A 56,892-nucleotide genomic window follows, 5' to 3' on the forward strand; every position below is an offset into this window, starting at 1 on the left:
GGCATACCGTCGTTCATCGTCACTCTCGCCGGGATGCTGCTCTTCCGCGGCCTGACGGAGATCTTCCTCAAGGGCCAGACCCTCGGCCCGTTCCCGAACGGCCTGCAGAAGATCGGCAACGGCTTCCTGCCCGAGGTCGGCCCCAACACCAACTACCACAACCTCACCCTGCTCCTCGGCATCGTCCTGATCGCCGCCGTGGTGTGGCAGGAGGTGCGCGACCGGCGCCGCCAGCAGGAGTTCTCCCTCGACGTGGTGCCCTTCAAGCTGTTCCTGCTCAAGCTCGTCGCGCTGGTCGCCGCGGTCCTCGCCCTCACCATGCTGCTCGCCAGCTACGACGGCGCGCCGATCATCCTGATCATCCTCGGCGTCCTGGTGGGCGGCTACGGCTACGTCATGCGCAACTCGGTCTTCGGCCGGCACATCTACGCCATCGGCGGCAATCTGCCGGCGGCGAAGCTGTCCGGTGTGAAGGACAAGCGCATCACCTTCCAGGTGTTCCTGAACATGGGCGTGCTCGCGGCCCTGGCGGGTCTGGTGGTCGCCGCCCGTCTGAACGCGGCCTCGCCGAAGGCGGGCGACGGCTTCGAACTGGAGGCCATCGCCTCCTCGTTCATCGGCGGCGCCTCCATGAGCGGCGGTGTCGGCACCGTGCTCGGCGCCATCATCGGCGGTCTCGTCCTCGGCGTGCTGAACAACGGCATGAACCTCCTCAGCGTCGGCACCGACTGGCAGCAGGTCATCAAGGGCCTGGCCCTGTTGGCGGCGGTCGGCTTCGACGTGTGGAACAAGCGCAAGTCCGGTTCGTAAGTCAGATCGGGCCCCACCGGTAAGAGCCGGTGGGGCCCCTCCTCTCAGGGAGCCGCATCCATGGAACTGAACAGACGCACGGTCATCGCTGGAGCCGCGGCGGCCGGTATCGCCGCCACCACCCTCGGCACGACGCAGACATCAGCCGCTGCCGCGGCGGGCGCCCAGGCCGCGTCCGCCACGTCAGGGGGCCGCAAGCCGGTGAAGGAACTGTTCGGCACGCTCGCCGACGGCACGAAGATCTACCGCTGGTCGCTGGAGAACGGCGGCACTCGGCTGAAGGTCCTGAACTACGGCGGCATCGTCCAGACCCTGGAGGTCCCCGACCGCCGCGGCCACTGCGCCAACGTCGTCGCGGGCTTCGACAACATAGCCGACTACGTCGCCAAGAGCCCGTACTTCGGCGCCCTGATCGGGCGGTACGGCAACCGCATCGGCAAGGGCCGGTTCACGCTCGACGGCAAGAGCTACCAGCTCTCCGTCAACGACGGCGTGAACAGCCTGCACGGCGGCAAGCAGGGCTTCGACAAGCACGTGTGGGACGTCGAGCCGTTCGCCGAGGGCTCCGACGTCGGCCTGCACCTGCACTACACCAGCGTCGACGGCGAGATGGGCTACCCGGGCACGCTCAAGGCGAAGGTGACGTACACCCTGACCCGGCACGGTGAGTGGCGCATCGACTACGAGGCCACCACGGACAAGGCGACCATCGTCAACCTCACCAGCCACGTCTACTGGAACCTGGCCGGCGAGGGCAGCGGCACGATCGAGGACCACGAGCTCCGGATCGCCGCCTCCCGGTACACCCCCACCGACTCGGGTCTGATCCCGACCGGCGAGCTGGCGAAGGTCGCGGGCACCCCGTTCGACTTCCGCCACGCCAAGCCGATCGGCCGGGACATCCGCGCCGGGCACGTCCAGCAGGTGCAGGCCAAGGGCTACGACCACAACTGGGTCCTGGACAAGGGCATCACGGCACGCCCGGAACATGTGGTGACCCTGCGCGACCCGCGCTCCGGCCGCACCCTGAAGATCGCCACCGACCAGCCCGGACTGCAGTTCTACTCCGGCAACTTCCTCGACGGCACCCTCACCGGCACCGGCGGCCACACCTACCGCCAGGGTGACGCCCTGTGCCTGGAGACCCAGCACTTCCCGGACGCGCCGAACCACGCGAACTTCCCGTCGACCGTGCTGCGGCCCGGGCAGACGTACCGGACGACCACGATCCACACGTTCGAGGCGTGAACCGGGGCGTGGACCAGGGCGTGAACCACCTCACACGACAGGCGAGTTGAACGCCACTGCCGCCCCCTCCGTATCCAAGGGTGGCCCGTGCTCCCCCGCACGGGCCACCCGAAACGGAGGTTCCTTTGGCCGGCAACGTCACCTCGTTGTTCCGCGGCAGCGCCGCCCACAGCCCTTCGATGGCGGCGCTGACGCGGGAGGGCGGCGACGGAACCGGCCCGGTGGACTTCTGCATCCCGTGCAACCCGTACTTCCCCACCCCGGCCATGTACGACGAGCTGGCGGTCCGGCTGCGCGAGATCATCACGTACTACCCGAGCAGCGCCGACGCGATCACCGCGGAACTGTGCAGCCTCCTCCAGCTGCCGCCGCAGTGCGTGGCGATGGGCAACGGCTCCACGGAACTGATCACCTGGATGGACCACCTGCTGGTCCGCGAGTCCCTGGCGATCCCGGTGCCGGCCTTCGGCCGCTGGACCGACCAGCCGATGGAGACCGGCAAGCGGGTCGACATGTTCCCGCTCCAGGAGGCGAGCGGGTTCGCCCTGGACCTCGCCCAGTACGCGGACTTCATCCGCACCCGGGGCACGCGGGTGGCGGTGATCTGCAATCCCAACAACCCCGACGGCGGCTATCTGCGCAAACAGCAGGTGGTGCAGTTCATGGACGCGATGGCGGACCTGGACCTGGTGATCGTCGACGAGTCCTTCCTGGAGTTCGCAGACGCGGAGGCCGAACCGAGCGTCGTCCAGGAGGCCATGATCCGCCCCAACGTCGTCGTGCTGCGCAGCCTCGGCAAGAACTTCGGCCTGCACGGCATCCGCTTCGGCTATCTGGTGGCCAACCCGGCGCTCGCGGGGAAGGTGCGGGGGATGCTCCCGAAGTGGAACCTCAACTCCTTCGCCGAGCACGTGGTGTTCATGCTGAGGGAACACGGCCCCGAGTACGCCCGGAGCCTGCAGCAGGTCCGCCGCGACCGCCTGGAGATGACCAGCCACCTCTCCGCACTCCCGGGCCTGACGGTGTACCCGTCCCAGGGCAACTTCCTCTTCGTACGACTGCCCGTCGGCGCCGAGGGCACGGTGGTCCGGGACCGGATGCTCACCGAGCACCGGATCCTGGTCCGCGAGTGCGGCAACAAGATCGGCTCGTCCAGCCGCTTCCTGAGACTCGTGGTGCGCCCCCAGGTCGACGTGCGTCGCCTGGTGTCCGGCCTGGAGCAGGTGCTCTACGGGTCCAGGAGGGGAGCCGCCGTACCCGAGCTGGGCACCGGGACCAGCTACAGCTCGGGTACGGCGGCGGTGGACCGGCTGGTGAGCGAGACGAACGGGGGTGGCATGCGGTTGCCCGCAGCGCCGCAGCCGGCGCCCGCGCCCCAACCGATGCCGGTGTCGCAGCCCTTGCCCGCGGCGGCTCAGCCGATGCCGGTGCCTCAGCCGACGGCACCGCAGCCCGCGCCGGTGCAGCAGCCGATGGCACCGGTGGCCGTCCCCCAGCCGGCCCCGGCGCCCGCTCCCGCGCCCCTACCCGCGCCGGCCCCCCTACCCGCGCCGGCCCCCGTACCCGCTCCCACCCCGATACCGGCACCCGCCGCCGCGGTCGCCCCCACTCCCCCCGGCGTCCCGGCGCGCGGCGGCCTCACGGCGGCCCAGGTGCGCGGGATGACGGCACCGGCGACCGATCTGACTCCGGCGCCGGCCACGGGATGGCCCAATGCACAGAGCTGGCCGAACGCGGCGGGGGCCTAGCCGCATACGCGGCAGCCCGGGCATCAGTGGGCGACCGGCCACCCGCTAAAGCAGCAAGCGGCACCCCGGCGACCGATCCGCCCCGGGTGCCGCCCGCGCCGTACAGGTCTACTTGCCCGGGCACTGCTTCCACGCCAGGTGGTACACCGTGCTGATGTCCCCGTCCGTGGAGTCCATGGTCATGAAGCTGACCTTGTCCGAGGCCTGGGTCCCGGCGTTCACCCGTAGCTCGGTGTTGATGTTGAAGTTGCGCAGCACCCCGCAGGGCGCCCAGACCAGTTGGGCCCAGTCGGTGCTGTCGGTGGCCTGCCAGTCGTCGTTGTAGGGGCCGTTGAAGGGGTGGTTCCTGGGCACGGTCTGCGAGGAGCCCTGGAAGTAGTACGAGGCCTTCTGCGCGGCGCTCGCGCCGGGCTGGAGCGAGAGGAAGCCCCGGTAGTCGGCGCTGGCTATCGCGTAGGTGAAGCCCTGGGGGACGTGCACCACCAGGTTGAGCTGGCAGTTCTTGCGGAAGGCCGTCGGGTCGGAGGCGCCGCCGGCCTGGGCCAGGTACTCGCTGTAGGTCACCGTGAACGCCGTGTTGTCCGGCGAGACGGCCACCGCGGCCGTACCCGCGGGACAGCCGGAGCCGTTCACCGTGGCCACATCGATGACGATCTTGTCCGGGGGCGGGTTGTCGAACACCGGCGAGGAGGGGTGCGCGGGCAGCGCGGTGGTGAGGAGGGCGGCTACGGCGCCGCTGAGGAGGAGTCCACCAGCCATCGTTTCTCCCGTGGTCAGGTGTGGGGGGTCTGTGTGGAACCTGTGAAGCGTTCCGCATCGTAGGAAGCTCCCGTCACCCCCGGGAGGGTCAACTCCGGCCATTCACATCGGGCCGTTCACACCGAGCGGCCGCTACGGGTTCTCCCAGGCCGCCGGTTCCGCCGCCAGCGCCCGGACGGGCTCCGGCAGCGCGTCCGCCGCGAGGTCGGCGATGGTGACGCCCTCCAGGATCCGGCGGACGTTCGCGCGCAGCGCGATCCACAGGGGCAGCAGGGGCTGTGCGCTGCCGGTGTAGGCGAGGCCCGTGGGGCGTTCACCGCGGACCGAGACGATCGGGCCGTCCACCGCCCGGATCACGTCGGCCACCGTGATCCCGGTGGCGTCCCGCGCCAGCCGGTAGCCGCCGCCTCCGCCGCGCCTGCTGTCGACGATCCCGCCGCGCCTCAGGTCGCCCAGGATCCCTTCCAGGAACTTGTGCGGGATGCCCTGGGCGGCGGCGATTTCCTCCGCCTTCACCGGGCCATTACCCTGCCGTACGGCCAGCTCCAGTACTGCCCGTACCGCGTAATCCGCCCGCGCCGAGATCCTCATGGGTCCATTGTGGGGCGTCGCCGCGTGGAGAATGGCCTGCACCCGCGCCCCGTAAGATCGCCCGCGGAGGATCCACCTTGGCGCTCAGCAGACGTACCTTCAGTGCCCTGACCGGCTCGACCGCCCTCGGGCTCGCCCTGGGCGGCAGCGGCGGCCCCGGGGCGCCTTCGGCGTACGCGGCGCGCAGTGTGCCGACCGGCCCGGCGCCCGCCCCGCCGAGCGCCGACGGCCACCGGCACACCATCGGCTACGACCACTACTCGCTGCTCGTGGACGGCAGGCGGCTGGTGGTGTGGTCCGGCGAGATGCATCCCTTCCGGCTGCCCAGTCCCGCCCTGTGGCGGGACGTGCTGCAGAAGATGCGGGCCCACGGCTACAACGCGGTCAGCATCTACGTGGCCTGGAACTACCACTCCCCCGCGCCCGGCCACTACGACTTCACCGGCGTCCGCGACCTGGACCTGTTCCTGCGCACGGCCGCCGAGACGGGGCTGTACGTCATCCTGCGGCCCGGCCCGTACATCAACGCCGAGGTGGACGGCGGCGGCTTCCCGGGCTGGCTGACGGCGACGAAGGGGACGGCCCGGACCGACGATCCGGTCTATCTGTCGTACGTCGACGAGTGGCTGACCCAGGTGAACCGGATCGCCCGCAGGCATCTGTTCACCCAGGGCACCGGCACGATCCTGCTCTACCAGATCGAGAACGAGTACGACGCCCACGTCGACGAGGCCGGCCGGGCGTACCTGTCCCACCTGTACAAGAAGGTGCGCGCGGACGGCATCGACGTCCCGCTGTTCCACAACGACAAGGGCAGGAACGGGTACTGGGTGCCCGGCTCGTTCGACACCGGCGGTGAGAAGGGCGGCTGGCTGTACGGCTTCGACGGGTATCCGTCGCCGTCGCAGACCCCGCCGGACTGGGGGACGTTCGGGTCCGGCGGGGCGAAGGGCGGGGCCACTGCCTCGCCGGCCACACCCGGGTTCGTGCCCGAGTTCGGCGGCGGCTGGTTCGACCCGTGGGGCGGGGCCTGGTTCGACGGCAAGGGGTACGCCGAGTCCCGGCGCACCCGGGATGCCGCGTACGAGCGCCGGTTCTATCTGACCAACCTCGCCAACGGGCTCACCCTGCACAACGTCTACATGACCTTCGGCGGGACCTCCTGGGGCTGGCTGCCCGCGCCGGTCGTCTACACGTCGTACGACTACGGCGCCGCCATCGACGAGGCCCGGAACGTCACCGCCAAGATCGCGCCGATGCACCAGCTCGGGCATCTGCTCCAGCGCGTGCCCGACTTCGCCAAGCTGGACCGGGCGGCGGAGGTGAGGGCCGAGGGCCTGAAGGTCTACCACCTGACCAACCCGGACACCGGCGCCCACATCTATGTCGCCCGCAACGACGGCACGGATCCGGTCACCACCGATCTGCCGACCGACGCCGGGCGGCTCCGGATCACCGTGCCCGGCAAGGACGCCAGGCTGCTCGCGACGGGGCTGAAGCTGGGCAAGCGGACGCTGAAGTACTCCACCGCCGAGCCGATGCTGGCTCTGACGGCCGGCCGGCAGGACATCGCGCTGTTCTCGGGGCGCACCGGTGACATGGCCGAACTGGTGCTGAAGTGCCCGGTGGAGCCGAGCGTCATGCGGCTGGACCCAGAGGCCGCCTGGGTCTTCGACGACAGCGACAGCTCCCTGCACGTGAACGTCCCGCTCGGCGAGGGCGGGCTCACCCGCGTGCTGGTGCAGAAGGGCGAGACCGAGACCCCGCTGCTGCTGCTCTTCGCCGACGACGCCACCGCCGTACGCCTGTTCCCGTACGACACCCCGTCCGGGACCCTGCTGGTGTACGGCCCGGCGTTGCTGCGCCACGCCGAGCTGCGCGGATCCGAGGTCCATCTGACGGGTGACATCACCGAGACGACCACCATCGAGGTGTGGGGGCCGCGCGGGATCGACAGCCTGGTGTGGAACGGCCGCACCCTGCCCACCCGGGTGACCCTGTCCGGCAGCCTGATGACCACCGGCCTGCTGCCCGCCGTTCCCGAGGTGAAGCTGCCCGAGCTGGGCGGCTGGCGGATGCGCACGGGGAACCCCGAGGCCGGGCCCGGTTTCGACGACTCGGCCTGGACGGTCGCGGACAAGAGGTCGTCGTTCAGCACCACGCCGGTCCCCGACGGCGGGCCGGTGCTCTTCGCCGACGACTACGGCTTCCACTACGGGGACGTCTGGTACCGCGGCTCCTTCACCGACGCCACCGGCCTTCAGGAGGTCTCGCTCGCCTACAGCACCGGCACGCAGGGCCTGTTGATGGCCTGGCTGGACGGGGAGCCGCTGGGCACCCACCGGATGCCGGTGCCGGACAAGAACACGACCATACGGAAGGGCAGTTGGACGGACACGGCCGTCTTCCCCGTCCGCGAGCGGCTGCGCTCTCCCGGCCGGCATGTGCTGTCGGTCCTCGTCCGGCGCATGCAGCACGACCAGGACGGCAAGGGGCTCGACACCCATAAGGCGGCGCGCGGGCTGACGGCGGCGGCCTTCAAGGGCGCCTCGCCGAGCGTGACCTGGCGGATCCAGGGCGCGGCGGCCCCCGACCCCGTGCGCGGCCCGATGAACAACGGCGGCCTGTACGGCGAGCGGCAGGGCTGGCATCTGCCCGGCTTCCGGGACGACGACTGGGAGCGGGCGGCCTTCCCACGGGCCGCCCGGTACCAGGGCGTGACCTGGTACCGGACGACCTTCCGGCTGGCGGTGCCGACCGACATCGACGCCTCGATCGGCCTGACCCTGGAGGACGACCCGTACCGCGCCTACCGCGCCCAGATCTTCCTCAACGGCTGGAACATGGGCCAGTACATCAACAACGTGGGCCCGCAGCACACCTTCGTCCTGCCGAACGGCGTTCTGCGCACCCGGGGCACCAACACCCTTGCGCTGGCGGTCCTTTCGGAATTCACCACGCTGTCGGGGCCGGGCCGGGTGAGCCTGACGCTGCTCGGCAGGACGAGCGGCGGACTGCCGGTCACGCCGGTCTGACCGCCGGTCTGATCACCGGTCTGATCACCCGAGCCTGATCACGTTCCAGGACAGCGGTTCCAGTACGGCGGTGAGGGTGCCGTCCGTCAGGGCAGCGCCCTCGACCGGATGCGGGACGACCCGCTCGGGCTCGTCGAGGGTGTTGCGGGCGTCGGGGTCGGCGTCCGCGAGCGCGCTGTGCTCGGTGACGGTCGTCAACTCAAGCCCGATGAGGGTGACTTCGAGCGGCAGGGCGTCCGTACGGCTGCGGTTGACGGCGAACACCGTGACCGTGCCGTCGGCCGCGCGGACGGCCGTGGCGTGCAGCAGGTCCGTCTCGCCGTACTTCTTCGTCTCGTACGTCGGCGAGTCCACGCGCACGTCGAGCACGTCGCCCCGGCCGTGCTTCGACGCCTGCGCGAACGGGAAGAACGTCGTCTGCCGCCAGGCCGGGCCGCCCGGCTCGGTCATGATCGGGGCGATCACATTGACCAGCTGGGCGAGGCAGGCGACGGTGACGCGGTCGGCGTGCCGGAGCAGGGCGATGAGGAGCGAGCCGAAGACGACGGCGTCCGTGACGCTGTAGTTGTCCTCCAGCAGCCGGGGCGCCTCGGGCCAGTCGGACTGGTCCAAGGTCTTGGCGTGCTCCTCCCATCGGGAGAAGTACCAGACGTTCCACTCGTCGAAGGAGAGGTTGATCCTCTTCTTGGACTTGAGCTTCGCGCCGATGTGGTCGGCGGTGGCGACCACGTTCTCGATGAAGGACTCCATGTCGACGGCCGAGGCGAGGAAGGAGTCCACATCGCCGTCGGTGGGCTCGTAGTAGGCGTGCAGGGAGATGTGGCCGACGAGGTCGTACGCCTCCTGCAGGACGGTCGCCTCCCACTCGGCGAAGGTGGGCATGGCCTGGCTGGAGGAACCGCAGGCGACCAGTTCGACTTCAGGGTCGGCCTGGCGCATGGCCCGTGCCGTCTCGGCGGCGAGCCGGCCGTACTCCTGTGCCGTCTTGTGGCCGGTCTGCCAGGGGCCGTCCATCTCGTTGCCCAGGCACCAGAGCCGGATGCCGAAGGGCTCCTTGTCGCCGTGTGCCGCGCGGAGGTCGGACAGGGCGGTGCCGGCGGGGTGGTTGGCGTACTCCTGGAGTTCGAGGGCTTCGGCGACGCCGCGGGTGCCGAGATTCAGCGCCATCATCGGCTCGGCCTCGGGCCCGAGCTTCTTCAGGAACGCGATGAATTCGGAGAGGCCGAACCGGTTCGTCTCGGTGGAGTGCCAGGCGAGGTCCAGCCGGCGGGGGCGGTCCTCGACGGGGCCGACGGAGTCCTCCCACTTGTAGCCGGAGACGAAGTTGCCGCCGGGGTAGCGGACGGCGGTGACGCCGAGTTCGCGGACCAGCTCCAGGACGTCGGTGCGCAGTCCGGCTTCGTCCGCCGAGGGGTGGTCGGGTTCGTGGATGCCGGTGTAGACGCAGCGGCCGAGGTGTTCCACGAAGGAGCCGAAGATGCGGGGGTTGACCGGGCCGACGGTGAAGGCGGGGTCGAGGGTGAAGCGGGCGGTGCGCTTGCTCATGGGGTCCTTTCGGGTCACTTCAGAACAGGCCAGTCGGAACGCCGGCTCAGTTGGTTCAGGCCCGGCTTCGGGGTGCCGTTGTCGGCCGCGTCGTAGGAGTGGTACGCCAGCCACGTCTTGCATAGTTTGTTCGGCTCATTCGTTCGATATACCGAATGTCGCCCGTAACTTCGAACGGGACCGTAGATTCGAAGCGCTTCCGCGTCAATGGGTGGGACACAAGCTCATAGGTTGTTTTCCCTTCGACCACGGTCACGGCATCCCATGACGAGGACACGCCGAGACGCGTAGGCTCTGCCCAGCGGAAGGGGGAGGCGATGGGTATCGCGGGCGCGCGTGAGCAGGCGACACGCCTGGCCGCACGGCTGCGCCGCGCCCGGCCGGGCTCGGCGATGCGCTCGCTGGCCCGCGACCTCGCCGCCGCCGTCCACGCCCGCCCCGAAACACCCGGCGGCGTCCGGGAGTTGTGCCGGGCGCTGGGCGAGGAGATGAGCGGACTGCGCGGCGGACGGCCGATCGAGGTGCGCTTCGAGCGCTTCCCGGACGAGATCGAGGTCACTGGGCTGTGGCTGGAGTTCGCCGAGTTCGACCTGGTGATCGTGGAGGAGCGGGCCGAGGCCGTGCAGCAACTGGTGATCCTGGGCCATGAGTTGTGGCATCTGCAGAACGGGCACCGGCATTCCCACCTGGCCGGGGACGCGGCGGCCCGGGCGCTCGCCGACGCACCCGGCTGGCGGGGCATGCCCCTCACGGTGGCCGCCCGCAACGGCTCCCGGGAGGCCGACGAGGCCGAGGCGGACGACTTCGGGCACCGCCTGGCCGCCCTGTTCCGGCCGCACCTCACCGGCTCCGGCGCGGGCGCCGCCCTCGGCCCGGCGGGGCGGTCCCTCAGCCCGGTGCAGCGGACCCTCGGCTACCGACGCGACCGGGCGAGTGACCCGAAGGGGCGCGCGGGCGGCCTTTCGGCACCGGCGGCCGGCGCCCCGGAGGTGAACCGGCTGCCGGACGACCGAGCGCCGAAAGAGGGGGGAGCCGCGCGGTGACCCTGGCGTTCGATCTCTCCGGACTCCTCGACGAGGTCTCCGTCTCCTTCTGGATCCCCACGGCCGTCCTGACCGCCGCCCTGGCCATCAAGCTGCCCAGCATCATCAAGCTGTGGCGGGACCCGCTGCTGCGCGCCGTCGGCGGTCTGCTGCTGTTCGGCTGCGCGGTGTTCGTCTTCGCGGCCCCGCGGACCATCGCCTGGACCAACCGGGTCACCGGGGTGCCGAACATCTCGGCGCCCTGGGTGTACTCCCTGATCACCGCGCTGTGCGCGTCCTGGCTGCTGCTGATCATCGCCTGGCGCAACGGCCGCTCCGACTCGGCCCAGACCCGCCGGGTGACCCGCTGGGTCGTGGCCGTCTACGCGGGCGTGGTCGTCGCCCTGTGGGTGCTCTTCGCGCTCGCGGACGTGCCCGTGCAGCGGCTGCGGGACCTGGACACGTACTACGCCGACACCCCCTTCATGCGCGAGGAGATCCTGCTCTACCTCGTCGCGCACACCGTGGCCTGCTCGATCACGGCCCGGCTGATCTGGAACTGGATCCGCACCGACGGCCTCGACGCCTGGCTGCGCTGGGGGCTCAGGCTGCTGGGTGTCGGCTATGCCACCAACCTGTTCTTCGACGCGGCCAAGCTCACCGCCGTCGTGGCCCGGTGGACCGGCCACGACCTGGACTGGCTGAGCACCAATGTGGCGCCGGCGGGCGCGTGTGTCTCCGCGACCCTGGTCGCGGTGGGCTTCATCGTCCCGCACGTCGGCCAGTATCTGCACGAGCGCTGGCACGTCCGGCTGCGCCACCGTGCTCTCGGCCCCCTCTACCAGCTGACGCGGACCGTCACGGGCGAGCGCGAGCCCTTCGCCCCGCACGCCCCCGCCGAACTGCGCCTGATCCGCCGCGAGACCTTCATCCGCGACGCCCTGCTGCAACTCTCCCGGCACCTGGACGAGGAGCTGCGCGAACGGTCGTACCGGGCCGCCCTCGCCCTCGGCTTCGAGTCCGGCCGGGCCAGGGCCCTCGCCGCCGCCGTGACGCTGCTGGACGCGGCCGGCGGCGGGCGGCCACGGGCCGACGGCACCGACTCCCCGTCCGGTCCCGACACGGCATACCTGCTCCAGGAGATCCAGGCCGTGTCCGAGGCCCTCCGTCGTCCCGACGAGATCACGGCGGTCCGCGCCCGTGCGGCCGCCCCGGCAGAGAGCGTGCCCGCGCATGAGTGACCGCCCCTCCCCCGCCAGAACCGCCGTCGTGCTGGGGGGATCCCACACCGGCATGCTCGCGGCGCGGGCGCTCGCCGAGTTCGCCGACCGGGTCGTCGTCGTCGAGCGCGACGCCCTGCCCGGCGGCCCCGAACCCCGCAAGGGGCTGCCACAGGCCCGGCACGCCCATATGCTCTGGTCGGGCGGGGTGCGGGCGGTGGAGGAGCTGCTGCCCGGCAGCACCGACGCGCTGAAGGCCGCCGGGGGGCGCCGGCATCCGTTCACCACCGGCGTGGTCGCCCTCTCCGCACAGGGCTGGTTCCGGCGCTGGCCCGAGTCCCACCATGTGATCCTGGCCGGCCGCGACCTGCTGGACGCGACGATCCGCGCACAGGTCCTCGCCGACCAGCGGATCGAACTCCTCGACGGCACCGAGGCGCTCGGCCTCACCGGCACCGGCGCCGCGGTCACCGGCGTACGCATCCGGACCCGGGACGGCGCCGAGCGCACCCTCCCGGCCGGCCTCGTGGTCGACGCCACCGGGCGCGGCTCCCGGGCCGCGCGCTGGCTCGCGGACCTGGGGCTGCCCGCGCCGCAGGTCCGCGAGGTCGACCCCGGTCTGGTCTACGCGAGCCGGCTCTTCCTCGCCCCCGAGGCGGCCCGGGAGGGCTTCCCGGTGGTCAATGTGCAACCCGATCCGCGCGGCGACGGGCCGGGCCGCTCCGGCTTCCTGCTCCCCATCGAGCGCGGCCGCTGGATCGTCACCCTCGCCGGCACCCGCGGCGGCGAACCCACCGCCGGGAACGAGGACTTCATCCCCTTCGCCCGCGAGAAGCTGCGGCATCCGCTGATCGGCGAACTGCTGGAGCGCGCCGAGCCGCTGTCCGACGTCACCCTCACCCGTTCCACCGTCAACCGCCGGCACTTCTACGAGCGGATGCCGGCCTGGCCCGAGAACTTCACCGTCCTCGGCGACGCGCTCGCCGTGTTCAACCCGGTCTACGGCCATGGGCTGGCCGTCGCCGCCCAGAGCGCGGTGGGGCTGCGCGAGGTGATACGGCGGCACGGCTGGGGCACGCCGGGGCTGGCCCGCCGCGTGCAGCGGGCGGTGGCCCGTCCGGTGCGTGCGGCATGGGATCTGGCGCTGGGTCAGGACGTGTTCTACCCCGGCGCGACGGAAGCCGGTCCCACCCTGCGGGACCGGCTCCTGTCCGCGTACGTCGGCCGGCTGATGCACACCGCGACGGGGAACGGGCGCGTGGCCCGCCGGGTGACCGACGTGACGTCACTGGAGCGCGGGGCCGAGGTGTTGCTGGCGCCGAGCGTGCTGCTGGCGGCGGCGGTCGGACCGCTTCGGCCGCCACTCGCGGCTCCGCCGATGACCGCGCAGGAGCGGAAGGTGGCGGGCGTCTAGGCCGGCTTCCGGGTGCGGGTGCGTGGTGGGTTGCCCGCCGCCGGGTCAGCCCTCGAACGCCGGTTGGGGCAAGCCCTTCCCCGCGTCCGGAATCACCAGCACCGAGCCCGACAGCGGGTGCGGCGCCGACAGTCCCGTCCGCGCCGTGGTGATGTACAGGTCGGTCAGGTCGGCGCCGCCGAACGCGCAGGCCGTCGTACGCGGGGTCGGCAGCGGGATCACCCGGTCCAGGACACCGGCCGGTGTATAACGCCGTACCGCTCCCCCGTCCCACAACGCCACCCACACACAGCCCTCCGCGTCGACCGTCAGGCCGTCCGGGAAGCCCGCGCCCTCCTCGATCTCCGCGAACGGGCGGCGGCCCTGGACGTGCTCGCCGTCGTGGTCGAAGACGTCCACCCGGCGGGTCGGGGTGTCGACGTAGTACATGAGGCGACCGTCGGGGCTCCAGCCCGTGCCGTTGCTGACCGTGGTGTCGGACAGGACCGTCTGAACCGTGCCGTCGCCGGTCAGCCGGGTCAGCGTGCCGCCGCCCGGCGCCTCGTCGTACCGCATGGTGCCCGCCCACAACGAGCCGTCGGGCGCCACCGCGGCGTCGTTGGCGCGGCGGCCCGGGACCGGCTCGTGGTGCAGCCAGCGGAACGTGTCGTCGGGGTCCAGCAGGCCCACGCCGTCCCGCAGGTTGAGGACCAGGCCGCCGCCCGCGCGGGGCTTGACCGCGCCCACGTGCTGCTCCGTCGTCCGCACCGTGCGCCGGCCCGTGACCGGGTCGTAGGTGTTGACGCGCATGCCCAGGATGTCGAGCCATATCAGCCGGCCCGTCGCCGGATCCCAGGTCGGGCCCTCGCCCAGCTCCGCCTCCGCCCGTACGGCGACCTCGTACCCGGCGCTCACGCCGCGCTCCGGTGGCCGAGCCGCTCCGACAGCTCGGCCGCACCCTTCGCCGACAGCTGCTCCAGCTCGGCCCGGCGCTCGTCGCTCCAGCGGATCATGGGGACCGAGATGGACAGGGCCGCGACCACCTGGCCCGTGCGATCGCGCACCGGAGCGGCCACACAGCTCACGTCCGGGTTGGACTCGCGGCTCTCCACCGCGATGCCCCGCTGCCGGATCTCCGCGAGCGCCTCGCGCAGCGCCGCGGGGTCGGTGATGCTGTTCGGGGTCATCGCGGTCAGCTCGGCGTCGTCCGGGATCCGTGCCGCGAGCTCCTGCTCGGGCAGCGAGGCCAGCAGCATCTTGCCGACCGAGGTGCAGTGGGCGGGCAGCCGGCGGCCGGCGGCGGAGACCATGCGGACGGCGTGCGTGGAGTCCACCTTGGCGATGTAGATGACGTCGGTGCCTTCGAGGATGGCCACGTGGACCGTCTCGTCGCAGGTCTCGGCGACCGAGCGGGCCACCTGCTGGCCCTCGGCGGCGAGGTCGAGCTGCTCGGCGTAGCGGCTGCCGAGCTGGTACGGGCGTACGCCGAGCCGGTAGCGTCCGGACTGTCCCGGCACGGGCACGATGTACGACCGTGCGGCGAGCGTGGTGACCAGCTCGTGCACGGTGGTGCGCGGCAGCTGGAGCTTGCGCACGATGTCGGGGGCGGAGAGCGTCCCGTCCCCGTCGAGGAACAGCTCAAGAATGTCCAGAGCCCGGGTCACGGCAGGCACGAGGCGTCCCACGTCAGGCCCCCTCCCTTGGGTCTAAGCGCCCGTTCGACACCTCGACACCGAGTTGTTCGAGATATCAACAGGCGATCGGCATGACGAACACAGGCTAGTCATGGAGGGTTGCGCGGGCAATGGCCTGGAAGCAGACCGTGCACCATGGGGGCATGGATCTCGACTTCCAGCTGGTCCTGCTGCGCCGCATGGCCGACCACAACCCGGATCTGGTCGAGGATGCCCGGCACCGGCTCGGGGTGTCCATCGCCGAAATGCGGGAGACCAACAAGCGCTGGCAGGCGATGGTCCGCTCGCCGAGGGCCCGCTCCGCCGCCGCCCGGTACCGCTCGGTCCTGGGCGAGCCGGAATCCGTCCTCCCCCGCCGGCTCGGCGACGTCGACTGTGAGGCCCGGCGCTGGGCCCTGCCGCTCTGGCCCGACCTGCGCTTCGAGGTGCTGGTCGGGCCGGACGGGGCGGTGTGGAACGAGTGGCTGGTGCGCGCATCCGGCGCCCCGACGCCCAGGCTGGAGACCCTGGACGACCTCGTTCCCTGGTCCTGCACGGTGGACGAGACCGCCCGCGCCTTCGCCCCGGCCCGCCCGCTGGAGGGCACCGCGCCGACCCGGTGGGGCCTCGCCTTCACCGCGCCCGGCCCGGACGGCGTACCGCACGAGGTGGTCGCCGAGTTCACCTGGGGGCTGCTCCAGCGGACGGCTGTACTGACTTAGCTCAAGCGTCGAAAGCGGTGGCCCGGGTCCGCTTCTCCCAGGCGGTGACCTCCTCGCGGACCTGGTCGAGGTGGCTCAGGACCGCGCTCACTCCGTCGTCGCCGAGCGGCAGCCGCAGCGGGGTGTCCTCGGCCTCCAGCGCGGCCAGGATCAGGCCGGCCGCCTTGGCCGGGTCGCCGGGCTGGCTGCCGTGGCCGCCGGCGACGGCGCCGCGCGTCTCGCCGACCTTGGCGTACACCCCGGTGTCGAAGCCGGCCCCGGCCCGGCCGGCCTCGAACAGCGAGGTCCGGAACGCGCCCGGCTCGACGATCAGCACCTTGACGCCGTACTCCCGCACCTCGTCCGCGAGCGCCTCGGACAGGCCCTCCAGGGCGAACTTCGTCGCGCTGTACGCCCCGAAGCCCGCGAAGGACATCTGGCCGCCCATGCTGCTCATCTGCACGATCGCGCCCGAACGCCGCTCCCGCAGGTGCGGCAGGACCGCCCGGACGAGCGCCGCCGGACCGAAAAAGTGCAGGTCGAACAGGTCGCGCAGCTCGGCGTCGGTGGTCTCCTCGACGGCGCCGACGTAGGTGCGGCCGGCGTTGTTGACCAGCACGTCGATCCGCCCGTGCCGGGTCACGACATCCCGGACCGCCGCCTCGGCCGCGGCCACGTCGGTGACGTCCAGCCGCAGCGCCTCCACCTGGTCGGGATGGGCGGCCACCAGGTCCTCCAGGGCCTCGGGGCGCCGGGCGGCGCCGACCACGACATCACCTGCGGCGACGGCCGCCTCGGTGATCGCCCGCCCGAAACCGCTGCTCGCCCCGGTCACCAGCCAGACCTTGTTCATCACGACTCTCCGTAGCTCTCGTCGGGTTCGACACGAACAACACTGCGGCCGCGTGCCGTTGCCCGTCCAAGACCCTCGGTGATAACCAACGGCTATGACCATGGACGTCCACGCCCGCGAGCTGCGCTACTTCGTCGCGGTCGCCGAGGAGCTGCACTTCACCCGCGCCGCCGAGAAGCTGTACGTCTCACAGCCCGCGCTGAGCAAGCAGATCCGGGCGCTGGAGCGGCAGTTGGGAGCGGAGCTGTTCCGGCGCGACCGGCACGGGGTGGCGCTGACGGGCGCGGGCGAGGCGCTGCTGCCGCACGCGCGCAGGGTGCTGGCCGCGTGGGAGGCGGGCGCGGCGGCCGTGGAGGAGGCCAAGGCGGCCGAGCGCAGCACGCTGGTCGTGGGCATGAGCACCAGTCCGGGCCGCGGCGGGCTGCTGCCGGCCATCCGCTCCCGCTTCACCGCCGCGCATCCGGGGACGATGGTCCGGCTGCGCCAGATGAGCTGGGACGATCCGACGGCGGGTCTGGCGGACGGCACCGTGGACGTCGCCTTCGTCTGGCTCCCGCTGCCCGACGAGGAGCGCTACGCCTGGACGGTGGTCGCCGAGGAACCCCGCCTGCTCGCCCTGCCCGACTCCCACCCCCTCGCCGCGCGCCCCGAGATCGACTTCGCCGACCTGCTGGACGAGCCGTTCCTGGCCCTGCCCAGGAGCGCGGGCCGCCTGCGCGATCACTGGCTCGCCCTGGACGCCCGCGCCGGCCGGCCGCCCCGGATCGGCGCGGAGGTCTCCGGGGCGGAGGAGACGTACGAGGCCCTGGTCGCGGGCCTGGGCGTCTGCCTGGTGGCAGCGGGCAACGCCCCGCTGATCAGCCTGGGCGGCGTCACCACCCGCCGGGTGCGGGGCCTCGGCCCGAGCCGCTATGTGCTGGCGTGGTGCCGGGAGGAGGGACACCGCCCGCTGGTGCGGGCGTATGCGGAGGCATGTCGAGAGACGGTGCGCTGAGCTAGGCCGCGGCCGCCAGCACCGCCTCCACAACCCGCTCCAGCGACCCCGGATGCAGCCGAAGAAACAGATTCGGCTCCACCAACTCAAGCTCCATCAGCCGGGGTTCCCCATCCTCGCCGTCCACTAGATCCACCCGCGCGTACAGCAACTCGGAACCACCCGGCACCACGCCCAACGCCTTCTCGGCGACCGCCAGTTCGGCCTCCGTAGGCTGCCAGCGCGCCAGGTCGGGATGCGCCACCTTGTCCGCGTCGTACGGCGTCCCGGGCGCGAGCACCGCGCCCTTGCGGCTGGCGTGCAGCAGCCGGCCGCCGAAGAACTGCAGCGCCCGCTCCCCGCCGGCGTCGATCCCGCGCATGTACGGCTGGACCATCGCGGTGAAGCCCTCGGCGTGCATCCGGGCGAGCTGCCGTACCGCCGTCTCGCGCTGGTCGGGGGTGTAGCGGGCGGCGAACCGGGCGCCGGCGCCCGAGGTCGGCTTGATCACATACTCGTGGTCGCCGGGCAGGTCGGCCGGCTCGCCCGGTGCGAGGTAGCGCGTGGGGACGGTGGGCACGCCGGCTGCCGCCAGCTCGCCGAGGTAGCGCTTGTCGGAGTTCCAGCGCACCACGGGCGCCGGATTGGCGAGCCGGGTCAGCGCGCCGACCCGGTCCACCCAGGCCCCGAACTCCGCGGCCCGCCAGCTGTAGTCCCAGGTGGAGCGTATGACGACGAGGTCGTAGCGGCCCCAGTCGGCGTCCGGGTCGTCCCAGTACCGGGCCTCCGCCTCGGCCCCCGCGTCCCTGAGCGCCCGCACCAGCTCCGGCAGATCGGTGTCCTTGCCGGGTTCGGCGCCGGGGTCGTAGGTGGCGAGGGCGATGCGGGGCACGGCGGACTCCCTGTCGTACGACGGTTCGGGTCAGCAGCGAGGCTAACAACTGGCCGGGAACCGGAGCACCGCGGTTGACCTTCACCTTCGGGGAAGCCCCAGCATCGGTGGCGGAGGACGAGGAACGCGAGGTGCTCATGGAACTGCTGACGATCGGCGCCTTCGCCAGGGCGAGCCGGCTCTCGCCGAAGGCCTTGCGGCTGTACGACGAGCTGGAGTTGCTGCGACCCGCCCGGGTCGACCCGGACACCGGCTACCGCTACTACGCCGTCGAGCAGATGCGGCGGGCCCGGCTCGTGGCCTGGCTACGGCGGCTGGACATGCCGCTGGCCGAGATCCGCGCGGTGTGCGCCCTGGACCCGGGGGACGCGGCGCGGGAGATCCGGGCGTACTGGGCGCGGGTCGAGGCGGAGACAGCCGTGCGGCGGGATCTCGCCGCGTTCCTCGTGGACCAGCTGACCGACCAGTCGAGAAGGGACCACACCACCATGCTGGAACTGCGCTGTTCCGCCCACTCCGACCGCGGGCTCGTCCGCCCCGCCAACCAGGACACCGTGTACGCGGGCCGCAGGCTGCTCGCCGTGGCCGACGGATTCGGCCCGGCGGGGACGCCCGCGAGCAGCGCGGCGGTGGAGGCGCTGCGGTTCCTGGACGAGGCCGGGGAACTGCCCGCGGACGGTGTGCTGGGCGCGCTGGAGGACGCGGTGCGCTGCGCCGGTGAGGCGGTGTGCGATGTGGCCGAGGGCACCCAGGAGGTCGGCACCACGCTGACGGCGCTGCTGTGGACGGGCGCGCGGCTCGCGCTGGCCCACATCGGGGATTCACGGGCGTATCTGCTGCGCGACGGGGAGTTGATCCGGATGACCCGGGACCACCGGGTGGAGCCGCAGTCTTTGCTGCTGCTCAAGGCCCTGGCCGGCGGGATGGACCCGGTGCCGGACGTGCGCCTGCAGGAGGTCCGGGAGGGGGACCGGTATCTGCTGTGCTCGGACGGGCTGACCGAGGTCGTGCCGGACGCGCGGATCCGGGAGGCCCTGGGTGCCTCCACCGCACCGGGCGACGTCGTGCGGGCGCTCATCACGGCGGCCGACGAGGCGGGTGGCCCCGACAACGTCAGCTGCGTCGTGGCCGATGTCATGCAAGCGGCCGCCTGAGACAGGGCAGGACGCGGTGCATGGCACTGACCGGCACCGACGCATACGCCGGCGCCACCGGACTCCCGCCCCTCGTCTCGACCGCCGTGTCCACCGCGGGGGCTGGCGTGGCTGGCCTCGGGTGCGGCGCCCGGGGTGCCGGCCGTACGGCGCGAGGGGGTCCGGAGCGGCGGACCAAGCTGCGGCTGGGCGCGGGTCGGGGTCGCTCACCCTCGCCGGCAGGGTGCCGCTGCGCCCGCAACGGCGGCGGCACCGTGCGGCCGGCTGTGGTGGGCGCCGTCACAGCCGCGCGGTCGTCGGGAGCAGGCTCTTGGTGTAGGAAGGTGGCGACGGTCGACCGACAGTTAGGAGTGCGCCGCGTGTCCTCCCTCTTCCCCGCTCTGGCGGGCGGTCCGGGCGAGCGCAGCGAGATGGGGGTCCCCCCGGACGAAGTCTGGGGGAGGATCGCCCTGCGGTTCAGCGAACGGTCGTTGACGTACGGCGAGCTGGCCGGGGCCGCCGGTGCGCTCGCCGCCCGGCTGCGCGGTGCCGGCCGGGTGGCCGTGTGGGCCACGCCGGAGCTGGAGACCGCCGTCGCCGTGACGGGCGTGCTGCTCGCCGGGGCGGCCGCGGTGCCGCTGAACCCGAAGTCGGGCGAGAAGGAACTCGCGCACATCCTCTCCGACAGCGCACCGAAGCTGGTGCTGGCCGCCCCGGGCGACCGACTCCCCGCCGCATTGGGTGCGTTGGAGCGCATCGACGTCGACGCGTCCGCCGCGTCCGGCGCCGTACCCGAGGACACCGCCACCGACGAGGACCCGGCGCTGATCGTCTACACCTCCGGCACCACCGGCCCGCCCAAGGGTGCCGTCCTGCCCCGCCGGGCCCTCGCCACCACCCTGGACTCGCTCGCCGACGCCTGGCAGTGGACGGAGGCGGATGTGCTGGTGCACGGGCTGCCGCTGTTCCATGTGCACGGGCTCGTGCTGGGCATCCTCGGCCCGCTGCGGCGCGGCGGCAGCGTGCGGCACCTGGGGCGGTTCGGCACCGAGGGCGTGACACGGGAGCTGAACGCCGGCGCGACCATGCTGTTCGGGGTGCCGACGATGTACCACCGCATCGCCGAGGCCCTGCCCGAGGACCCCGAGCTGGCCAAGGCGCTCACCCGGGCCCGGCTGCTGGTCTCCGGCTCGGCCGCGCTGCCCGTGCACGACCACGAACGGATCGCGGCGGCGACGGGTCGGCGGGTGATCGAGCGGTACGGCATGACGGAGACCCTGATGAACACCAGCGTGCGGGCCGACGGCGAGCCGCGCGCCGGCACCGTGGGCGTGCCGCTGCCCGGTGTCGAGCTGCGGCTCGTGGAGGAGGACGGGACGCCGATCACCGCGTACGACGGGGAGAGCGTCGGCGAGATCCAGGTGCGCGGGCCGAACCTGTTCACCGAGTATCTGAACCGCCCCGACGCCACGGCCGCCGCGTTCACCGCCGACGGGTTCTTCCGCACCGGTGACATGGCCGTCCGCGAGCCCGACGGCTATGTGCGGATCGTCGGGCGCAAGGCCACGGACCTGATCAAGAGCGGCGGGTACAAGATCGGGGCCGGTGAGATCGAGAACGCGCTGCTGGAACACCCGGGCGTGCGGGAGGCGGCCGTCACCGGCGAGCCCGACGCGGACCTGGGCGAGCGGATCGTCGCCTGGATCGTCCCGGCGGACCCGGGGGCGCCGCCCGCAGCCGAGGAGTTGGCCGACCACGTGGCCCGTCGCCTCGCCCCGCACAAGCGCCCCCGCGTGGTCCGCTACCTGGACGCGCTCCCCCGCAACGACATGGGCAAGATCATGAAGCGGGCGCTGGCCGATGGCTGAGCGCCGCTCGGCCCGGGAGGTCCTGACCCTGGTCGCGGACCCGGACAGCTTCGGCGAACTCGCCCATCCGACGGGGAGGTCGAAGCCGGACGGCCCCCTCGGCTGGCAGGGCTACGACGCCTCGCGCGCCCGTGCCGCCGAACGCACCGGCGAGCAGGAGTCGGTCGTCTGCGGCACCGCGAGCGTCAACGGCACCCCGGCCGTGCTGATCGCCTTCGAGTTCGGCTTCCTGGGCGGCTCGCTCGGCGAGCGCACCGGAGACCGGCTGGAGGCGGCGTACGCCCATGCCCGCGCGCACCGGCTGCCGGTCGTGCCGTTGATCGCGACCGGTGGCAGCCGGATGCAGGAGGGCATGCTCGCGCTGAGCCAACTCCAGCGCGTGGCCCGGCAGTCCGTGCTCACCCGGGAGGCGGGCCTGCCGCAGATCGCGGTGCTGCGGGACCCGACGACCGGCGGCGGCTGGGCCACGCTCGGCGCCGGTGCGGACGTCGTCCTGGCCCTGCCGGGCGCCCAGGTGGGCTTCGCCGGCTCCCGGGTCCGGCCCGCGGACGCCGACCCTGCGGCCTACACCGCCGAGGGTCAGGTGGCGGTCGGGGCGGCGGACGCGGTGGTACGGCCCGAGGAGCTGCGGGAGACGCTGGGACAGTGGCTCCGGCTGCTCACCACCCCCGCCCAGGAAGCCCCCGCGCCGGCGGCTCTCGGCACCCCGGACCTGCCCGCCACCGGCTGGGCGGCCGTCCGCCGGGCACGCTCCCCCGAACGCCCGCGCGCACGGGCCTACCTGGATGCCTACTTCACCCACCGCCGCGAGATCAGCGGGGACCGGTGCGGGGGTACGGATCCCGGCGGCATGCTGTGCGGGTTCGGTGCGCGGGGCGGTCGTACCGTCGCGTTCGCCGCGCAGACCGGAACCGCGACCCGGCCCGCCGGGTACCGCACCGCCGCCCGGCTGATCCGGCTCGCCGACCGGCTCGACATCCCGGTACTGACGCTGGTGGACACTCCGGGCGCGGCCAATGACGCCGAGGCGGAGCGGCAGGGGGCCGGCGCGGCGATCGCGGAGGCCTTCGCGGCGGTGGCCTCCGCCCGGGTCCCGATCACCACGCTCGTCATCGGCGAGGGCGGCTCCGGCGGGGCCCTCGCATTGTCCGCTCCGGACAACACCTGGGCCACGCCGGACAGTTACTTCTCGGTGATCGCCCCGGAGCTCGCGGCCGCCATACTCAAACGGCGGGAGGAGGACGTGGAGGCGACCGCCGAGCAACTGCGGATCCGGCCGCAGGATCTGGTGGAGCTGGGGGTGGTCAGAGGGATCGCGCACCACCCCCAGCCGTAGGTCACCTCACCTCCACCGCCCGGAGGATCTCCTGCGTCACCGCGCCGCCCTTGTCGTCGTGGGCCGAGGCCCGCAGCGAGACGGAGGACGCGCCGCGCGGCACGGTCAGCGTGCCGCGCCAGGAGGCGCCTGCGCCCTTGAGCGGGACGGTCGTCCAGGTGCCGCCGTCGTCGTACGACACCTCCAGCCGGCCCCCACCCAAGGTGCCGGTCCCCGCGGCCTGCGCCACATACGACGCCCCGAGCCCCACCGGAATCCGCTGCCCGCCCCGCACGGTCCCCGCGAGGTCGGTCTCGATGTCGTACGCGAGGTTGATCGGCGGCAGACGGGTCCAGTGGTCCTCCGCGGTGGCGGCCGACCGGAACGTCCACTCGGAGTGCCCCTGCGAGCCCGGCGGCCAGCGCGCCGAGTCGAACGCGGTGTCGGTGACGACCTGGTAGGTGTGCTCGTCGGCGGGCGCGTCCCAGACGTACGCGGCGGAGCTGTTGCCCTTGTCGACGAGTGTGCCGTCGAGGTACACGGCGGTGGTCTGGCTCATGCCGCTGTCCGTGCTCCACACGTCGCCGAACCCGGTGTGGTCGGGCCCGGAGTCTCCCCAGCCGGGGGTGCTCAACTGGATCTGGTTCCGCGCGCGTTGCTGCCCCCAGTCCAGCCTGGTGCCCAGCCACGGGTGCCACACGGGCCGGAACCAGTTCAGCACCGGATGCGAACCGCCCGCGTACCGCACCAGTCCGCGTCGCAGGCCGCCCGGGTGCCGATCTGGACGTTGCTCTCGGCCATGCCGGCCTTCACCCTGCCGTCCAGCCACACCTTGTCGACGCCGTCGCGGTGGGTGAACGAGCGCCAGAAGGTGCGCCCTTTGCCGGCCTCGACCGCAGCACCGCGCAGGCTGGGCAGGCTCCGGGTCTGCTCGGTCCCGGCCGGGGGCGCGGCCCGCGCGCTCCTGCCGTAGGTCACGATCAGCGGGGTCGCGGCTGCCCTGGCGTCGGTCAGCCCCTGCCGGATCAGTCCGCTCACGTCGAACAGCCGCCGGTCCGGCGTCCCGGCCCGCAGATACGGCAGCGCCTCGTCCGGTACGACGCTGATCTCGCCGGCGCTCCGCTGCGTCCGCACGGCTCCGGTGGCCCCCTTGGGACGCTGCACGGTGACCGCCTTCTACCCGTGCCCGAGGTCGGTGACGGTCACCTTGTCTCCGGTGACGAGGGTGACGGTGGTGGCCGTGGTGGCGGGGGCCGGGGAGTGCGGGGCGGTGACGGGCGTCCGCGGGACGGCGGCGGCCGGGCCGTTCGGCAGCAGGGCACCCAACAGCCCCACCGCCACCAGGGCCGCCGAGCGTCTGACTGGTCCTGTGGTCATCCACGCCTCTTCTCGTGTGGGTTCGAGCGTGTCGCGTGCTGGGACGAGTGTCATGTGCCCTGTGGTGCAGGGGTGTTGCGCGGCGCTGGCGGGAAGGTGCCGTGACGGCTTCCCGCCAATTCCGGTGCCCGGCACGGCGGGAGGAGCGGACAGGTCCGGTCGCCTTCCGTGACAATGGAGTTGGCCGATGAGGGAGAGGACGGGGGCTGGTCATGAACAGGCTGGTGGAGTTCACCACGGAGGACGGTGCCGTGGTCGTCGTGGAGACCGCGGACCCGGCGGGCGGCACCCGCCTCGTCTCACGCGGTGACGGACCGGCCGCCCAGGCCACGCGCACCTTCGAGGGCGCCCTGGACAGCGTGCGCGCGGCGGCCCACTCCGCCCTGCGCACCTTCCGCGACGGAGCCCTGCGCCCGGACTCCGTGGAGCTGGAGTTCGCCGTGAAGCTGACCGCGGAGGCGGGCGCGGTCATCGCCAAGGGCGCGGCGGAGGGGCAGCTGGTGGTGCGGCTGGGGTGGTCGGCGGAGCGTCCGGCGGTGGAGCCGCGGGCGGCGTCGGTCTCGTCGGATGTGCCGGACGCGCCGGTCCCGTCGGATGTGCCGGACGCGTCGGTGAGCAGCCCGGAGCCGGCGTCACGGCCATGAGAGGTGCTTCCTGGCACGCCCGCATCGAGTGCGCGGGCGCGGTGGCCGGCGCGGGTTTCCTGGTGACGCCCACCACCGTGCTGACCTGCGCGCATGTCGTGCAGAGCAGTGAGCCGGGGACGCTGACGGTGTCGTTCCCGCAGCGCCCCGACCTCGTTGGGCTGCCCGCGACGGTGGCCGTGCACGGCGGCTGGCGGGGTGGCGCCACCGACCCCGGCGACCTGGCCGTCCTCGAACTGGCCCGGGACGTACCGCTGACACCGGCCCGGTTCGCCCCGCTGGACGCCGAACGGACCCTGCCGGAGCTGGCATTGGAGGCGTACGGCTTCCCCGAGGGTTACGACGAGGGGCAGCTCGCCTGGTACCGGGCGCGGTCCGCCACGCGCATCGCGGGCGAATGGGTGCAGTTGGAGGCCGTGGCCGGGCACGGACAGCCGCTGACGCACGGTTTCAGCGGCGCCGCGGCGGCCCTGCCGGACGGCCGGGTGGTCGGCATGGTCGCCCAGGTGGCGGGCGAGCCCGGCGTCCTGGTCGCGCGGATGCTGCCCACCGAGGTGCTGGCCCGGCACTGGCCCGCCCTCGGGGAACTGGTGCCGGCGCATCAGGGCGCAGGGGATCCGGCGCGACGGCTGTACGAGCTGGTGCGGCGGGCCGAGGCCACCGGTCTTCGCTGCTCACCGGACCAGTTGTTCGTGGACGCCGTCGGCGACTTCGGTCCGCCCCTGCCGCCGGGCGGCTTCCCCTCGCTGCGGGCGGCGGCCGGCTATGTGCAGTGGGAGGTCGCGGAGCCGGCCGAAGCGCTCACCCGCTTCGCCGACCGGCTCACGGACCTGCTGGACGGGCCGGGCGCGGCCGCGCCGGCCCCGGCCGGCTCCGCCGCCTGGGCGCCGATCCTGGTCGAGATCGACCGCAGCGGCGCCGGACCCGACCAGGTCACGGTCGCGGTGTCGGCGTACCGCGACGGACGCCGGCGGCCCGTGGGAACGGTCCGGCTGCCGCGCGCCGAGGTGCAGGCCCACGTGCAACGCAGCATCGACCGGGCCTTCGCAGAACTCTCCTTCGACGCCGATGAGTTGCTGGCTTTCGCGTTGCCGCGCGAGTTGCTGAACCTGCCGGTGGCGCACTGGGCGTGCAGCGCGGACGACCCCACGCCGCTGGGCTGCGCCCATCCGGTGGTCGTCACCGACCGCTCCCGGCACCACAGCGCCCGGCTGCGCCACCAGCTCGGCAAGAAGTGGCGGAAGCTGGACACGGGCGGGAAACCGGAGCTGCATCGCGTGGACTGCGACACCCCCTCCCTGGGTCTGCGCAAACGCCTGCGCGAGCAGGAGGCGGGCCTGGCGGGTTTCGCCGCCCCGCCCACCGCCGTACCCGAGCACTTCGACGTCGGCCTGAACATGCCCGTTCCGGTGCTGCTGTGGCCGCGGGAGGGCTGCCCCGGCGCCGCCGCGCACCCGACGCCCTGCACCGGTACGGCATTCCTGGACGCCCTCGCCCCGCACGTGGCGGGTGTCCACCCGGCCGAACTGCCTCGCCGAATACAGCAGTTGCGGGAGGAGGCCGAGGCGGAGGAGGAGCCCGAGCGGCACTGGGCACGGGAGGTCCAGCTGCTGTGGGACGACCCGCGCTGCTTCCCCGAACCCGCCGCCAGCCTGCACACTCCCGTGGCCTGAGCCGACCGAGAGGGACCGCATCCCATGCCCCTATGGCCCGTGTACACCGGCACGCAGGAGCCGCACGACGGCATCACCCGGCTGCCGCCTCCCCCGCCCTGGCGGGCCTTCGACGGCGGCCCCGAGCTGGACACGCCCGCCGACACCGCCGACACCGCGGCCACCTCGGCGGACCGCACCCACCGCGCGCAGACGTACCGGGCCACCCCGGACACCGTCCAGCTGGTCAACGCCGCCCTGTACCTGCGGCGACCGCTCCTGGTCACCGGCCCGCCCGGCACCGGCAAGTCCTCGCTGGCCTACGCGGTGGCCCGCGAGCTGCGGCTGGGCCCGGTGCTGCGCTGGAACATCACCAGCCGCAGCACCCTGCATGACGGCCTCTACCAGTACGACCCGCTCTCCCGCCTGTACGCCGCCCGCCAGGCCCCGTCGACGCCGACGCCGGAGTCGGGCGTGGAGGACCATCTGCGCCTCGGGCCCCTGGGCACGGCCCTGCTCCCCTACGCCCGCCCGCGTGCGCTGCTCATCGACGAGATCGACAAGAGCGACCTGGACCTGCCCAACGACCTGCTGAACGTGCTGGAGGAGGGCCAGTACGAGATCCCCGAACTGGTCCGCGCCGCCCGGCACGTCCCGACGGCACGGGTGATGGTCGACGGCACCCACGACCGCGTACCGGTCGAACGCGGCCGGGTCCGCTGCCGTGCGTTCCCCTTCGTCGTCCTGACCAGCAACGGTGAGCGCGAGTTCCCGCCCGCGTTCCTGCGCCGCTGTGTGACGCTGCGGCTGCGGCAGCCGGACGACCGGCAGCTTGCGGACATCGTCCGCGCCCACTTCGACGACGAGCCGGACGCCTACGCGCAGACCCTGATCAGCCGCTTCCTGTCCCGCGTGGGTGGTGGCGACCTGGCCACCGACCAACTGCTCAACGCCATCTACCTGGCCCGCTCCGCCGACCTACCCGCCGACTCCCTGGACGACCTCGCGGCGCAGCTGATGCCGTATCTCGGCGAAGGCCGGCACACCGATGGGCTCTGACGTCCCCGTCCCCGTCCCCGCGGACCCGCTCGCCCGCCTGGCCGACGCGCTGGCCGGGGCGGCTCGGGGGGTACGTCCCACACCACGGGAACTGGCCGAACTGCTCTGGCTGGCACGCCAGTTGGAACCGGAACCGGCAGCCGCCGATCCGGAGCCGACCGTCACCTCCACCAGCGGCCCGGAGCCCGCCCAACCCGCTGCCCCTGAGCCGCTGCCCCAGCCACCCGCGACACCGCCCGGGGAGCGGCAGCCGACCCCGCCGCCGCGGCCCGCCCCGACCGGGCCGCGGGAAGCGCACCGGGCCCCGCTGCACCTGCCGTCACCGGTGCCGGGCGACACCGGCCCGTACCTCGGCCTCCTCGCCCCCGCGCCGCCGATGCTGCGCCATCCCCTGGGCTTGCAACGCGCACTGCGCCCGCTCAAACGGCACGCCGACGCCCCGGCCGGCCACCGCGTCGACGAGCAGGCCACCGCCGACCGCATCGCCCGCCTCGGTGCGTCCCCCGACGGATGGCTGCCGGTGCTGCGCCCCGCCCGGGAGCGCTGGCTGCGCCTCAACCTGGTGTACGACACGGGCCCGACGATGCCCGTGTGGCTGCCCCTGATCCGCGAACTGCGGGCGGCGCTGGCCCGGTCGGGCGTCTTCCGCATGGTGAGCCCGGTCCGGTTGACGCCCGAGGGCACGGTGCACGGCGCGGGCGCGCACGGCCCGGCCGACGGCCGCACCGTCACCCTGGTGATCAGCGACTGCATGGGCCCACAGTGGCGACCCGGCCCGGCGGGCAGCCGGTGGGAGGCGACCCTGCGCCGCTGGTGCCGCCGGATGCCCGTGGCCGTCGTACAGCCGCTGCCCGAGCACCTGTGGCGGGACAGCGCGCTGCCGGCCGCTCCGGGTCTGCTGACCGCGCCGTCCCCGGCCGCTCCGGGATCGGCGCTGGGGTTCACCCCGTACGACGGCGATCCTGCGCGGTTCGCGGGCCGGGGCGTGGTCCCACTGCCCGTCCTGGAGGCCGGTCCGCGGTGGCTGGCGAACTGGGCGTCCCTGCTGACGTCGGCCGGCGGCAGCGGGGTTCCGGGCGCGGCCGCTCCGCTGGGCAGCCATCCCGCCCCCGAGACGCGTACCGACCTCGGCCGGCTCACCCCGGAGGAACTGGTCCTGCGGTTCCGCGAGACCTCCTCCACGGAGGCGGTGCGCCTGGCCGGCCATCTGGCCGTCGGCCGCCCCGACCTGCCGGTGATGCGGCTGGTGCAGCGCGCGGTCGAACCCGATCCGCGCCCCCAGCAACTGGCCGAGGTCATCCTCAGCGGCCTGCTGACCACGGCCCCCGGACCACCGGGCAGCTACGCCTTCCGCCCCGGTGTGCGGGACCTGCTGCTGCGCGGACTGCCCCGCTCGTCCCGCAACCGTGTGACGGACCTGCTGGCCCGGGCGGGCGGCCTGATCGAGGAGCGGGCGGGCGCGGCACCGGGAGAGTTCCGTGCGGTGACACCGGCGGCGGACGGCACCGAGGCGGAGGCGGCGCGGGGGGAGGCGTTTGCGACAGTGCGCCCGGAGAGCGTGCGCAGGCTCTCCGGATCCGCAGGGCGGTCGGTGCCGCCGGGGCTGGGCGACCGTTACCGGCTGCTGCGGCGGATGAGCCCGAGCGGCTCCCTCTGGCTGGCCGAGGACCCCGAGCAGCACCGGACGGTGGTGGTGCGGCTGCACGAGGCCGTCACCGACCGGGAGCGGCGCGCGCAGTTCCTGCGGGAGACGAAGGCGCTGAAGGGACTCGACCACCCGAACGTGGTGACCGTGCACGAGTTCGGCATCGAGGACGACATCCCGTACGTCGTCATGGAGCACCTGGACGGCATCCCGCTGAACGCCTTGGCCGCACCGAACGGCTATCACCTGCCGGCCCCGCTGACGGTGTCCATCGGCGCGCAGCTCGCGCGCGCTCTCGACGCCGCGCACCCGCGCTGGGTCCGGCACGGCGCCGTCAGCATGTCCCGGGTGGTGCTGCTGCCCGACGGCACGGTCAAGCTCACCCTGTTCGAGCCGTTCCTGCCGTCGAACGTGCCGCGGGACGCGGACCTGGGGGCACTGGGACGGCTGATGCTGCATCTGGCCACCGGGGACGCGCATGCCGATGCGGAAAGTGTGCTGCGCCATCTCCCCGAGCCGCTGCACCGGCCTTATGCGAAGGCCTTCTCTCGCTTGCTTTCCTCGCTGTACCGGGACGCGGGTACGACGACGCTCCTGGACGGCCGGATGCTGGAGGAGGCCCGGCGGGCGTACGAGCCACGGTCCTACTCGCTCCTCGGCCCGGTGACCGTCGACGTATCCGGTCGCCAGGTGGAACTCCCGCCGCCGGCCCGCGCGCTGCTCGCCATGCTGCTGCTCCGGCACGGCCGCAAGGTGGCCCACGACGAGCTGCGGGCCGGACTGTGGACCCCCGCCGAGGAACCGAAGGACGCGATGGCGGTCCTGGGCCGCCTGGCGTCGGGGCTGCGCGAGGCGCTGGGCCCCGGGGCCCTCGCGACGCTCCCCGACGGGTACGCCCTGCACACCAGCGCCGACCGCGTGGACCTGCTCGAATGTGAGGAACTGGAGCGGACAGCCGCCGAACTGGAAGCTCCTGGGTTCGCCCAGCAGGCACGGGACCACCTGGACCGGGCACTGGCCCTCTGGCACGACGCCGGTCCCCTCGCCGACGTCCCCGGCCCCGCTGCCCGCACCGCCCGCACCCGCCTCCTGCGGCTGCGGCTGGCCCTGTACCGCAAGCGGGCCGAACTCGACCTGGATATGGGCGAGTTCGAACGCGCCGCCGCACAACTTACCGACCTGATGCGGCAGTACCCCGCCCGGGAGGACTTCCGCCGGCTGCTGATGATCGCCCTGCGCCGCCAGGGCCGTACCGAGGAAGCCCTGGAGGTGTACGAGGACTACGAGCTCTCCGGCGGCCGGAACCCGGAGCTGCTCGCCCTGGGGCACGAGCTCCGCGGGGAGTACGACGCCCCCTCGGAGGACTCCCCCGCCGACGACTTCGACACCGCCCCGCTCTCGCAGAACCCGGTCCCGGAGCCGGACGCCCTGCCGGAGGGCAGCTTCCCCACCGAGGAGTCGCTGCCGTCGATCTTCGAGATGCGGGAACGGGAGTCGGCGGTGGAGGCACCGCTGCCGCAGAACGTGGTGCCGGAGAGCCTGTTCGCCGTGGACGACCCGCTCGCCGAGGAGCCCGACGGGCCGTACGACGAGCAGCCCTACGAGGACGACGACGATCCCTACGCCGGCCTCGACGACGAGCCGCCGCCCACGTACCGCACCATCGCCACCTTCGAGTTCGCCGACGACGGCCGGCACCCGGACACCGTGGCGGCGCTCGGCCGGGCGGTCACCCGGCTGCTGACGGCGAGCGGCCTGGCCCCCGACGCGTACGAGCTGACCGCGACGGACCGTGGCTGGTCGGTGGAGACGGCGCGGGACGTGCCGGGGCTGCCGCTGCTGCATGCCACAGTGGCGCACTTCGAGAGAGAGGTCGTGCACCTGGGGGGCCGCAGATGGCTGGTGACCTTCTCCTGCGTCTCGGACTACGGCCTTGCGGAGACCCCGGACGCGGTGGCCGTCCGCAGGACGCTGGACGCCGCCGAGGACCGGCGGGGCATCGTGGCCGTACCGCAGACGCTGCGGGACGAGCTGGACGAGGATCCCGACCTGGCGCCCTGGCTGCAGCCGCTGCGCCGGGGCACGGCGGCGGGTTGGTACCGGCTGTGCCTGCTCGAGCGCCTGCTCTTCGACGGCACGCACTCGCTTCCGCCCGTCCTCGGCCCTCACCCGCTGCCCTCCGGTGACGTCCTCCCCGAGGGGACGGGCGAGACCAGGACCGTCGTCCACCGGTCCGACGTAGGGGAAGCCAGCCTCACCCGGCGCCCGGGGGTCACCGAGTACTTCGAGGTCGACCTCACCGAGCGCCGCCTGCAGCTGGATGAGACGGAGTCGTCCTTCCGGGCCACCGGCACGGCGATCTGGCGCGTCAGCGACCCGCTCCAGGCCGTGGCGCACTCGGACGCCGCGTCGTTCCCCGAGCTCATCAGGGAACTCGTGCGCGGGCGGCTGCGGCACCTGGCGGCCACCCATCCGGACGCCATGCCGGGGTCGCGCATATCAATGGCCCCGGTCCGGCCCGACGACGTACCCGGTTGCACGGTCCGCTGGGAGCTGCGCATCACCCGGATCGGTCCCTGACCACGCGACACACCGCACCGCCCCGGAAACCCCCCATTCAGCGGCACCCCGCCCGGCCCCCTCCAGCAGGCGCCCGCCGCCGGCCCGCGCGCAGGATGCAGTGTGAGGAAGACACCCGCCGACCGGGCGGGCGCCCAAGGCCCGTGCACTCGGAGGATCCGCCGTGACCGTCAGTCTGGAGCAGTTGCGCCGCTGCCACTTCGCCGTCGACCTGGGTGCCGCCCGCACCCGTGTGTATGTGAAGGGCGCCGGCCTCGTCGTCGACCAGCCCTCGGTCGCCGCAGTGAACACCCGTACCGGGGCGCTCATAGCCGTGGGCGAGTTCGCGGAGAAGATGACGGGACGGACGCCGGGGTACATCCGGGTCGCCCGGCCCATCTCCGGCGGCACGGTGGTCGACATCGAGATGGCCCAGCGCATGCTGAGGCAACTGCTCGGCGACAAGACGCGCCGTAGCCTGCGCCGCAATCTCCGGCTGCGCGCGGCGGCCTGCACCCCGCACGACGCCGACCCGCTGGCCCAGCGGGCGACCATCGAGACGCTGGTCGGGCTGGGGGCCAGAAGGGTGGAGCTGGTGGACACGCTGATCGCCGCCGCGGTGGGATGCGGGCTGCCGGTGGAACGCCCCGAGGCCACGATGATCATGGTGTGCGGGGCGGCCGCCACCCAGGTGGCCGTCCTCTCGCTCGGCTCCATCGTCACCGCCGAACGGATCCCGGTGGGCGGTGAGGCGGTGGACCACGCGATCGTGCAGCTCCTGCGGCACGAGCACGAGCTGATGCTGCCCAGCCAGTCGGTACGGCCGCTGCAACTGGCACTGTCCGGCAACGGGCTGACCGCGCACGGCCCGGAGACCACGGAGATCCACGGCCGGGACGTGGCCACCGGGCTCGCCCGCAGCGTGCACGTCGACACCGCCACCGTGCGGGACGCGATCCAGACCCCGCTGACCGCCGTGCTCGACGGCATCGGCAAGGTGTTGCGCGAGTGCCCGCCCGACCTGGTCGCCGACCTCGCCGACAGCGGGATCACGATGGTCGGCGGCTCGGCGCTGCTGCCCGGCTTCGACCAGATGCTGCGGGAGGCCACCGGGATGCCGGTGCACATCGCCGAGCGGCCCGACATCTGCGCGGCCCAGGGCCTCGGCATGATGCTGGAGGGCCGTATCGAGCCCATGGTGCTGAACCCGCTGGCGGCCTGAGGCCGACGCCCCTCGCCCACTCACCCGAGCGGGAAACCGGCAGCACCGCGATCACGGCGATCACCGCGACCACCACGCCCAGCGCCGGTCCTGCCTGCGGATGCCGTTGAGCGCGCCTTGGCTCGTCGCGGCGTACCGGCCGGCGCCGCGACGGCCACCGACGCGGCCGCCCCCGGGATGGACGGCGTGCCGGTCGCGGCCGGCGCCAGTTCCGCGGCCAAGGATCAGCGGCGGCGGCTCGATGGCAGCTCTGCTCCGCCTCCTCGACCACGGACGCGGCATCCCCCTGCTCCCCCCGAACCCTGCTCGGCCTCGCGCATCGCGCGGATCCGCTACCGGAGTTGACGGAGGCACAGCGCGCGTCCTGACGCACGGACGGGCCCGGGGGTCAGTACGGCAGGATGCGCCCCGACGGCGTCCTGCGGTCGATCTCCCGGTCACGCGGGGAGGTGGGGCGCCGGATGACGCGTACCCGGATGCGACGGTCCATGACGCCCTCCCTCTGCCGAAGTGGCCCGGCGGCCGACGCCGGTAGGGGGTGGGTGCCCGGCACAGGGGCCGTTCAAGCATGTACGGGTCAACCAGCCGCCCGGATACCGCTGTCGGCGAACAGGGTGGCGGGCGAGCGCCGGTTCAGTGCAGCGCCCCGATGGCCCGGAGGGACCGACGCCATGAACGTCGCCCTGGCCGCCGCCTACCGCACCGACGCCCTGCTCACCACCGACCAGCACTTCCGCATGGTCCGTCCCCTGACCGGCCATCCCGCCTTCCGGCTCCTACCGGACGACCTGTAGGCCGCACCGCTCGGGTGAACCCCCGCACGGACCGCATGCCGACTGCGTCGGTTCGACGGGCCCTTGGGACAGCCGCTTCCGTGCGGGCGCGACGAAGATCGTCGGCCGGCACGCAGGGCGCTGCACCGCGATCCAAGCCGGGACGGCGGTGGCTACGGCGGGTGGCGTGGCGGCTCAAGTACAGGTACCAGTGCCAGACGCGTGCCCCGTTCCCGCTCGAACCGGCCATGCCGCTCTTCACTCAACTGACCACCGGGCACCCAGCCCTGCCCAGACCCACCCTGACCTGGAGCTATTTACGCGTCAGAGCTATGCCTGGACCAGTCAGGTGATCGTCGGGACCGCGCACCATCTGTACTGGAACGCGACATCCCATGCCTGGACCGAGGCGGTTCGCCTGCACGTCGGCGACCGTCTGCAGACCAGAGAAGGCCACACCGTCCCCGTCGTCGGGCTGCACCCGCACTCCGCGAGGATGGTCACCTACAGCCTCTCGGTCGCCACGGTCCACACGTACTACGTTCTCGCCGGGAACACGGCGGTCCTCGTACACAACGGTTCACACGGGAAGGGATGCGAGTTCAGCGATTCCGTGAAGCGGCAGGGCGTCGACCGCAACCTCGTGGAGAACGACGGTGAACTCCGCTGCGAGTACTGCAACCAGCCGATTCGGCTGGCCGACAAGAGCGAGCGGGGCGTGACGCCTCCGGACAACGATCTCGCGTACGAGCACTTCGTCCCGGTTGCACGCGGGGGCAAGGGGATCCTCGCCAACCTGGTGACAGCGTGCCGAGCCCGCAACGGGGACAAAAGCGATCAGGATCCTCTCGCATGGCTCTGGTCACGCATCCAGGCAGAGAACCCGGAACCGTAGGAGGTCGTGATGTCCGCGGCGAAACTGGCCGAGCAACTGCCCGGCGGTCCAAGGCTTCGCGAGATTTCGAAATCACTTGCCGCCCTGGACGCCGTCATGAGCCCGTCATGGGAGGGCAGGTACTACTCGTTCGACTCCGCGTGGGGAGCCGAGGAGGAGCTGGCCTCGATGCGCAAAGGGCAGGGTGACGAGTACTCGATCGTCTTCTGCCCGCAGGGGGTCTACATCCGGGGCTTCGATCACGAGTCGCCCCTGAGTCCCTATCGCAACGACGGGCGTCTCTGGCCCGGCCTGATCGACTCCGTCCCGGAAGTCTTCGAGGAATACGTCAACGAGCCTTCCTTCGGCTCCGGGAACTTTCCGCTCATCACGGTGTGCCTGTGGCAGGCGAGAGGAGAAACCGACGGCTGGCACCACGGTGACGTGAGGTTTCCGGACCAGTCGGACGTCATCCCGGACGGCGCGGACTGGCTGTTCGCCCCACTGACGACCGGAACCCCCGACTTGTATGGCGAGTTCGCGCACTGGTATTACGAGACGGAACTCGACCCCGCCGTCATCGACCCGATCTACCGGGGCACCCCGTTGACGCAGCAGATGATCAACCAGCTGAATCCGGACGTCTCCCTGACGGACATCGCTGATGATCTGACACAGATCGGCTACCCCTTCAGTAGGTGACGATTCCACCATGCCCACCGACCGCACCGCCTGCCACTGCGTCGTCTGCCGGCAGACCGACGACCTCACCACTCGCACCCGGGCGACCGCCGACACCATCGACCGACACGGCTGGCAGGTCGTGGGGGTCCCCGCCGACGACCGGGGACCCGGCTGGGCTTACACCGTCGGCCTGTGGCACCAGCACCGCGTACCCGAACTCGCCATGTTCGGCTTGGACATCCCTCTGATGCAGCCGGTTCTCAACGACCTCGGCGGGCGGGCGGTCGAGGGAGACCCCTTGGAAGCCGATCGGGAGCGACACGACATCGCGAACGTCCCGGTCCTCCTGAAGAGCGTCGACTATCGGTGGTACAAGGCGTTCTTCGGCCAAGCCATCGCTTTCTATCGCAAGCCACCGTTCCCCTACCTGCAGGTGGTCTGGCCCACTCGAGATGCGGCATTCCCCTGGCAGGAGGGAGGAGAAGGCCTTCTGAGCCGCCAACCCCGGCTGTGGCTCCCCCCTCATGAGCATCCTGTCGGGGTCTGGACACAGGACCTGTGAGCGCACGGGCGGGGCGCAACCGCCCTCACCGCCGAGCACCCGCAGCCCGACGGCACCCTCCACCTCCTCGCCACACCCGCCGAAACTGGAAAACGTCCTGCGCCGGTGCGTCGTCCACCGGTGCCCGTTCCCATCCCCGCATTGACGGCACGGCGAGCCGTCCTCGCAGGCCGAGGCATTCGAGGGGGAAGGACCGGAGGAGTCGGTACGCGCGGAGGATTCCGCGGACTCGGTGCGATCGGGCTCGGCAGGCTGCGGTGTCATCGTCTCGGCATTGTTCCCGACGCACACCTCGCCCCGAGAATCATGGGCCCAATCTTCACGCTGAGTTACCGAGCGTGATCAGGCCCGGGCGTCCCGCTGTTCCACTTCCTTGAGCACCGCGGCCACGGCGGCGAAGTCGTTGTCCACGTGGAGCACGGTGTGGCCGTGGTGGACCGCTGTCGCGCAGACCAGAAGGTCGACGGCACCCGCAGAGCGATGCTGACCGCGCTGGGTGAGCTTGTACTGGGCGGTGTCCACCCAGCGCCAGGCGTTCTTCGGCACCGGAGAGAGCCCGCACAACGCGTCCAACTCCTCGGCGAGTTCATCCCGGTGCACTGGCCCTGTGGCCGAGTACAAGAACTCGGTACGGGTGGGCTCGCAGATGTGGAACACCCCGGCGGCGATATGCCCCTCCCAGGGGCGCAGGGCCCCTGGGCTGCGGAAGAGGTGCCACAGGGCCGAGGTGTCGAGAAGATAGGTGATCACTCGAAGGCTGCCCGACGGGCACGCTTACGGGCCTCGTGCGCGGCCGCTGCGGCGTCGAACTCGCCTCGCTCACCGCGTGCGGCCAGCTTCTCCGCCGCCTCCAGTCGTCTGATCCGGGCTACGTAGTCCCGCAGGGCAGCATTGACCGTCTCCTTCTTCGTGGACGCGCCCATCAGGCGCATCGCCTCGGCCAGCGCCTCGTCATCGAGATCGATCTGGGTCACGGACATACGGCCACCCCCGCCAGTGAGAGGACACGATGTACATAACCAACATACATCACCAACATGCAATAGCGAGGGCACGCTGCACATGGCCGCGCCGCTGCGGAGGGCGTGGAGCGCACCGCTCGGACTCGACGCCCCTCTGGCCGTGCTACTCAAGGACGCGACCTCCGACGATCTGCGCCGCATGCTCGTGGCGCTGGGCGTGCGGCCTTCTACGACCAAACCGCAGCGCCTCGCGGCTCTCCTGGAACACCACGGCGACCCTCAGCGCCTGGCCGACCTGATCGGACGCGTCCCGGCGGACACCCGGAAAACGTCCCCGCGGCCACCGGGTGACCGCGCCGGTGCCACCGCCTCGCAGCGCGAGCACAGCGCCGGGCGCCCGGTTCCGCACGGCCACCGCCCCGGCGCTCGCTGACCTGACGGCACTGGCCACCCGCCTCGCGGCCGCACCACTCACCGCCCCCGCTCACGACCCGTCCGACGGCGTCCCCTTCGGCACGGGCACCGAGGGGATCATCGCCGAATACGCCCGCGACCTCTCGCACACCGACGTACGCCAACTCGCCCACGCGGTCGACGAGGGCACGGCGGTCACCATCGAGTATGTCGCGACCAGCGGCAACCACACGATCCGCACTGTCAGCGACCTGGACCTCAACCCGCCGTACCTGGACGCCTGGTGCCATCTGCGCGACGACGAGCGGGTGTTCACGCTGTCGCGGATCCAGGGGGTGGTGCCGGCATAGGGCGCTCGGAAGCCGGGGCGTGCGGGGTGGCCGCGCCCCGGCCGAACGGGGCGTCGACTCGACCGACCCGGTCCGCCGACGGCGGCCACGTCACCTGTGGTCGCCCGGCCCCGGCTTGGCGCCTTCGGAGAGCGGGTTCACGTACATCGGCGCGCACCCGGCCGAACGAGCACGGTCACATCGGGCGAGCACGAGCCTTCCGGTGTTTTCGTCGTGTCCCGAGCACCCTCCGCCCATGGAACGGCGGGCGCCGCGTGGGGGCGGCTCGACGAGTCGGGCTCCTGACCGCCGCCTGGTCGAGAGGGCATGACGGCGTCCTCTCGGCCCTGATGCCGTAGGAGGGCAGCGCCCGTAGCGCCGTGCGCGAGACGGGAGTCAAGACATGACGCACCGCGTTGCGGGGCCCGCTGCGATGTTCGAGGCCGCGCCGTGGAATCGAGACGGCGAAGCGGGTACACGCGCCCCCGCTCCGTGCCCTCGTGTCCACTGCACGTCCACTCGATCTTGTTCCACGGTGCCGTGACACGGCCCCCGGCACACCGAGCCGCTTGCATCGCTGCACGTCAGGGGGTTGACGGAGTCGACCGAGCGCAGCGCAAGGGCCTCCGCCAACGCCTGTGAAGAGCGGATTCCCTCCGTTCAGCCAGAGTTCGAGACCCAACTTGACCGAAGAGACGTTTGCGCAGGTCAGAACGTTTCTCTGACCTGCAGGTGGTGGGGCGGGTGGGACTCGAACCCACGGCCGACGGATTATGAGTCCGCTGCTCTAACCGGCTGAGCTACCGCCCCATAGCGGCGTGTCGCGTACAACTGTGCGCGCCGTCTGCCGCAGCATAGCCGCTCATACGATCTCCTGCTTCGGATGGTCGGCTTCCGCGCTGCTCATGACCTTGAGGACATTGACGCGAGCGCGACGGTTCCCCCGGGCATGAAAAAGGACCCCCAAGGGGTCCTCGTTCATCGCGCTCCCCCGACTGGACTCGAACCAGTAACCTGCCGGTTAACAGCCGGCTGCTCTGCCAATTGAGCTACGGAGGACCGAAGCTCCCCCGACTGGACTCGAACCAGTAACCTGCCGGTTAACAGCCGGCTGCTCTGCCAATTGAGCTACGGAGGATCGCCTCGTTTGCATCGAACGTACCTCCCCGGGTATTCGCCAGGGGGCGCTCGCTCGCTGCGACACATACATTAGCGCAAGCAGGGGGGTGTTCCGCCAATCGGTTCCCCTCGGCGCCCACGTCGCACCGCAGACCAAGGCAAGGGAAGGGTGGCAGCCATGCGCTACCGGCTCACGTTCGTCGCCGGACTGGCCCTCGGTTACGTGCTCGGCACGAGGGCCGGTCGCGAGCGCTACGAGCAGCTGAAGAAGTCCGCTCGGCGGATCGCGCAGAACCCGGCCGTCCGCAATACCGCCGAGACCGCCGCCCAGCAGGGCCGTCAGTACGCCGGCAAGGCCTTCCACACGGTCAGCGACAGGGTCGGCGACCGCGTCCCCGAGGCCGTGGCGCAGCGGGTCCGCTCCCTCCGGGAACGGAATCTGAACGGCACCCCGGAGGACGACTGGGGCACGAGCAACACGTAGGAGTGCACGCCTCCCCACTCCCTTGGCCGCCCACTGCCACCGCATCCACAGGAATGCTGCAAAATTCAGGGCATGGGGATAGTCGCCGGCTTGGACAGCTCACCGGACTTCACACGCATCGTGGTCTGCGACACGGACACCGGTGCCGTACTGCGGCAGGGATACGCCTCGCATCCAGTGGAGGGCCGGCCCAGTGACGTGGACCCGCAGGCCTGGCTGCTCTCCCTCGGTGAGGCGGCCGGCGGCGGCCTCCTGGAGGGCGTGCAGGCCATCGGCGTGTCGGCCCAGCAGAACGCACTGGTCCCGCTGGACGCCCAGGGCAACACCGTGCGCCCGGCGCTGGTCGGCGGCGACAAGCGGGCGCAGGTCGCGGCGGCCGACCTGATCGACGCGCTCGGCGGGCGGGAGGCCTGGGCGCAGGCCGTCGGGTGCGTGCCGCAGGCCGCCCAGCCCGTCACCAAACTGCGCTGGCTCGCCAAGACCGAGCCCGAGAACGCCCGCCGCACGGCCGTACTGCTGCAGGCGCACGACTGGCTGGTCTGGCAGTTGCTCGGGCGGCCGGTGCGCAGGACCACCGATCGCGGTGGGGCGTCCGGCACCGGGTACTGGTCTGCCGCCACCGGCGCCTACCGGCCCGACCTGGTCGAGCTGGCGCTCGGCCATCAGGCGATGCTGCCGGAGGTGATCGGCCCGTCGGACGCGGCCGGTACGACCCCGGAGGGGCTGCTGATCTCCGCCGGGACCGGGGAGACCATGGCCGCCGCGTTCGGGCTCGGGATCGGGCTGGGGGACGCGGTCGTGTCCCTCGGTGCCTCCGGGTCCGTGATGGCCGTGCACCCCGAGGCGCTCGCCGACCAGTCCGGGATGATCACCTCGCTCGCCGACGCCACCGGCATGCACCTGCCGGTCGTGACCACCCTGAACGCCGTACGGACCCTGCGCGGAACCGCCGAACTCCTCGGGCTGCCGGATCTGGAGAGCCTGTCCGAGCTGGCGATGAAGTCCACGCCGGGCGCGCACGGACTGGTCCTGCTCCCCTATCTGGAGGGTGAGCGGACGCCGAATCTGCCGCACACCGCCGGGACGATCGCGGGCCTCAGGCGCGAGTCGATGAAGCCCGAGCATCTGGCGCGGGCCGCGTTCGAGGGCATGCTGTGCGGGCTCGGCGACGCGCTGGACGTGCTGCGCGGGCGGGGCGTGGACGTGCGGCGGATCTTCCTGCTCGGGCCGGCCGCCGAGCTGCCCGCCGTGCAGGCCTCGGCGCCCTCGCTGTTCGGCGCCCAGGTCGTCGTACCGCAGCCCGCGGACTACGCGGCGATCGGCGCGGCCCGGCAGGCGGCCTGGGCGCTCGGTGTGTCGCAGGGCGCTCTCGATCCGCGTACCCCGCCGGCCTGGCAGGGCGCGGCGGCGCAGGTGCTGGAGCCGGGCGACGAGCTGCCCGTGGGCCAGGCGGTGCGGCAGCAGTTCACGGCGGTGCGGGAGCAGACCCACCCGGGGGCGTTCCGCTCTTAGCTCAAGAGGCCGGTCCGAGGCGTTAATCGGTTGAGGTAACGCGGGTGGAGTGTCCGACGATAGGGGCCAGGGGCAACCGACCAGCCTCCCACCCGCCGACTCCGAGAGACCCAGCGTGCTCATACGACTCCTGCGGACCTATCTCAGGCCCTACAAGAAGCCCATCGCCCTGCTGGTGCTGCTGCAGTTCCTGCAGACCTGCGCCACCCTCTACCTGCCCACGCTGAACGCGCACATCATCGACAACGGTGTCGTGAAGGGCGACACGGGCTACATCCTGTCCTTCGGTGCCCTGATGATCGGCATCTCGCTCGCGCAGGTCGTGTGCAACATCGGCGCCGTGTACTACGGTGCGCGGACCGCCTCCGCGCTCGGCCGGGACGTGCGCGGTGTCGTCTTCGACCGGGTGCAGTCCTTCTCCGCGCGCGAGGTGGGTCATTTCGGCGCGCCGTCGCTCATCACGCGTACGACGAACGACGTACAGCAGGTCCAGATGCTGGCCCTGATGACGTTCACCCTGATGGTGTCGGCGCCCATCATGTGTGTGGGCGGCATCGTGCTGGCGCTCGGCCTGGACGTACCGCTGTCCGGGGTGCTCGTGGCCGTCGTGCCGGTGCTGGCGATCTCCGTGACGCTCATCGTGCGCCGGCTACGCCCGCTGTTCCGCTCGATGCAGGTCCGCCTGGACACGGTGAACCGGGTGCTGCGCGAGCAGATCACCGGCAACCGGGTGATCCGCGCCTTCGTGCGCGACGAGTACGAGCAGGGCCGGTTCGGGAAGGCCAACGGCGATCTCACCGAGATGCAGCTGGCCACCGGCCGGATGCTCGCGCTGATGTTCCCGATCGTCATGACGGTGGTGAACCTGTCGTCGATCGCGGTGGTGTGGTTCGGCGCGCACCGCATCAGCAGCGGCGGGATGCAGATCGGTGACCTGACCGCCTTCCTCGCCTATCTGATGCAGATCGTCATGTCCGTGATGATGGCCACCTTCATGTTCATGATGGTGCCGCGCGCCGAGGTGTGCGCCGAGCGCATCGAGGAGGTCCTCGGGACCGATTCCAGCGTGGTTCCGCCGGTCGCGCCGGTCACGGAGCTGCGCCGGCACGGGTATCTGGAGGTCCGCGGCGCGGGCTTCCGCTATCCGGGTGCCGAGGAGCCGGTGCTGAAGTCCATCGACCTGGTGGCCCGGCCCGGTGAGGTGACGGCCGTGATCGGCTCCACGGGCAGCGGCAAGTCGACGCTGCTCGGGCTGGTCCCGCGGCTGTTCGACGCCACCGAGGGCGAGGTCCTGGTGGACGGCGTGGACGTGCAGGAGGTCGACCCGAAGCTGCTCGCGCGGACGGTCGGGCTGGTGCCGCAGAAGCCGTACCTGTTCGCGGGGACGGTCGCCACCAACCTGCGCTACGGCAACCCGGACGCCACCGACGAGGAGCTGTGGCACGCGCTGGAGGTGGCGCAGGCCAAGGACTTCGTGAGCAAGCTGGAGGGCGGCCTGGACGCGCCGATCGCGCAGGGCGGTACGAACGTCTCCGGCGGCCAGCGCCAGCGGCTCGCCATCGCCCGCACCGTGGTCCAGCGCCCGGAGATCTACCTCTTCGACGACTCCTTCTCCGCGCTCGACTACGCCACCGACGCGGCCCTGCGCGCCGCGCTCGCCCGCGAAACCGCCGAGGCGACCGTCGTCATCGTCGCCCAGCGGGTGGCGACCATCCGGGACGCGGACCGGATCGTCGTGCTGGACGAGGGCCGGGTCGTCGGCTCCGGCCGGCACCGCGAGCTGATGGCGAGCAACGAGACCTACCGGGAGATCGTGCTCTCCCAGCTGACGGAAGCGGAGGCCGCCTGATGGCAGGGCCCATGGGACGCATGATGGCCGGGGGCGGCCCCGACCAGCGCTCGATGGACTTCAAGGGGTCGGGCAAACGGCTCGTCGCCCAGTTCAGACCGGAACGGCTCACGATCTACGGCCTGCTGCTCTGTGTGGTCGTCAGCGTGACCCTCAGTGTGATCGGCCCGAAGATCCTCGGCCGGGCCACCGACCTGGTCTTCGCCGGCATCATCGGCCGGCAGATGCCGGCCGGCGTCACCAAGGAGCAGGTTCTCGACCGGATGCGGGCCCATGGCCGGGGCTCCATCGCGGACATGCTCAAGAGCACCGACTTCACGCCCGGCAAGGGCATCGACTTCGGTGCCGTCGGGAACGTCCTGCTGCTCGCTCTCTGTACGTTCCTGGTCGCCGGCCTGCTGATGGCGGTGGCCACCCGGCTGGTCAACCGGGCCGTGAACCGCACGATGTACCGGATGCGCGAGTCCGTGCAGGCGAAGCTGTCGCGGCTGCCGCTGTCGTACTTCGACAAGCGCCAGCGCGGCGAGGTGCTGTCCCGCGCGACCAACGACATCGACAACATCGGGCAGACGCTCCAGCAGTCGATGGGCCAGCTGATCAACTCGCTGCTGACCATCATCGGCGTGCTCGTGATGATGTTCTACGTCTCCTGGGTCCTGGCGCTGGTCGCCCTGGTCACCGTGCCGCTGTCGTTCCTGGTGGCCACCCGGGTCGGCAAGCGCTCGCAGCCGCACTTCGTGCAGCAGTGGCGCTCCACCGGCAAGCTGAACGCGCATGTCGAGGAGATGTACACCGGGCACACCCTGGTGAAGGTGTTCGGCCGGCAGGAGGAGTCGGCGAAGCAGTTCGCCGAGCAGAACGAGGCGCTGTACCAGGCCGGGTTCAAGGCGCAGTTCAACAGCGGCGTCATGCAGCCGCTGATGATGTTCGTGTCGAACCTGAACTACGTCCTGGTGGCGGTGGTCGGCGGTCTGCGGGTCGCCTCGGGTTCCCTGTCCATCGGTGACGTCCAGGCCTTCATCCAGTACTCGCGGCAGTTCTCGATGCCGCTGACGCAGGTCGCGTCGATGGCGAACCTGGTGCAGTCCGGTGTCGCCTCGGCCGAGCGGGTCTTCGAACTCCTGGACGCGGAGGAGCAGGAGGCGGATCCGGTGCCGGGCGAGCGGCCGGCGGAGCTGCGCGGCCGGGTGCGGCTGGAGCACGTGTCCTTCCGGTACGACCCGGAGAAGCCGCTGATCGAGGACCTCTCGCTCACGGTGGAGCCCGGTCACACGGTGGCGATCGTCGGTCCGACGGGTGCGGGCAAGACCACGCTGGTCAACCTGCTGATGCGGTTCTACGACGTCTCGGGCGGCCGGATCACCCTCGACGGGGTCGACATCCGGAGGATGTCCCGGGACGAACTCCGGTCCGGGATCGGCATGGTGCTGCAGGACACCTGGCTGTTCGGCGGCACCATCGCGGACAACATCGCGTACGGGGCGTCCCGGGAGGTCACCCGCGGGGAGATCGAGGAGGCGGCACGGGCGGCCCACGCCGACCGGTTCGTCCGCACCCTCCCCGACGGGTACGACACCGTGATCGACGACGAGGGCACGGGCGTCAGCGCGGGTGAGAAGCAGCTCATCACCATCGCGCGGGCGTTCCTGTCCGACCCGACGATCCTGGTGCTGGACGAGGCGACGAGTTCGGTCGACACCCGCACCGAGGTGCTGATCCAGAAGGCGATGGCCAAGCTGGCCGCGGGACGGACGTCGTTCGTGATCGCGCACCGGCTGTCGACGATCCGGGACGCCGACACGATTCTCGTCATGGAGAACGGGTCGATCGTGGAACAGGGCGCGCACGCGGAGCTGTTGGCCGCGGACGGTGCGTACGCCCGGCTGTACAAGGCCCAGTTCGCGCAGGCTGTGGCCGAGGTGGACTAGGCGCACGGGGGCCGTCGGCAGGCGGCCCCCCGTTCAGTCCAGATAACCCCTCAGCTGGTCCGCGAAGGCGTGGTCCCGGAGCTTGCTGAGGGTCTTGGACTCGATCTGCCGTATCCGCTCCCGGGTCACCCCGAACAGCCGGCCTATCTCCTCCAGCGTGCGGGGCCGGCCGTCGATGAGCCCGTACCGGAGCTGTACGACCTTGCGCTCCCGCTCGCCCAGCGTGGACAGCACGGCCTCCAGATGCTCCCGGAGCAGCAGGAACGCCGCCGACTCGACCGGCGATGCCGCGTCCCCGTCCTCGATCAGGTCGCCGAGGGCGACGTCGTCCTCCTCGCCGACCGGGGCGTGCAGCGAGACCGGCTCCTGGGCGAGGCGCAGCACCTCGAAGACCCGTTCGGGCGGCAGTTCGAGATGCGCGGCGACCTCTTCGGGCGTCGGCTCGTAGCCCCGCTCCTGGAGCATGCGCCGCTGCACCCGGACGACCCGGTTGATCAGCTCCACCACGTGCACCGGGACCCGTATGGTGCGGGCCTGGTCGGCGAGGGCCCGGGACATGGCCTGGCGGATCCACCAGGTGGCGTACGTCGAGAACTTGTAGCCGCGGGCGTAGTCGAACTTCTCCACCGCCCGGATCAGCCCGAGGTTGCCCTCCTGGACGAGGTCGAGCATGGTCAGGCCGCGGCCGACGTACCGCTTGGCGACGGACACGACGAGCCGCAGGTTGGCCTCGATGAGCCGCCGCTTGGCCATCCGGCCCATGACGACGAGCCGGTCCAGATCGAGCGCCAACTGACTGTCCAGATCGGAGGCGTTGCCCAGCTTCTCCTCGGCGAACAGGCCGGCCTCGACCCGGCGGGCGAGTTCGACCTCCTCGGCGGCGGTGAGCAGCGGGATACGGCCGATCTCGCGCAGGTACTGGCGGAACAGGTCGGCCGAGGGGCCGCCGGTCTCGGCCCGGGCGGCGACCCGTGTCTCGACGGGCTCGGCGGCCTCCAGCGGTTCGCCGTCCTCCTCGGGCTCGTCCACGAGCGCCTCCGCCGGTGGTTCCACCGGCTCGGCGGGCACCGCCTCCGGGTGGTGGGCGGGGCGGCCCTGCGGGGGCACGGCCACGAGGACGTCCAGCTCCGCGTCCGGCTCGTCCGCGGTCGTGCCGGTGGTACCGGTGGCACTGGTGGCACTGGTGGCACTGGTGGCACCGGTGGCACCGGTGGCACTGGTGGCGCTGTCGGTCTGGGTGAGGGTCTGGGTCTGCACGGGGGCGACCTCCAGGATGATCGCTGCTGAAGGCTGTGCGGCAGCGGTACTTCGGGAGCGGAGAGTCGACGGCCTGCGCTCCGAGGATCGGGCACCGGACCCAGTGTGGAGTACGACACATCCCCGCCACGAGGGGCTTGCGGTGACTTTTTGCGTCCGGTTCGTGACCGGATGGTGATCGGCGCAGGAAAACCGGGCGCCGGGTCCGGCCTTGATCTGGGAGGATCCCCGGGTGTCCGGACTTCTGTACGAAACCCATGTCACCGTCCGCTGTGCCGGCCCCGCCGAGACGGAGCGGCTGCGCGGCTGGGCGGAGGCGGCCGGGCTGAAGGTGACGCACATCGTGCTGGCCCGCGGCCGGATGCGGGACCAGCCGATGCTGACCCTGGCCGGTTCGGCCTCGTACGCCGAGCAGTCGGCGCGGGCGGACGGGACGGTGGCGGCGCTGCGGTCGGCCGGTTTCGCGCCGGTCCGGGTGAAGACGGAGTCGGTGCCGTGGGCGCCGGAGGTGCCCGATGGGCCGTGCGGGGGCGGGCAGTACTTCGAGCACCATGTGAAGCTGCTCCTGGACGCGGAGACCGACCTGGCCTCGTTGACCGCACGGGTCGTCCCGCACGGAGCGCACCTGTCGTGGAACGCACGCCGGGTGTGCGGGGGCGGAGGGCACGAGCGGTTCGTGACGCAGCGCTGCCGGGGTGTCCGCGACGCAGCGGCCGAAGAAGCTCTGCGGCTGCTGCTCTCGGAGCTCGACGGGTTCGAAGTCCTGTCCGTGGAGCGGGAGTTCGTGCTGTACGACAGCGACGAGTCGGTGGACGACGGATGGATCGAGGAGCCGAAGGTTCAGGGGGTGCGGGGATGAGCGGGACGGATCGGGAACGGCCGACCAGGGATGTGCCTCGGACACTGACCTGGATACCGGGCGACGACGTGACCCAGCGCCCCGTCTTCGAACCGGCCCTGAAACAGCACCAGAACGCCTACCGGGCCACCGACCCCGCCTTCGCCGACCCGGCGCGCGGCGAGGCGTGGCGTACGGCCCGGCGGCAGGCGCTGCACCTGGTCCTGGCCGCGATCGGGGACTCCGAGTGGGTCGAGTCCCTGGTGCTGCGCGGCAGTCTGCTGATGTCGCTGTGGTTCGGGGATGCGGCCCGCGAGCCCGGTGACCTGGACTTCGTCGTCGTGCCGGCGGACTGGGGGATCGAGGAGGCGCGCACGACCCGGATGCTCGACGGCATCGCGGAGGCGGCGAAGGCGCGGGCGGTGGACGCGGGAGGAGTGAGGTTCGCGGCCCGGAGCACCCTCGTGGAGGACATCTGGACCTACGACCGTGTGCCCGGCCGCCGGATGCTCCTGCCCTGGTCGGCACCCGGCCTGCCCGGCGGGCACGTGCAGCTGGACTTCGTCTTCAACGAGGAGCTGCCCGAGCAGCCCGAGCCGGTCGAACTTCCCGGCCCTGCCGTGCTGTTGGCCGCGTCCCCGGCGCTGTCGCTGGCCTGGAAGCTGATGTGGCTGATCGACGACATGCATCCCCAGGGCAAGGACCTGTACGACGCCGTACTGCTGGCCGAATCCCACCCGCTCCCCTACGACCTGCTGTTGCGGGTCTTCCAGCTCTCGGGCAGCGCCGACTCGTCCGCCCGGGACCGCGATCTGGTCACCCTGCGGGAGGTGGCACAGGCCGCGGAACACGCCGAGTGGGACCACTTCGTCACCGAGTACCCGCGGTTCGCCCACCGCGGGCGCGAGTTCGCGAAGCGGCTGGTGCAGGCGGTGACACCGGCCTTCGCGGGCCGCTAGAGCGCCTCCGCGCCCCGTTCCCGCAGCGCCTGGTCGTACTGCTGCAGCACCCACATCTCGTTCTGTACGGCGGCCAGCTGGGCGGGGTCGCCGCCGGTGGCGAGGCGGGTCAGCTGGGACTGGATGTCGTGGATGCGGCGCTCGACGGCGCGGCGGCGGATCTGGACCAGGACCGTGCCGGCGTAGGTCTCGTCGACCGTGCGGCGCAGGATCGGCTCGACGGCCAGCTCGGTGACCATCGCGCGGACGGTGTCGTCGGGCGCGGCCTCACGGACCCGGACCAGGTACTCCTGGGGGTCCTGGACGCCGTACTCCGCGCCGCCCGCCTCCGCGACGGCCTGGCGGACGGCCGCGTACGGCGGCGCGGTGAACTCGTCCACGCCGTAGGCGTCGAAGGCCGGGGAGACCAGTTCAGGGCGCTGGAGGGCGAGTTTGAGCAGTTCGCGTTCGGCGGCGTAGACCGGGTTGCGCAGGGTGAGGGCCGGGCCGCTGCTGGCCGGGCGCGGTGTGGCGTCGTACGCCGGCATCCTGCTTCGCGCCGGCGTGGGAGCCTGGCCGCCGTGCCCGTTTCTGCGCACCAGGTAGCCGACGCGATCCACGACGAACTCCTGATCCAGGATTCCGACCAGGCCCGCCAGTTGCACCGCGACCTCACGCCGGACGCTGCGGTCTTTGATCTTGGCCACGACTGGCGCGGCTTCGTCCAGTGCAGCCGCGCGCCCCCCCGGCGTGTCCAGGTCGTAGCGCGAGACGATCTGGCGGAGTGCGAACTCGAAGAGCGGCGTGCGGGGTTCGGTCAGGTCCGCCACCGCCTCGTCGCCCTTGGCCAGGCGCAGCTCGCACGGGTCCATGCCGTCGGGCGCGATGGCGATGTAGGTCTCGGCGGCGAACTTCTGGTCGTCCTCGAAGGCGCGCAGGGCGGCCTTCTGGCCCGCCGCGTCGCCGTCGAAGGTGAAGATCACGCGCGCGCTGCCGTTGTCCATCAGCAGCCGGCGGAGGATCTTGATGTGCTCGCCGCCGAAGGCCGTACCGCAGGTCGCGATGGCCGTCGTGACGCCCGCGAGATGGCAGGCCATGACGTCGGTGTAGCCCTCGACCACGACCGCGCGGCTGGCCTTGGCGATCTCCTTCTTCGCCAGGTCGATGCCGTACAGCACCTGGCTCTTCTTGTAGATCGCCGTCTCGGGGGTGTTCAGGTACTTCGGGCCGTTGTCCGCCTCGTACAGCTTGCGGGCGCCGAAGCCGACGACCTCGCCGCCGATGTCCCGGATCGGCCACATCAGACGGCCCCGGAAGCGGTCGATGGGACCCCGGCGGCCGTCCTGCGAGAGCCCGGAGAGGATCAGCTCCTTGTCGCTGAAGCCCTTGCCGCGCAGATAGCGGGTGAGGTGGTCCCAGCCCTGGGGGCTGTAGCCGACACCGAAGTGGACGGCGGCGGCCTGGTCGAAGCCGCGCTCGGCGAGGAAGACCCGGCCGGTCTCGGCCTCGGGGCTGGTGGCGAGCTGCTCGGCGTACCACTGCGCGGCGATCTTGTGCGCCTCGACCAGGCGGATGCGCTCGCCGCGCTGGTGGGTCGGGTTGTACCCGCCCTCCTCGTAACGCAGGGTGATGCCGGCCTGGGCGGCGAGCCGCTCCACCGCCTCCGAGAAGGAGAGGTGGTCCACCTTCATCACGAAGGTGATGGTGTCGCCGCCCTCCTGGCAGCCGAAGCAGTGAAAGAGTCCCTTGCTGGGGCTGACCTGGAAGGACGGAGACTTCTCGTCGTGGAACGGGCACAGCCCCTTGAGGTTGCCGCCGCCCGCGCCCCGCAGCTGGAGGTACTCGGAGACCACGGCGTCGATCGGGACCGCGTCCCGTACCGCCTTCACGTCCTCGTCGTTGATCCGTCCTGCCACGAGGTGATTCTACGGGGCGGGACTGACACACCTGGGGCGCGCTGACCGGCCCCCGGCCGGGGGTCCGGGGGTTGTCCCCCCGGGAATCGCAGCACGGGGGTGCTGTGACAGTCCCGGTCCTCAGGAAGTGAGGCTCTCCAGCGGCACGTGCGGGTCGGCCAGGGCCTCCGTGTCCACCTGGGCCGTGGAACGGATCAGCTTCTGGATCTGCTCTGTGACATCCCACACGTTCACGTTCATCCCGGCCAGCACGCGTCCCTCCTTCACCCAGAACGCGATGAACTCCCGCTTCCCGGCGTCACCCCGGATCACCACCTGGTCGTACGACCCGGCCGGCGCCCATCCGCTGTACTCCATGCCCAGGTCGTACTGGTCGGTGAAGAAGTACGGCACCCGGTCGTGGACGACGTCCTGGCCCAGCATCGCGCGGGCCGCCGCCGGTCCGCCGTTCAGGGCGTTGGCCCAGTGCTCCACCCGCAGCCGGGTGTCGAACCGGGCCAGCGGGAAGGACGCCACGTCACCGGCCGCGTAGATGTCGGGGTCGGACGTGCGCAGCCGCTCGTCGACGGCGATGCCGCCGCCGAGCGCCCGGCCTGCGATCTCCAGGCCCGCCGCCTCCGCGAGGCCGACCCGGGGCGCCGCCCCGATCGCGGCGAGCACGTCGTGCGCCGGGTGCTCCTCGCCGTCGTCGGTGCGGACCGCCAGGACCATGCCGTCCTGGCCGACGATCTCGGTGAGCTGCCGCCCGAAGTGGAAGCGGACGCCGTGCTCGCGGTGCAGCTCGGCGAAGACGCCGCCCAGCTCGGGGCCGAGGACGCCGTGCAGCGGGGTCGGCGCCGGTTCGATCACCGTGACCTCCGCGCCGTACTCGCGGGCCGCCGCCGCGACCTCCAGGCCGATCCAGCCGGCGCCCGCGATCACGATGTGCCCGTTGTCCCGGCCGAGGGCCGCGAGGACGCCCTTGAGGCGCTCGGCGTGGGCGAGGCGGCGCAGGTGGTGCACGCCCGCCAGGTCGGTGCCCGGGATGTCCAGGCGGCGCGGCTCGGCGCCCGTGACCAGCAGCAGCTTGTCGTAGCGGACGAGGGTGCCGTCGTCGCCGAAGCGGACCGTCTTCGCGCCGCGGTCGATGCGGTCCACGAACTGGCCGAGGTGCAGCTCGATGTCGTTCTGCGCGTACCAGGCCGGCTCGTGCACGAAGACGCTGTTGCGTTCCTCCTTGCCGAGCAGATAGCCCTTGGACAGCGGCGGTCGCTCGTAGGGGTGGTCGCGTTCGTCACTGATCAGTATCACCCGGCCGGTGAAGCCCTCCGCCCGGAGCGTCTCGGCCGCCTTCGCGCCGGCGAGTCCGCCCCCGACGATGACGAATGTCTGATCCGCGTCGACCACTTGATGCCTCCTCGTAAGGGTGCCGCCACATGCGAGCGTCCCGCACCGGGCGTGCTGCGGGAAGAGGGAGTGACCCGATCAGGCCACGGACGGTCATGTTCCTCTCACATATGCCCCGTAAGTCTCGCGTGCAGCGAGCGCGCGGAGGCGTCCGTGAGGGAGGCGATCTGGTCGACGATCACCCGCTTGCGTGCGTGGTCGTCGCCTGACCCGTCGAACAGGGCCCGAAACTGTGGATCCAGCCCGTCCGGCGCGCGGGCGGTGAGCGCCTCCGCCAGCTCCGCCACGACGACCCGCTGGTCGGCGCGCAGCCGCTCCTGCTCGGCGCGCTGCATCACATACCGGTCCGCGACCGCCTTGAGCACCGCGCACTCCATGCGGGCCTCGCGGGGTACGACGAGTTCGGCGTCGTAGCGGGTGAGCCGGCCGGTGCCGTACGCGACGCGGGTGGCGCCCTCGGCGGCCAGGCAGAACCGGCCGATGAGCTGGCTGGTGGCGTCCTTCAGGCGGGCCTGGGCGACCGCCGTGCCGTCGTAGCCGTGCGGCCACCACTCCTCGTCCTGGAGCCGGTCGAGGGCGGCGGCCAGTTCGGCCGGGGCGGTGTCCGCGGGAACGTATCTGCCGATGGCGACCTCGAACACCGCCTGCCGCTCGGGCTCGGCGTGCAGGCAGTTGGGGTCGACATGACCGGCGTGCAGGCCGTCCTCGACGTCGTGCACCGAGTACGCCACGTCGTCCGCCCAGTCCATGACCTGGGCCTCGAAGCAGGTGCGGGTGCCTGGGGCGTGGGCCCTGACCCAGTCGAACACCGGGCGGTCGTCCGCGTAGACACCGAACTTCCTCGACGCCGGGTCGGTGGGGTGGGCGCCGCGCGGCCAGGGGTACTTGGTGGCGGCGTCGAGGGTGGCGCGGGTGAGGTTGAGGCCGACCGAACGGGTGCCTCCGGCGGTGAACCGTTTGGGCTCGATACGGGTGAGGAGCCTGAGGGACTGGGCGTTGCCCTCGAAGCCGCCGCAGTCGTCCGCGAAGGCGTTCAGCGCCTGTTCGCCGTTGTGGCCGAAGGGCGGGTGGCCGAGGTCGTGGGCCAGGCAGGCGGCCTCCACCAGGTCGGGGTCACAGCCGAGGGCCGCGCCGAGCTCCCGGCCCACCTGGGCGCATTCCAGGGAGTGGGTGAGCCGTGTCCGGGGGCTGGCGTCCCATGCCTGGCTCCGGGTGCCTGGCGTGACGACCTGGGTCTTGCCTGCCAGTCTTCTGAGCGCGGCGGAGTGCAGGATGCGGGCGCGGTCGCGTTGGAAGGCGGTGCGGCCGGGGCGTTTGTCGGGCTCGGGGACCCAACGCTCCGCTGCGGTGGGGTCGTAGGTGCCGTTGTCGAGTGCGGTGCCTTCCATTCTTCGACAGTATGCCTACTCATCTGCCCTGTTCTGTTTTGAGGCGGGTGCGGGTCGTGTGTGGCTCGTCGCGCCCACGCGGCGGAGCCGCATAGCGATACAGCCCCGCGCCCCTTCTTTCGCAGCCCCTTCTTTCAAGCCGAAGCCAGTTCCGCCTGCCTCGTCACCCGTGCCTGGTCGTACCGGTGCAGGATCAGGCGGGCCATCGCCGGATGCGCGCCCAGGGGGGCCGACGCCATCCACGGCGCCGCGTCCGCGCACTGCGTCGCGAAACGCCCCGGAGCCGTGAAGTACGAGGCGATGGCCACCCGGTGCCGGCCGCGCGCCGCCAGTGCCCGTACCGCCGTCGGGACCGTCGGGGTCGCCGCCGAGGCGTAGGCCGGGACCACCGGGACGCCCAGCCGGTCCGCGAGGAGGCGGGCCGTGCGGCGGGTGTCGCGGGCCGAGTCGGGGTCGCGGGAGCCGGCGGCGGCCAGGACGACCGCGCTCGCACGACGGGCGGCCGCGTCCATGGCCGGGGGCCAGCCGGACTCGACCAGGCGGTCGTAGAGGGTCTCCGCCAGGAGCGGGTGCGGGCCGAGCGGGGCGGCCAGGCGGGTCGGTGCCGGTGCGGCGGCGGCCATCTCGGGGATGTCCTGTTTGACGTGGTAGCCGCGCGAGAGGAGCAGCGGGACCAGGACGGCGGGGGTGTCGCCCAGGGCGGCGAGGGTGTCCGGGAGCAGGGGCTCGTTCAGCTCGATGTGGCCCAGGTGGACGGCGAGGACGGGGCGCAGTTCGCGCACCCGGTCCGCGAGCGTCCGCACGGTTTCCAGCGCGCGCGGGTCGCGGCTGCCGTGGGCGACCAGGACGAGGGCGGGCGGGGCCGTGCGGCGGTGGCCGAGCGGGGAGACGAGCCGGAGCCGGCCGGCGAGCCGGCTGCTGATGCTGTCCATGAGCTGCGCCGTGCTGTCGAGGTGGATGCGGGACTCGGAGCGGGGAGGGTGCGACGCCGTCATGAAAGGATCCTGACGGGGCCAGGTTGCGTGGCCGTTGCCGGGCCGTCACGAGCCTTTTCCGCTGCTTCACGTCGTACGGATGCTCGATGTGAGGCGAACCGGACGGCTGCCGGTGACGTCCTCCATGGTCGGAACCGGTTGGCACCGAGCCCTGGGGGGCCGTATGAAGATCCGTCGACCGCGGCTGCCGCGCACCCGCACGGGGCAGCGGCGGCTGGTGCAGGCCGTGATGGCCGGGTGTGTGCTGGCGCTGCTGCCGGCGACCTGGCTGTTCGTGTCCACGGCGGACCGGCTGCGCACGACGGCCGACGCCCCGTCGGCACCCGTCGCGGTCGTCTTCGGTGCGGGGCTGTGGAACGGGGAGCCGTCGCCGTATCTGGCGCACCGGCTGGACGCGGCGGCTCGGCTGTACCGGGCGGGGCGGATCAAGGTCGTGCTCGTCACCGGGGACAACAGCCGCAAGGACTACGACGAGCCCGACGCCATGCGCGCCTACCTGCAGAAGCACGGGGTGCCGGGCCGGCGGATCGTCAGCGACTACGCCGGGTTCGACACCTGGGACTCCTGTGTGCGGGCCAAGAAGATCTTCGGTGTGGACCGGGCCGTGCTGATCAGCCAGGGTTTCCACATCCGGCGTGCGGTGGCGCTGTGCGAGGCGGCGGGGGTGGACTCGTACGGGGTCGGGGTGGCCGACAAGCACGACGTGACCTGGTACTACGGCGGGACCCGCGAGGTGTTCGCGGCGGGCAAGGCGGTGCTGGACGCGGTGTTCCGTCCGGATCCGACCTTCCTCGGGCCGCGGGAGCACGGGGTCACCGAGGCGCTCGCCCAGGCGCGGGGCTGACGTGGAGATCACGGACCTGACGCCCGCCGAGCGCCGCGTCCGGGAGGCCTTCCCGCTCGGCGAAGGGGTCGACTTCCGGGAGGGCGAGGACGAGGACCCCGCGCAGGGCGCGTCATGGGGTCCGGAGCGGACGTTGCGGGCGGAGGTGCTGCGGGAGCTGTTGCTGGACGGGCCGGTGCGGGACGGGCGGATCGCCGGGCTGAAGGTGTGGGGGGCGCGCGTCACCGGGCGGCTGGACCTCAAGTACGGCACCGTCGGCCATCCGGTGCGGCTGCGTTGCTGCCACTTCGAGGAGGCGCCCGATCTGTACGGGGCGCGGGTCGTCGTGCTGGTCCTGAGCGACTCGGTGCTGCCGGGGCTGACGGCCGGGAACCTGCGCGCCGAAGGCGTCGTGCGGATCAGCTGCTGCCGGATCACGGGGCCGGTACGGCTCCAGGGAGCGAAGCTGTCCGGAGCGTTGTTCGCCGGCGGTGCGCGGCTCGGCAGTCCCGGCGAGGTCCCCGAGGAGCCCGTCCTCCAGCTCAACCACGCCGAGGTGGCCACCGACGTGTGGGCCCCCGGGCTGGTCGCGCACGGAAAGGTGCACCTGAACGGGGCGGTCGTCGGCGGACAGGTCAATCTCAACGACGCCGAGCTGAACGCCCCCGGCGGCTCCGCCCTGCACGCCGAGGTCCTGACGGTCGGCACCGACCTGCACGCCATGCGGCTGCGGACGCACGGCCGGGTCAATCTGGCCGGTGCCAGGATTCCCCGTCAGCTCAACCTCGCCCACGCCCGTCTGTCCAATCCCGGCGGTCAGGCCCTGCGCGCCAGCAGCAGTGTCATCGGCGAACTGTGGCTGCGCGACGCCGCGCCCGTCGAGGGTGCCGTCAATCTGCGCCGCGCCCAGCTCGACCTGCTGCACGTGCCGCCCGAGGTGTGGCCCGAGCGCGTGCAGCTCGACGGGCTCGGCTATCGCGTCCTGACCCCGCACCTCCCGCCCGAGCAACGTCTTCCGCTGCTGGAACGCGAGCCGGACGGCTATCTCCCCCACCCCTACGAGCAGCTCACCACCGCATACCGCACGGTCGGCGACGATGCCGCCGCGCGCACCGTCCAGCTGGCCAAGCTCCGTCGCCACCGCCGTACCCTGCCGCCGTACGCCCGGCTGTGGGGCTTCCTCCAGGACGCGGCCGTCGGCTACGGCTTCCGCCCGATGCGGGCCGCGGGCTGGCTGCTGCTCCTGCTGTGCACCGGCACGCTCGCCTTCGCCCTGCACCATCCGCCCGCGCTCAAGCCGTCCGAGGCACCCGCGTTCAACCCGCTCTTCTACACCCTCGACCTGTTGCTGCCGATCATCGACTTCGGCCAGGAGGGGGCGTACGCGCCGCGCGGGTGGTACCAGTGGCTGTCGTATCTGCTGATCGTCACCGGCTGGGTGCTGGCGACGACGATCGCGGCGGGCGTCAGCCGCTCGCTGAGCCGGCAGTAGGGACCTCACGGCGTCACCGGCCCGGCGGGGAGGTCGCCGTGCCGGGCGTGTAACGGGAGGCGGTCGGGGCCGTAACACGCCCGCCGCACGCTGGCGGCATGGAACCGATCGCCTCGACGCCCACCCACTGCCCGTACTGCGCCTTGCAGTGCGGGATGAACGTCACGCCCCTGCCGCAGGGGGGCGTCGAGGTGACCGAGCGGACGGACTTCCCGGTGAACCGGGGCGCGCTGTGCGGCAAGGGCCGTACGGCGGCCGAGGTGCTCTCGCCCGCGGTACGGCTGACCTCGCCGCTGGTGCGGTCCGGGGGCCGGCTGGTCGAGGCGGGCTGGGACGAGGCCCTGGACCGGATCGCCGAGCGGCTCGGGAACACGCGGGAGGAGTACGGCGCGGACGCGCTGGGCGTGTTCGGCGGGGGCGGGCTGACGAACGAGAAGGCGTACGCGCTGGGGAAGTTCGCCCGGGTGGTGCTGGGCACCTCGCAGATCGACTACAACGGCCGGTTCTGCATGTCGTCGGCGGCGGCTGCGGGCACGAAGGCGTTCGGGCTCGACCGGGGCCTCCCCTTCCCCCTGGAGGACATACCGAAGACCGGGTGCGTGATCCTCGTCGGGTCGAACCTCGCGGAGACCATGCCGCCCTCCCTGCGCTTCTTCAGCGAACTGCGGGAGAACGGCGGCACGTTGATCGTCGTCGACCCGCGCCGGACGAGGACGGCCGAGCAGGCGGACCTGCACCTGGCCCCCCGGCCGGGCACCGATCTCGCCCTGGCGCTCGGCCTGCTGCACCTGGTGGTGGCGGAGGGGCGGACGGACGAGGAGTACATCCGGGAGCGGACGACGGGCTGGGAGCAGGCGCGCGCGGTGGCGATGGCGCACTGGCCGGAACAGGTGGAGCGGATCACGGGGGTGTCCGTTCCACAGCTCCGGGAGGCGGTACGGCTGTTCTGCGAGCCGGAGTCGGCGATGGTGCTCACCGCACGCGGGCCGGAGCAGCAGTCCAAGGGCACGGACACGGTCGGCGCGTGGATCAACCTGTGCCTGGCGACGGGGCGCGCGGGGCGGCCGTTGAGCGGTTACGGCTGTCTGACCGGGCAGGGCAACGGGCAGGGCGGCCGCGAACACGGCCAGAAGGCCGACCAGTTGCCCGGCTACCGCAAGCTGGACGACCCGGCGGCGCGGGCGCATGTGGCCGGGGTGTGGGGCGTGGACCCGGATGCGCTGCCCGGCCCCGGGCGCAGCGCGTACGAGCTGCTCGACGCCCTCGGCACGGACATCCGGGCGCTGTTGCTGATGGGCTCCAACCCGGTGGTGTCGGCGCCGCACGCGGCGCATGTCGAGGAGCGTCTCAAGTCCCTTGATTTCCTGGCGGTTTGTGACATCGTGCGGTCGGAGACGGCCGAGCTGGCGGACGTGGTCCTGCCGGTGACGCA

47 protein-coding genes, 3 tRNA genes and 2 pseudogenes (2 of these 52 running past the window's edge) are annotated in these 56,892 nt (G+C 72.1%); 32 read left to right on the forward strand and 20 right to left on the reverse strand.

Translation table 11 applies throughout. The features are described 5' to 3' along the window. The 3 genes from mmsB to ACZ5NH_RS09670 all read left to right on the forward strand — a co-directional run. Positions 1-810: the 3' portion of a multiple monosaccharide ABC transporter permease gene (gene mmsB, locus ACZ5NH_RS09660; protein ID WP_468773890.1), read on the forward strand. Its footprint begins 435 nt before the window's first position; 810 of the gene's 1,245 nt are visible here — the last part of the coding sequence; the start codon falls outside the window, past its left edge; it ends in the stop codon at positions 808-810. Between the two features lie 60 nt (positions 811-870). Beyond that, positions 871-2,058 (forward strand): aldose epimerase family protein, encoded by a 1,188-nt coding sequence (locus ACZ5NH_RS09665; protein ID WP_451556394.1) that lies wholly within the window; start codon positions 871-873, stop codon positions 2,056-2,058. 125 nt (positions 2,059-2,183) lie between these two features. Further along, positions 2,184-3,806, forward strand: coding sequence for a pyridoxal phosphate-dependent aminotransferase (locus ACZ5NH_RS09670; protein WP_468773892.1), 1,623 nt, complete (start codon positions 2,184-2,186; stop codon positions 3,804-3,806). Positions 3,807-3,914: 108 nt separating this feature from the next. Here the strand turns inward: ACZ5NH_RS09670 and ACZ5NH_RS09675 are convergent, their stop codons facing one another. Beyond that, positions 3,915-4,565: a DUF4360 domain-containing protein gene (locus ACZ5NH_RS09675; protein WP_388621992.1), complete on the reverse strand. Its 651-nt coding sequence runs from the start codon at positions 4,563-4,565 to the stop codon at positions 3,915-3,917. Between the two features lie 132 nt (positions 4,566-4,697). Then, positions 4,698-5,156: an RrF2 family transcriptional regulator gene (locus tag ACZ5NH_RS09680; protein ID WP_468773894.1), complete on the reverse strand. Its 459-nt coding sequence runs from the start codon at positions 5,154-5,156 to the stop codon at positions 4,698-4,700. 77 nt (positions 5,157-5,233) lie between these two features. Here ACZ5NH_RS09680 and ACZ5NH_RS09685 point away from each other — a divergent pair, with 77 nt between their 5' ends. Further along, entirely contained in the window at positions 5,234-8,191 is a 2,958-nt protein-coding gene (locus ACZ5NH_RS09685; RefSeq protein ID WP_468773895.1) for a glycoside hydrolase family 35 protein, read from the forward strand. A 24-nt stretch (positions 8,192-8,215) separates the two neighbouring features. Here ACZ5NH_RS09685 and arfA read toward each other — a convergent pair whose 3' ends face one another. Next, positions 8,216-9,736 (reverse strand): arabinosylfuranosidase ArfA, encoded by a 1,521-nt coding sequence (gene arfA / locus ACZ5NH_RS09690; protein WP_468773897.1) that lies wholly within the window; start codon positions 9,734-9,736, stop codon positions 8,216-8,218. A 317-nt stretch (positions 9,737-10,053) separates the two neighbouring features. Between arfA and ACZ5NH_RS09695 the strand changes: the two are divergent. The 3 genes and pseudogenes from ACZ5NH_RS09695 to ACZ5NH_RS09705 all read left to right on the forward strand — a co-directional run. After that, a pseudogene (locus ACZ5NH_RS09695) lies at positions 10,054-10,656 on the forward strand (toxin-antitoxin system, toxin component family protein); the annotation flags it as partial. Positions 10,657-10,775: 119 nt separating this feature from the next. Continuing rightward, on the forward strand, positions 10,776-11,999 hold the full coding sequence (locus ACZ5NH_RS09700; RefSeq protein WP_468773899.1) for an MAB_1171c family putative transporter: 1,224 nt from the start codon (positions 10,776-10,778) through the stop codon (positions 11,997-11,999). Further along, complete coding sequence (locus tag ACZ5NH_RS09705; protein WP_468773901.1) at positions 11,992-13,392, forward strand: FAD-dependent oxidoreductase; 1,401 nt, start codon at positions 11,992-11,994, stop codon at positions 13,390-13,392. Before ACZ5NH_RS09700 ends, ACZ5NH_RS09705 begins: the two co-directional genes overlap by 8 nt. 45 nt (positions 13,393-13,437) lie before the next feature. Here ACZ5NH_RS09705 and ACZ5NH_RS09710 read toward each other — a convergent pair whose 3' ends face one another. Next, positions 13,438-14,286 carry an SMP-30/gluconolactonase/LRE family protein gene (locus tag ACZ5NH_RS09710; protein WP_468773903.1) on the reverse strand — a complete coding sequence of 283 codons (849 nt, stop codon included), beginning with the start codon at positions 14,284-14,286 and terminating at the stop codon, positions 13,438-13,440. Continuing rightward, entirely contained in the window at positions 14,283-15,056 is a 774-nt protein-coding gene (locus tag ACZ5NH_RS09715; protein WP_451556024.1) for an IclR family transcriptional regulator, read from the reverse strand. The genes ACZ5NH_RS09710 and ACZ5NH_RS09715 overlap by 4 nt, the downstream gene beginning before the upstream one ends. Before the next feature lie 152 nt (positions 15,057-15,208). Between ACZ5NH_RS09715 and ACZ5NH_RS09720 the strand changes: the two genes are divergently transcribed. Continuing rightward, positions 15,209-15,766 carry a hypothetical protein gene (locus tag ACZ5NH_RS09720; protein WP_468773906.1) on the forward strand — a complete coding sequence of 186 codons (558 nt, stop codon included), beginning with the start codon at positions 15,209-15,211 and terminating at the stop codon, positions 15,764-15,766. A 1-nt stretch (position 15,767) separates the two neighbouring features. On the opposite strand, the gene ACZ5NH_RS09725 is transcribed toward ACZ5NH_RS09720, so the two are convergent. Next, positions 15,768-16,598, reverse strand: a complete 831-nt coding sequence (locus tag ACZ5NH_RS09725; protein ID WP_468773908.1) for an oxidoreductase — start codon at positions 16,596-16,598, stop codon at positions 15,768-15,770. A gap of 94 nt (positions 16,599-16,692) precedes the next feature. Here ACZ5NH_RS09725 and ACZ5NH_RS09730 point away from each other — a divergent pair, with 94 nt between their 5' ends. Continuing rightward, on the forward strand, positions 16,693-17,592 hold the full coding sequence (locus ACZ5NH_RS09730; RefSeq protein WP_468773910.1) for a LysR family transcriptional regulator: 900 nt from the start codon (positions 16,693-16,695) through the stop codon (positions 17,590-17,592). Between the two features lies 1 nt (position 17,593). On the opposite strand, the gene ACZ5NH_RS09735 is transcribed toward ACZ5NH_RS09730, so the two are convergent. Further along, positions 17,594-18,463: an ATP-grasp domain-containing protein gene (locus ACZ5NH_RS09735; protein WP_468773952.1), complete on the reverse strand. Its 870-nt coding sequence runs from the start codon at positions 18,461-18,463 to the stop codon at positions 17,594-17,596. Positions 18,464-18,600: 137 nt separating this feature from the next. Between ACZ5NH_RS09735 and ACZ5NH_RS09740 the strand changes: the two genes are divergently transcribed. From ACZ5NH_RS09740 to ACZ5NH_RS09750, 3 genes are all read left to right on the forward strand, one after another. Beyond that, positions 18,601-19,617 carry a MerR family transcriptional regulator gene (locus tag ACZ5NH_RS09740; RefSeq protein ID WP_468774233.1) on the forward strand — a complete coding sequence of 339 codons (1,017 nt, stop codon included), beginning with the start codon at positions 18,601-18,603 and terminating at the stop codon, positions 19,615-19,617. A 359-nt stretch (positions 19,618-19,976) separates the two neighbouring features. Beyond that, positions 19,977-21,464, forward strand: coding sequence for an acyl-CoA synthetase (locus tag ACZ5NH_RS09745; protein ID WP_468773954.1), 1,488 nt, complete (start codon positions 19,977-19,979; stop codon positions 21,462-21,464). Further along, on the forward strand, positions 21,457-22,800 hold the full coding sequence (locus tag ACZ5NH_RS09750) for a carboxyl transferase domain-containing protein (RefSeq protein ID WP_468773956.1): 1,344 nt from the start codon (positions 21,457-21,459) through the stop codon (positions 22,798-22,800). The genes ACZ5NH_RS09745 and ACZ5NH_RS09750 overlap by 8 nt, the downstream gene beginning before the upstream one ends. A gap of 1 nt (position 22,801) precedes the next feature. Here ACZ5NH_RS09750 and ACZ5NH_RS09755 read toward each other — a convergent pair. The 3 genes and pseudogenes from ACZ5NH_RS09755 to ACZ5NH_RS09765 all read right to left on the reverse strand — a co-directional run. Next, positions 22,802-23,539: pseudogene (locus tag ACZ5NH_RS09755) on the reverse strand (S8 family serine peptidase); the annotation flags it as partial. Further along, the gene (locus tag ACZ5NH_RS09760) at positions 23,494-23,943 is read right to left on the reverse strand and encodes a hypothetical protein (RefSeq protein WP_468773958.1); all 450 of its coding nucleotides are present in this window, start codon (positions 23,941-23,943) and stop codon (positions 23,494-23,496) included. The gene ACZ5NH_RS09760 and the pseudogene ACZ5NH_RS09755, both read right to left, overlap by 46 nt. Positions 23,944-23,955: 12 nt before the next feature. Next, positions 23,956-24,156 (reverse strand): hypothetical protein, encoded by a 201-nt coding sequence (locus ACZ5NH_RS09765; protein WP_468773960.1) that lies wholly within the window; start codon positions 24,154-24,156, stop codon positions 23,956-23,958. Between the two features lie 212 nt (positions 24,157-24,368). On the opposite strand from ACZ5NH_RS09765, the gene ACZ5NH_RS09770 reads away from it, so the two are divergent. The 9 genes from ACZ5NH_RS09770 (at position 24,369) to ACZ5NH_RS09810 (ending at position 35,830) form a co-directional block, all read left to right on the forward strand. Continuing rightward, positions 24,369-24,800, forward strand: a complete 432-nt coding sequence (locus tag ACZ5NH_RS09770) for a CU044_2847 family protein (protein ID WP_468773962.1) — start codon at positions 24,369-24,371, stop codon at positions 24,798-24,800. Continuing rightward, positions 24,797-26,473 carry a VMAP-C domain-containing protein gene (locus tag ACZ5NH_RS09775; RefSeq protein ID WP_468773964.1) on the forward strand — a complete coding sequence of 559 codons (1,677 nt, stop codon included), beginning with the start codon at positions 24,797-24,799 and terminating at the stop codon, positions 26,471-26,473. The genes ACZ5NH_RS09770 and ACZ5NH_RS09775 overlap by 4 nt, the downstream gene beginning before the upstream one ends. Before the next feature lie 24 nt (positions 26,474-26,497). Beyond that, positions 26,498-27,511, forward strand: a complete 1,014-nt coding sequence (locus tag ACZ5NH_RS09780) for an AAA family ATPase (protein ID WP_388622026.1) — start codon at positions 26,498-26,500, stop codon at positions 27,509-27,511. Continuing rightward, positions 27,501-31,736: an SAV_2336 N-terminal domain-related protein gene (locus ACZ5NH_RS09785; RefSeq protein WP_468773968.1), complete on the forward strand. Its 4,236-nt coding sequence runs from the start codon at positions 27,501-27,503 to the stop codon at positions 31,734-31,736. Before ACZ5NH_RS09780 ends, ACZ5NH_RS09785 begins: the two co-directional genes overlap by 11 nt. A gap of 163 nt (positions 31,737-31,899) precedes the next feature. Next, positions 31,900-32,937 (forward strand): rod shape-determining protein, encoded by a 1,038-nt coding sequence (locus ACZ5NH_RS09790; RefSeq protein WP_388622030.1) that lies wholly within the window; start codon positions 31,900-31,902, stop codon positions 32,935-32,937. 671 nt (positions 32,938-33,608) lie between these two features. Then, positions 33,609-33,731 carry a hypothetical protein gene (locus ACZ5NH_RS09795; RefSeq protein WP_468773970.1) on the forward strand — a complete coding sequence of 41 codons (123 nt, stop codon included), beginning with the start codon at positions 33,609-33,611 and terminating at the stop codon, positions 33,729-33,731. 328 nt (positions 33,732-34,059) lie between these two features. Next, positions 34,060-34,605, forward strand: coding sequence for a polymorphic toxin-type HINT domain-containing protein (locus ACZ5NH_RS09800; protein WP_468773972.1), 546 nt, complete (start codon positions 34,060-34,062; stop codon positions 34,603-34,605). A 9-nt stretch (positions 34,606-34,614) separates the two neighbouring features. Beyond that, on the forward strand, positions 34,615-35,286 hold the full coding sequence (locus ACZ5NH_RS09805; protein ID WP_468773974.1) for a hypothetical protein: 672 nt from the start codon (positions 34,615-34,617) through the stop codon (positions 35,284-35,286). Positions 35,287-35,296: 10 nt separating this feature from the next. Continuing rightward, positions 35,297-35,830, forward strand: a complete 534-nt coding sequence (locus ACZ5NH_RS09810) for a DUF4262 domain-containing protein (protein ID WP_468773976.1) — start codon at positions 35,297-35,299, stop codon at positions 35,828-35,830. 342 nt (positions 35,831-36,172) lie between these two features. Here ACZ5NH_RS09810 and ACZ5NH_RS09815 read toward each other — a convergent pair whose 3' ends face one another. Both ACZ5NH_RS09815 and ACZ5NH_RS09820 read right to left on the reverse strand, forming a co-directional pair. Then, the gene (locus ACZ5NH_RS09815; RefSeq protein ID WP_468773978.1) at positions 36,173-36,580 is read right to left on the reverse strand and encodes a PIN domain-containing protein; all 408 of its coding nucleotides are present in this window, start codon (positions 36,578-36,580) and stop codon (positions 36,173-36,175) included. Continuing rightward, entirely contained in the window at positions 36,577-36,810 is a 234-nt protein-coding gene (locus ACZ5NH_RS09820) for a type II toxin-antitoxin system VapB family antitoxin (RefSeq protein WP_250400441.1), read from the reverse strand. Before ACZ5NH_RS09820 ends, ACZ5NH_RS09815 begins: the two co-directional genes overlap by 4 nt. Positions 36,811-36,892: 82 nt before the next feature. On the opposite strand from ACZ5NH_RS09820, the gene ACZ5NH_RS09825 reads away from it, so the two are divergent. Then, entirely contained in the window at positions 36,893-37,225 is a 333-nt protein-coding gene (locus tag ACZ5NH_RS09825) for a hypothetical protein (protein ID WP_468773981.1), read from the forward strand. After that, the gene (locus ACZ5NH_RS09830) at positions 37,152-37,556 is read left to right on the forward strand and encodes a WYL domain-containing protein (RefSeq protein ID WP_468773983.1); all 405 of its coding nucleotides are present in this window, start codon (positions 37,152-37,154) and stop codon (positions 37,554-37,556) included. Before ACZ5NH_RS09825 ends, ACZ5NH_RS09830 begins: the two co-directional genes overlap by 74 nt. Before the next feature lie 712 nt (positions 37,557-38,268). On the opposite strand, the gene ACZ5NH_RS09835 is transcribed toward ACZ5NH_RS09830, so the two are convergent. The 3 genes from ACZ5NH_RS09835 to ACZ5NH_RS09845 form a co-directional block, all read right to left on the reverse strand. Beyond that, positions 38,269-38,345 (reverse strand) — tRNA-Ile (locus ACZ5NH_RS09835). A 176-nt stretch (positions 38,346-38,521) separates the two neighbouring features. Then, positions 38,522-38,594 (reverse strand) — tRNA-Asn (locus tag ACZ5NH_RS09840). Between the two features lie 6 nt (positions 38,595-38,600). Continuing rightward, positions 38,601-38,673: transfer RNA gene (locus tag ACZ5NH_RS09845), tRNA-Asn, on the reverse strand. Positions 38,674-38,832: 159 nt separating this feature from the next. Here ACZ5NH_RS09845 and ACZ5NH_RS09850 point away from each other — a divergent pair. The 4 genes from ACZ5NH_RS09850 to ACZ5NH_RS09865 all read left to right on the forward strand — a co-directional run bounded on the left by ACZ5NH_RS09850 (position 38,833) and on the right by ACZ5NH_RS09865 (position 44,427). Continuing rightward, positions 38,833-39,138: a YtxH domain-containing protein gene (locus ACZ5NH_RS09850; RefSeq protein WP_451555542.1), complete on the forward strand. Its 306-nt coding sequence runs from the start codon at positions 38,833-38,835 to the stop codon at positions 39,136-39,138. Between the two features lie 72 nt (positions 39,139-39,210). Continuing rightward, positions 39,211-40,650, forward strand: a complete 1,440-nt coding sequence (locus ACZ5NH_RS09855) for an FGGY family carbohydrate kinase (RefSeq protein WP_468773985.1) — start codon at positions 39,211-39,213, stop codon at positions 40,648-40,650. Between the two features lie 115 nt (positions 40,651-40,765). Further along, positions 40,766-42,499 carry an ABC transporter ATP-binding protein gene (locus tag ACZ5NH_RS09860; protein ID WP_468773987.1) on the forward strand — a complete coding sequence of 578 codons (1,734 nt, stop codon included), beginning with the start codon at positions 40,766-40,768 and terminating at the stop codon, positions 42,497-42,499. Further along, positions 42,499-44,427, forward strand: a complete 1,929-nt coding sequence (locus ACZ5NH_RS09865) for an ABC transporter ATP-binding protein (protein WP_468773989.1) — start codon at positions 42,499-42,501, stop codon at positions 44,425-44,427. The genes ACZ5NH_RS09860 and ACZ5NH_RS09865 overlap by 1 nt, the downstream gene beginning before the upstream one ends. Positions 44,428-44,460: 33 nt before the next feature. On the opposite strand, the gene ACZ5NH_RS09870 is transcribed toward ACZ5NH_RS09865, so the two are convergent. Then, positions 44,461-45,684, reverse strand: coding sequence for an RNA polymerase sigma factor (locus ACZ5NH_RS09870; protein ID WP_468773991.1), 1,224 nt, complete (start codon positions 45,682-45,684; stop codon positions 44,461-44,463). A gap of 232 nt (positions 45,685-45,916) precedes the next feature. Here ACZ5NH_RS09870 and ACZ5NH_RS09875 point away from each other — a divergent pair, with 232 nt between their 5' ends. Beyond that, complete coding sequence (locus ACZ5NH_RS09875) at positions 45,917-46,543, forward strand: hypothetical protein (RefSeq protein WP_468773993.1); 627 nt, start codon at positions 45,917-45,919, stop codon at positions 46,541-46,543. Continuing rightward, entirely contained in the window at positions 46,540-47,481 is a 942-nt protein-coding gene (locus tag ACZ5NH_RS09880; RefSeq protein WP_468773995.1) for a nucleotidyl transferase AbiEii/AbiGii toxin family protein, read from the forward strand. The genes ACZ5NH_RS09875 and ACZ5NH_RS09880 overlap by 4 nt, the downstream gene beginning before the upstream one ends. Here ACZ5NH_RS09880 and dnaG read toward each other — a convergent pair. From dnaG to ACZ5NH_RS09900, 4 genes are all read right to left on the reverse strand, one after another. After that, complete coding sequence (gene dnaG / locus ACZ5NH_RS09885) at positions 47,478-49,376, reverse strand: DNA primase (protein ID WP_388622059.1); 1,899 nt, start codon at positions 49,374-49,376, stop codon at positions 47,478-47,480. The two genes, ACZ5NH_RS09880 and dnaG, sit on opposite strands and share 4 nt — an antisense overlap. 120 nt (positions 49,377-49,496) lie before the next feature. Beyond that, complete coding sequence (locus tag ACZ5NH_RS09890; protein WP_468773997.1) at positions 49,497-50,762, reverse strand: NAD(P)/FAD-dependent oxidoreductase; 1,266 nt, start codon at positions 50,760-50,762, stop codon at positions 49,497-49,499. Between the two features lie 104 nt (positions 50,763-50,866). After that, positions 50,867-52,150, reverse strand: a complete 1,284-nt coding sequence (locus ACZ5NH_RS09895; protein WP_468773999.1) for a deoxyguanosinetriphosphate triphosphohydrolase — start codon at positions 52,148-52,150, stop codon at positions 50,867-50,869. Between the two features lie 134 nt (positions 52,151-52,284). After that, positions 52,285-53,145: a sirohydrochlorin chelatase gene (locus ACZ5NH_RS09900; RefSeq protein ID WP_468774001.1), complete on the reverse strand. Its 861-nt coding sequence runs from the start codon at positions 53,143-53,145 to the stop codon at positions 52,285-52,287. A 163-nt stretch (positions 53,146-53,308) separates the two neighbouring features. Here ACZ5NH_RS09900 and ACZ5NH_RS09905 point away from each other — a divergent pair, with 163 nt between their 5' ends. From ACZ5NH_RS09905 to ACZ5NH_RS09915, 3 genes are all read left to right on the forward strand, one after another. After that, complete coding sequence (locus ACZ5NH_RS09905; RefSeq protein WP_388622067.1) at positions 53,309-53,989, forward strand: SanA/YdcF family protein; 681 nt, start codon at positions 53,309-53,311, stop codon at positions 53,987-53,989. 1 nt (position 53,990) lies between these two features. After that, positions 53,991-55,460, forward strand: coding sequence for a membrane-associated oxidoreductase (locus ACZ5NH_RS09910; RefSeq protein ID WP_468774003.1), 1,470 nt, complete (start codon positions 53,991-53,993; stop codon positions 55,458-55,460). Positions 55,461-55,558: 98 nt separating this feature from the next. Next, positions 55,559-56,892, forward strand: partial view of a molybdopterin oxidoreductase family protein gene (locus ACZ5NH_RS09915; protein ID WP_468774004.1) — the 5' portion only. 802 nt of this gene lie beyond the right edge of the window; only the first 1,334 of its 2,136 coding nucleotides appear in the window; the start codon lies at positions 55,559-55,561; its stop codon lies beyond the right edge, outside the window.

The sequence above is a fragment of the Streptomyces sp. NPDC031426 genome (assembly GCF_055581585.1).

What these genes read in the sequence shown, in the direction of transcription:
- arfA (WP_468773897.1), bottom strand. Translation starts at nt 9,736, where the DNA reads ATGAGCAAGCGCACCGCCCGCTTCACCCTCGACCCCGCCTTCACCGTC.
- ACZ5NH_RS09665 (WP_451556394.1), top strand. Translation starts at nt 871, where the DNA reads ATGGAACTGAACAGACGCACGGTCATCGCTGGAGCCGCGGCGGCCGGT.
- ACZ5NH_RS09805 (WP_468773974.1), top strand. Translation starts at nt 34,615, where the DNA reads ATGTCCGCGGCGAAACTGGCCGAGCAACTGCCCGGCGGTCCAAGGCTT.
- ACZ5NH_RS09725 (WP_468773908.1), bottom strand. Translation starts at nt 16,598, where the DNA reads ATGAACAAGGTCTGGCTGGTGACCGGGGCGAGCAGCGGTTTCGGGCGG.
- ACZ5NH_RS09785 (WP_468773968.1), top strand. Translation starts at nt 27,501, where the DNA reads ATGGGCTCTGACGTCCCCGTCCCCGTCCCCGCGGACCCGCTCGCCCGC.
- ACZ5NH_RS09905 (WP_388622067.1), top strand. Translation starts at nt 53,309, where the DNA reads ATGAAGATCCGTCGACCGCGGCTGCCGCGCACCCGCACGGGGCAGCGG.
- ACZ5NH_RS09770 (WP_468773962.1), top strand. Translation starts at nt 24,369, where the DNA reads ATGAACAGGCTGGTGGAGTTCACCACGGAGGACGGTGCCGTGGTCGTC.
- ACZ5NH_RS09720 (WP_468773906.1), top strand. Translation starts at nt 15,209, where the DNA reads ATGGATCTCGACTTCCAGCTGGTCCTGCTGCGCCGCATGGCCGACCAC.
- ACZ5NH_RS09705 (WP_468773901.1), top strand. Translation starts at nt 11,992, where the DNA reads ATGAGTGACCGCCCCTCCCCCGCCAGAACCGCCGTCGTGCTGGGGGGA.
- ACZ5NH_RS09675 (WP_388621992.1), bottom strand. Translation starts at nt 4,565, where the DNA reads ATGGCTGGTGGACTCCTCCTCAGCGGCGCCGTAGCCGCCCTCCTCACC.
- ACZ5NH_RS09810 (WP_468773976.1), top strand. Translation starts at nt 35,297, where the DNA reads ATGCCCACCGACCGCACCGCCTGCCACTGCGTCGTCTGCCGGCAGACC.
- ACZ5NH_RS09795 (WP_468773970.1), top strand. Translation starts at nt 33,609, where the DNA reads ATGAACGTCGCCCTGGCCGCCGCCTACCGCACCGACGCCCTGCTCACC.
- ACZ5NH_RS09765 (WP_468773960.1), bottom strand. Translation starts at nt 24,156, where the DNA reads ATGACCACAGGACCAGTCAGACGCTCGGCGGCCCTGGTGGCGGTGGGG.
- ACZ5NH_RS09750 (WP_468773956.1), top strand. Translation starts at nt 21,457, where the DNA reads ATGGCTGAGCGCCGCTCGGCCCGGGAGGTCCTGACCCTGGTCGCGGAC.
- ACZ5NH_RS09730 (WP_468773910.1), top strand. Translation starts at nt 16,693, where the DNA reads ATGACCATGGACGTCCACGCCCGCGAGCTGCGCTACTTCGTCGCGGTC.
- ACZ5NH_RS09895 (WP_468773999.1), bottom strand. Translation starts at nt 52,150, where the DNA reads ATGGAAGGCACCGCACTCGACAACGGCACCTACGACCCCACCGCAGCG.
- ACZ5NH_RS09680 (WP_468773894.1), bottom strand. Translation starts at nt 5,156, where the DNA reads ATGAGGATCTCGGCGCGGGCGGATTACGCGGTACGGGCAGTACTGGAG.
- ACZ5NH_RS09740 (WP_468774233.1), top strand. Translation starts at nt 18,601, where the DNA reads ATGGAACTGCTGACGATCGGCGCCTTCGCCAGGGCGAGCCGGCTCTCG.
- ACZ5NH_RS09775 (WP_468773964.1), top strand. Translation starts at nt 24,797, where the DNA reads ATGAGAGGTGCTTCCTGGCACGCCCGCATCGAGTGCGCGGGCGCGGTG.
- ACZ5NH_RS09855 (WP_468773985.1), top strand. Translation starts at nt 39,211, where the DNA reads ATGGGGATAGTCGCCGGCTTGGACAGCTCACCGGACTTCACACGCATC.
- ACZ5NH_RS09780 (WP_388622026.1), top strand. Translation starts at nt 26,498, where the DNA reads ATGCCCCTATGGCCCGTGTACACCGGCACGCAGGAGCCGCACGACGGC.
- ACZ5NH_RS09900 (WP_468774001.1), bottom strand. Translation starts at nt 53,145, where the DNA reads ATGACGGCGTCGCACCCTCCCCGCTCCGAGTCCCGCATCCACCTCGAC.
- ACZ5NH_RS09825 (WP_468773981.1), top strand. Translation starts at nt 36,893, where the DNA reads ATGGCCGCGCCGCTGCGGAGGGCGTGGAGCGCACCGCTCGGACTCGAC.
- ACZ5NH_RS09865 (WP_468773989.1), top strand. Translation starts at nt 42,499, where the DNA reads ATGGCAGGGCCCATGGGACGCATGATGGCCGGGGGCGGCCCCGACCAG.
- ACZ5NH_RS09880 (WP_468773995.1), top strand. Translation starts at nt 46,540, where the DNA reads ATGAGCGGGACGGATCGGGAACGGCCGACCAGGGATGTGCCTCGGACA.
- ACZ5NH_RS09850 (WP_451555542.1), top strand. Translation starts at nt 38,833, where the DNA reads ATGCGCTACCGGCTCACGTTCGTCGCCGGACTGGCCCTCGGTTACGTG.
- ACZ5NH_RS09820 (WP_250400441.1), bottom strand. Translation starts at nt 36,810, where the DNA reads ATGTCCGTGACCCAGATCGATCTCGATGACGAGGCGCTGGCCGAGGCG.